This is a genomic window from Paenibacillus senegalensis JC66 (genome assembly GCF_000285515.1).
In the GTDB taxonomy this organism is placed as follows: Bacteria; Bacillota; Bacilli; order Paenibacillales; family NBRC-103111; genus Paenibacillus_L; species Paenibacillus_L senegalensis.
Map to the genome: position 1 here is coordinate 749,063 of NZ_HE610958.1, position 57,671 is coordinate 806,733.

Below are 57,671 nucleotides of genomic sequence, written 5' to 3' on the forward strand. Positions count from 1 at the left end.
GTATCTCATCAGCTTCAGGCAGCGGAATGCTGGCCATCTGCATTCGGCTGATGGCCAACCCCTGGATCAAGGAAAAGAATAAGGCGGCTAATTTGACCGCATCTCCTGGTATAATGCCCCCTTCTCGTTGGCCTTCTTCAAGAACAGGCACCAGCATATTCATCCCCGAAGCAGAACGCTCATCGAGCAGCTTCTTAACTTCCTCCGGTACCTCGTTGGACATAAAAGCATAGATCATAATCAGAAAATAAGCCGCCCCCTCGCCCTTGATCCCTTCCAGCATCGCTTCAGTCAACAACCTTAGCCGCTCCTTGGGCCCGGCCTCTATGCTTTCAACTTGCTTGTAAAGTTCTTTAGGACTATCCAATGCCCGCATCACCAGCTCTATAAATACCGCTTCCTTCGATGCAAAATAATGATAAACCAATCCATGGCTCAGTTTAGCTTCTGCCGCAATTTCGCTCATCTTCGCAGCCATGCCTCTCCGTGCAAACACCTTTAAAGCAGCAGCAATAATCTGTTCCTTCCGGACACTTAAGCTGTTCATTCTTTTCTTCCGTTCTCGGCATCCTTTTTCACCTTTTTCACCTTTTTCACCATGTACTAGTTTCCATATTCTGTATTTTACACTCGCTTGTCACTTTTTCGAATCGTTCTCTTTGTATTGGTCTTTTCTCACTCTTTCATATTGTTCATTTTTTCACATCATTCGGTTTCTGCACATCGTTCATTTTTTTATTAGTTCTCAATACACTTTCATATGGTTCATCACACTTTCATATAGTTCATCTTCCCTTAGTCTTGGGAATACATCTTTTCAAATATCCTCCGTTTCCAAGGCAGCCAGTCTAATGCTTGCATATTCCAGGAAAAGAGCTCTGTTCGCCAAGGGCGCTGAATCATCCTGCATAGATTGACGCAACTGTCCCCGCTGTTGACGCTCTACAACAGGCCTTCTCCACTCCTCAAAAAGCTTCAAGGATGCAGCCGAGCCATCTCCGTTCGTTACCGACTGCTTACCTCTTTTTTGATTGATTATTTAATCAACTAATAAATCAACTATACTCCCGCTCCTTTTTATTAAAAACTGCTTTTTCGTGATTCTCCGTCAGGTTTTTGAAGAATTCCCTTGGAAACGTCGCCGAAAAGACTTACACCCCCCCGGGCGATCCATGGTATACTTTAGTTCGCAGTTGATTAACAGCCAAAGGAGTCATCATGGACGTTACTACTTTACAGGTCGTTATTACTCTATTGTGTGCCGTACTTGTAGGTTTTTCGAAGACCGGTGTTCCTACTCTCGGTATATTCGTAGCCGCCATCATGGCTTCAGTCTTTCCTACAAGAGAATCGGTAGGCATTCTAACCCCTATTCTCATTACCGGGGATATCATGGCGATTTTGTATTACCGCAAAGCAGTAATCTGGAAGCATTTATTCGTGCTGCTTCCCTGGGTGATGGCAGGAATTGTGATTGGATTTTTCGTATTGGGGCATATCGGCAACAGGCCGCTTTCCATCATGATCGGAACGCTGGTTCTGCTGCTCATCGTGCTTCATGTATTTCGCGACCGCATTGAGCAAGCAGCCCGCTTCTCTCTGGACCGCTCGCGCTTTTTCAATGGATCCCTAGGTATTCTTGCAGGGTTTACAACGATGATTGGCAATGCAGCGGGGAGCATCATGTCCATCTACTTACTAACCAAACAAATGGACAAAACCAATTTTGTGGGGACTACTGCCTTTTTCTTTTTTATTGTAAACGTCGTTAAAGTTCCTTTCACTGCTTATTTGGGACTTATTACTCCGGAAACTCTGCTGTTCAATATGTGGATGATCCCGGCGGTTGCAGTGGGGGCCTTTGCCGGCTTCAAGGTGCTGCCTTTGATTCCCCAACAAATGTTCCAGCGTATTATTTTGATTCTGGCTGCCTTGGGCGGGGTCAATCTCATTGTATTTTAGCTTAAGGGGACGAATGATTTAGGGACGTAAACAGCTTGTCCGGCTGCTATTCTATACTGCGCCGTATCCGCTCTTCCATCAAGCGTGGCGGCTCGTAATAAAATTGGTCGCGAATCCTGCCTTCCCGATCCAGAATGAAAGAGGTCGGGTAGCCCATGATTCGGTATTGTTCAGCCATATGCCCTTCTTCGTCCAGCAGCACCGGAAAGGTCCAGCCGTTAGCTTGGATGAACGGTTCCACATTTTCCCGTCTGTCGTCGTGGGTCGCATGGATGGCATAGAAATCGATTTGGTCCCCATATTTTTCATATAGTGCTTGTAAAAAAGGTGCTTCTTCCTGGCAGGGGCCGCACCAGCTTGCCCAGAAATTCAATAACAGCGGCTTATCCCTGCTGCCTCCGATTGCGAGTACGGTTCCATCCAGCGTACTCAGTTTCCCTTGTGGAGCCATATGATTTAACCTTGGCCCCATGATCTGGGTTGACGCTTCTTCATAGGTCTTAAAATGATCTATAGCCGCAATACCCACGCCTAACCATAGAACCATCACTGTTAGCAGCACTCTTTTTCCCATTTTGAACACCGTCCTCCTGCGAAATTCAATTATCCTTCACATCTTCCATCCATACCTGGACTTAACCTGCTGACTACCGTTCCCAACTCTGCTATCATTAGCTTACCCTCCCCGGAGCCGTTTCACTCCTTACTGCCAAGCCAGCCTCATGGCGGAATGGCCTGATCGTTCACTCTATGATAAATTGGTATAAGACTATTTAAGGATCTAAAATACAGGAGGCCAGGCATTTGAACTTGAATATTCCCATGATCATCACCCTAATTATACTTGCCGGTGCCGCGATCTGTTTTATGATTGGCAAAATCCGGTCGGATCTGGTAGCAATGTGCGCCCTTATTTTATTAGTGCTGTTTAATATTTTGACACCGGGTGAAGCGTTATCCGGCTTTTCCAATTCAGTCGTCATCATGATGATTGGCTTATTTATTGTGGGAGGAGGTATTTTTCAAACCGGTCTGGCCAAAATCGCCAGCGGCAAGCTGCTTAAGCTGGCAGGAACCAATGAATTAACCCTGTTAATCATGGTCATGGTCGTTACGTCAGCACTCGGGGGCTTTGTCAGCAATACAGGGACGGTAGCCGTTATGCTTCCTATCGTAGTCAGTCTTGCAATGAGTGCCAATGTCAGTCCTTCCCTGCTGCTCATGCCTTTAGCATTTTCCAGCAGTTTAGGAGCCATGTTCACCTTGATCGGAACTCCGCCTAATTTGATTATTCAAGACACGCTTATAGCAGCCGGTGAACAGGAGCTCTCGTTCTTTTCGTTTGCTCCAATAGGAGCGGTCTGTCTTACGCTCGGTCTGCTATTCATGATTGTGATGCGGAAGCAGCTAACCCGCAATAAAGATGCCGACAAGAGTAAGGAATCCAAGTCCAGATCGGTGCAGGAATTGGCCAAACAGTATCAGCTCGCCGAAAATCTTTACAGGGTGCATGTAGGTGCTGACTCTTCTATTGTGAACAAAAGCTTGCATGAACTCAATATTCCTTCACGCTATCAGCTAAATATTGTAGAGATTCGCAGAAAATCTTCACACAAAAACCCATTCTTCAAAACGATGAATCAGCAGGTAGCCGCTCGGGACAGTGTGATTCAAGCAGGAGATATATTGTATTTGCTGGGTGAATTTGACCGTATCCAGCCATTCGTCTCCGACTACCAGCTGAGCTTAATGGACGAGCGTACAACCGAGCGGCAAAGCGGGGGCCAGCCGGAAAGCAAGCTCACTTTTCAAGAGGTGGGCATTGCCGAAGTACTCTTAACCCCGCAGTCGAGATTCATTAACCAGCTTGTAAAGCATACGGCGTTTCGTGAGAAATATCGCGTGAACATCTTAGGTATTCATCGTAAAGGAGAATATTTGCTGCATAATCTGAAGAATGAGAAGCTGCGATTCGGAGATGCTCTTCTGGTACAGGGAAGCTGGGGCGACATAGCCTTGCTTTCAGAGGAACAGGACGATGTCGTTGTGGTCGGACAGCCGCTGAAACAAGCCGAGAAAGTCACACTTGATCACAAAGCCCCGATTGCCGCGGGCATTATGATTTTGATGGTCGTCATGCTTATTTTGGAAGTGCTGCCTGCCGTAATCACAGTACTGTTAGCAGCCATCTTCATGATTATCACAGGCTGCTTGCGCAATATGGAGGCCGCTTATAAAACGATTAACTGGGAAAGCATTGTCCTCATTGGCGCCATGATTCCTATGTCTATCGCCATTGAGAATACCGGGGCTGCCGCCATGCTATCCGAAGGTCTGGTGCAAAGCCTCGGAGGCTTCGGTCCAGTGGCTCTTCTGGCCGGTGTCTACTTCGCTACCTCGCTGCTTACCTTGTTCATCAGCAACACAGCCTCCGCTGTATTGTTTGCACCGATTGCCTATGCAGCCGCGATCCAGATGGAAGCGAGTCCTTACCCCTTCTTGTTTGCAGTAGCAGTGGCGGCCAGCATGTGTTTCGCTACTCCATTCTCAACACCGCCTAACGCATTGGTGATGACTCCAGGACGCTATACGTTTATGGATTACATCAAAATTGGATTGCCTCTGCAGCTGCTCATTGGACTAGCCATGATTTTCGTGCTGCCGCTGCTATATCCGTTCTAGGGCATTACCATCATCTTCATTCGTCCTTCGAGGGCCCGCGGAGAAGCTGAAAGAAAGATGCTGGCTGTGTTCATACGCCGCAAAAGGACCTTGCCGCTTGAGCATAGAAGCTCAAACAGCAAGGTCCTCTTTTCCAAAAAAGTCAGGTTTCTATGACTTAACTTGTCATATTACCAATTGTAGATTATCTAATAGGAACGATGATTTCTTCCCCTTCATACTTGAATTGCAGCTTCAGTCCTTCTGTTGCCTCAACAACCTGATCCGGCATCTCCAATACCGTAAATCCGCTTAATTTAGCAAGAGGAGCAACCGATTCTCCTGCCAAATCTCCATCAATTAGCGTAATGCTGTTAGAGTATTCGTACTTCTCATCATATATAGCTTTAATGGAAATTCCACCAAACATTTCAATAAAGCTTCTGGAAGACGTTCCTTTATTGGTAACAGTCAAATTTAGAATAAGGAATTTGTTTCCTTCATCGGCTGACGAGGACACAAATTCCCCGCTAACCTTTTGCTCAAATTCAAAAGAATCCAATGTTACATCCCATTCGTCGATGTTAAACATTTCACCCACCGCATATTCGTTAGCATTCCCTGGTTCTTCTTCGTTTGTCTCGGGCTCTTCTGCTTCTTCATTATTATTATCCTCACCATTCTCTTGCGGAGCGTTCTCGTTCTGGGAATCCCCTCCGCCTGTGGAACCTACATTTGACTGATTGCCGTTATTCTCCGAATTCGTAGGTTGTGCTGCACAGCCTGCCAACAAGATGATGGCTAAAATGAAATTTACCAGCATGGTTCTTTTTTTCATGACACCCTCCATTTATCTATTTATAGTAAATTTTACCTGGATAATTATACCCGCCCCTCCTAACTTTGTCTACCTTTTTCTACAAAAAACGATTCTATTCAGTATAGAATAGAATCGTATAGCAATCGTCTATATTTGAATACCCATTCGTCATTTCGAAGGATATTCCTATTCCCTGCATGTCATACTACTCATCGTCAAGCTCGACGTTATGATAAATCTGCTGAACATCATCAAGATCCTCAAGCACATCGATCAGCTTCTCAAATTGCGCCTTCGCGTCCCCGTCAAGCGTGACATAGGTTTGTGGCAGCATAGTCAGTTCCGCTACGGAAAACTCCGCGATCCCCTCTGCCCGCAAGGCTTCCTGAACGGCATGAAATTGATCGGGCTCAGCATAAATAATGACAGCATCCTCTTCTTCCAGCAAATCCCGGACATCGATATCGGCGTTCATCAAAATTTCCAAGACTTCATCGACCGTCTTTCCCTCAAGGCCAATAACGGCTGTCTGATCAAACATATAGGCTGCCGAACCGCTTACTCCAAGACTGCCCCCATTCTTATTAAAAGCTGCTCTTACCTCCGAAGCGGTGCGATTGACATTATTGCTGAGCGCGTCGACAATGACCATCGAGCCGTTTGGCCCGAAGCCTTCATATCTCAGCTCATCATAATTCTCATCGGAACCGCCCTTAGCCTTTTCAATCGCCCGGTCAATAATTGCTCTGGGCACGTTATATGTCTTAGCACGCTCAATAACAAACTTAAGCGCCTGGTTGGATTCGGGATTCGGTTCACCCTGCTTGGCCACTACATAAATTTCACGTCCAAAGCGGGCATAAATCCGGCTTGTATTGCTATCCTTGGCCGCCTTCTTTTCCTTAATATTGTTCCATTTGCGTCCCATATTATCGCTCGCTTTCCGTAAAGATATGCACAGTTACGACCGTCATCCTTTCATTATAAACGGGATAAACGGCTTGATCAATGCATTTGGTCAGCGCCCTGGTCTTTAAGCGATGTTTGAAGCCTCGGTGCGGCTCCCGTTAATATATGTTAAAAAAATAAAAAAGCCCTGCCTGGAGAGGCAGAGCGTAGACATCAAAACGCCGCAGCGGCTCAAAAGCCAGATTGGCCAGCCAATTCAAATGCAGCCAGCGTATTTTCCGGAGCATTCATGCTGAACCCGCGTGGGCGTTTTGCAGCCAGCTTCGAATTCTAACGCTCGCCACTGTCCTTATTTGCGCAAAATCAGGGGGATAAAAATTGTAACGCTTGCCATGTTCCTTATTTTGCTTCAGCCTCTAAGAGCTCCTTCCTCAAGCACAGCGGAGTCGTACTTATCCGAGCTTATGTCCGCAGTTCGGACAGAAATTCGCCCCTTCATTCTTGGCGCCACAGTTCGGGCAGAAGTTCGGCTTACTGCCTCCGCCGGATGCCGAACCAGATGAAGCATTGCCGTTTCCTTGTGATGAATTTTGATTCTGATTTTGTCCTTGGTTATTTTGACTCTGATTTTGACCTTGACTCTGCCCCTGATTCATATTTTTCATCATCTCATTGGCCAGATTCATTCCCATCATCATTCCCGCCATATCCGAAGCCGCACCGCCGCCTTGAACTTTGCCGGAAGCGATGCCGTCCGTCATGCTGATCTGCTGATACTTTGCTAAATCGCCGACCATTCCATGTGACGCGGTCTTGTTGATCATATCCTGAATTTCTTTAGGGTAGTTGAAGCTCATAACCTGGAAGCCGGTAATGGCTATCCCATTATCCATCACTTCCATATCCAGATCCTCGCGAATCCCTCTGGCAATATCGGAGGCATTAGCCTGTAGATTGAACATGTCCTTGCCTTCACGGCTGATCCATTTCATTAACAACTGGTCCAGCACGGAAGTAATCCGGATTTTGACGTCTTCGACCAGATAGCTCGTTTTAATTCCGGCAATTTTGTCAATGAGTGTGACATAATCGCTCACTTTAAAGTTAAACGTTCCGTTAGCACGGATCGGCATGCCACCGGGCAGCTGCGGCGTCGGGATCATTATCGGGTTTTGTGTCCCCCACCTTACGGTGAATTCTTTCGTATTGACAAAGAGCACTTCTACACGCATTCCGCTGTTAAATCCGAAGCGGAAGCCTTTTAACGTGGACAAAAACGGTATAATCTCGGAATCGATATTATACGTGCCTTCATCCTTGAAGATCCCTTCTATTTTTCCCTGGTTAATAAAAATAGCGTCCTGGCCGGGACGGATAATCAAGCGGCTTCCTTTCTTGATCTCACGATTGCTCCACTTCCAAAAAATCATATCATCGCGAAATTCTTCCCATTCCACGACGTTGGAAAATTGGTTTCTAAAAAAACTCATGAGTCTGCTTCATCCTTTCCTTGATGGTTTCTTTACCCGATCGGTCACCAATATATAAGGGTAATAAGGTTTCAGTGGCACTCTGGCGTCAGAAGCTCCTTCCGTCTGCCAACCTGCTCATTAAATTAAGCCTATCGAAAGCCCCTTCTGTTAGCTGTTTACTCTCATTAAAATTTCCCGCGGCTTCCGCTGTAGGAGCTCCCTCCACCGGTAAAGCCTCCGCCGCCTCCGCCGCCTGAGCCGCCTCCGCCATTGTTTTTGGGGATTTTCCGTCTTGTCGTTGTTGTCCGGACATATTGATCCCTGCGGTTAAGCACACGGGAGGCTGAGCTATCCTGATAGGTTCGGGCATTGACCGTTACCCGTCCCCCGGAATTATAGGCCATTGTACCAACAACTACTACACCCAAGCCTATGGATACAGTCAGCTGAAACCATAGCTTAAACAAAATGTTCTCCGGATTGACATGAGGCTCATAGCCCATATAGCGATGCGACGTTTTAATAAACGATTCAAAGGCATTGTAATAATTTCCGCTGCTTAAATCGGGAGTGATACGCTCGCGAATTTGATCCAGTCTCTCATCATGCAGATAAACCTCCGCTTTGGCAAACCCGGCCAGGAAGACATCCCGGTTTCTCATATCTATTCCCAAAAAAGCTGCATTACCGTGAGGCTGATCGTAACCGGGTGCGTTGTTGTCATAGAAATCACCGATCAGCACCTCAATATCAATGTTGTCCGGGTTGTTAGTCGTCATGATAAAAAATCGGTCTCCCGTTCAGCACCGTATTCATTGGCCAGCGCATTTAACGCGGCCACCTCTTCAGCAGAGAGCAGACCGGCTTCATCATAAATCAGATTTTTCGCCGCATCCGCCTGGTCCACTGGCAGTATGAACAGCATTGTCAGCAAAATAAAGGCCAGCGCCCGTATTGTCTTACCGCTCATAAGAAACCACCTCCCATTGCCCAGGAGATGATCTTCATGGTAAGTAAAGAGGCTCCCGAAATGCCGCCGAACCAAGCAGCCATCTTGCCTTTGCTGATCGGAGGTTTACCGACCACTTTGCCTGTCTGCCCGTTCATCGCAAATATATATTCCGAGCGGTTATAATCATAATGCACCATCCAGACCGGCAGCAGGACATAGTCCGTCTGAGTAATGCTGGTATCGACCTTTTTATTGGTGTAAGTTACAGAAGTATAGCCGGATACGGAGGAAGCAATGTAAGATTCAATAAACTTTTGAATCTTCTGTTTCGCTCGGGGGAATAATTCCTCAGCTGTAAAATTATATTTTTCCGCTACGTATCCTGCCAAATAAGGAGTTTTGAAATCCTTTAGCTGCTGATATGGGAAGGGCTCCAGCTTATCCATCAGTTCATCATTCATTTTCACTGAGGCGTCAATGGGGACCTTATTGTAGTTCAAATGGATTTTGCGATAAATGTCGAAATGCTGAGTCTCTGTTATTTCGTAATCTCCCCTGCGGTACGTCCGGACTTTTATCGCCTTCGCCTCAACCTCAATGTCATTATGCAGGCCATAAAGCCAAAAGGGCACATACATGCCTGTAATGCTTTTGATCCGATCGGCTGTCATAAAGCCTTTAGGCGTCAGCAATCCATTTCTGCACCATTTGCGAAAAGCTTCTTGAGCCTGCTCTTTACTGATAGAAAAAGGGATAACCATAGCCGGAGCCAATTCCCCGCTTAAGCGGTCCACCAGGACAACGGCTGATCCGCAAAAGCTGCAGTTCGTTGCACTGGTATGCTCCTCTGTTATAATATCCGCTCCGCAGCTATTACAGTGGTATTCCCTGACCTCATCCTCATCAGTAAACACTTGTTTCTTGAGCGGATCGGGAAACTCATCAATATTTTTCTGAGTATTGCAGCTGGGACAAGATAGTGTTCCGGTTTCCGCGTGGAAGGTCATGCCGCTTCCACAGTTTGGACATTTATATTCGATGACTGGCAATCTCCACCACCCCTCTCATTTGGTAAAAACAATTGTTTATTTGTTCAGTCTCGCTTTAATTTTGGCCAATTCTTCCTCTATGCTTAGCTGCGGCCCGGATATCGAGTCCGGGGATGAAGCAGGCTTCTCATCCAGCTGTGCCAGCAGCGCATCGAGATCATCCTCCGGTTTGCCTGCCCGCAGTTCAGCTAGAGCCTCTGCTTCATGGATGGCCTGCTGAGCTTTCTCTTCCAGCTGGCGGAAGGACTCCGAGGCGCTCCCCGACAAGCTTTGCTGCAAGGATGCCTCGGCCAGCTTGCCTTTCAGCTCTGTACGTCTGGCTTCCAGCTTATTCATGTCGGAGACCAGCTTTTCCTGCAGCATCCTCATCTGGGAGGCATTCGAAGCAGCTGCATCGTAGGCCGCTTGCACCTCGCTGTGCACTTCGGCTTGCTTTGCCTTTCTCTCAAGAAACTGGAGCGCCCTGCTCTCCTCTCCATTCTCTACCGCTCTTTCCGCATAACGCTGCAGCTTGGCCATCTCCGCACTGCTTTCGTCCAGAGCTCTCTTTGCACGCCGCTCCGCAGCAAGGATTGCCTCCGTTTCAGCCTTAACCTGTCCCAGATCACTGCTTAATTCCCGCATATACTGATCAATCGCCTTTTCCGGATCGTCCGTCTTATCCAACCGGGCGTTCACATTTGCCTTCATAATCTGTTGAAATCTTGCTAAAATCCCCATTGTACCCCCTCCTCCAAAAAAATCTATATCTCTATAATACAGTAAATGAAAGAGAGAAGTTTCAAAAAAAACCTGCCAATCCGCCTATAAACCACCAAACCAGCCCGGCAGCTCCCGTTCGGGAATAACGATGAGAGAACCTTTTATCGAGGCCTTTCGAAGATGAGTGACCGCGTTTAGAGGAAGGCTTTATCGTCAATTAATATTTGATCTTCCGCCAAGCACGGAAACTTATACGGAAACTTATAAATAAGGTAAAAAACCGCTTCGCGCATGCGCGAAGCGGCAGGTCTAGGACGTTCTGTTCAAAATGTATGTATTATACCTGATAGTGCGGAGGAACATTAGGCCTTCCCTGGGCTGCAGTAACCATTAGAAAAATTCCTGTCAGCAAGTGAAGGATCCATCCTACAAACGGTATCCATGCTAGTACTGATGTAATAATTCCCATGATCGAGCCATACATTGGTTCTTTGTTTCTGACAGAGAGCACCAGCGTGACGACGTGCAGGCAAAACATGATAGGCAGCAACATATACAAACTTCCTATTACTATGGCAGCTCCCAAGACAGGGATTGCCAAAAATATCTCTATCGAACCGGAAACCCATTTCAATATTCTCGAAGCACTCAAATCCACACCTCCTTACAGGTAAATAATCCCACGCAATTGTAGCAAATTTCCTATATTTTTCCTAGCCTTTTTTGCCTATTTCTTGTATAAACGTCTATTATAACCATAAACGGTCAAACTAGCTGCTTTTCAGCTTACCCATCGTGCCGTCCAGCCCTTCAGCGACCTCACGCAACGAGTCGGACATTGCTATTAACTGCTGCATCATCGCGTTTTGCTGCTGTGAAGTGGAGCTAACCTCAGTTATGCTTGCAGTAAGCTCCTCAATAACTGCAGCTATGTTCTTCGTAGAATCCAGCACCTCATGATTCTCCTCGCTCAGACGTTTGGCAGATGAGTCAATGCCTTCCATTTGATCCTTAATCGTTATTGTCGATTCTTGGATTCCCTCCATAGACTGCTTCATGTCAACGACTGCCTCCGACATGAGTTGAACTGCTTGATCGTTGTCCGTCATATCGCCGACTATGATTGATACTTGTTTTTGAACCTCGACTATTAACTGCTTAATATTCTCCGAAGAAATGTTGGTTTGTTCCGCCAGCTTTTTAATCTCCCCGGCCACAACCGCGAATCCTCTTCCCTCGGTCCCGGCCTTGGCAGCCTCAATGGAAGCATTCAGCGCAAGCAAATTGGTTCTTCCCGCAATCTCATTTATGAATTCCGTTATCTGTTCAATTTCATTAGACTTCTGAAGCAAAATTCCAACATTAATTTCTCGTTTTCTCAATTCCATCCAACACTTTCCGCACGTTTTCATCCGTTGTGGAGATGGAGCTGCTTCCGTCTTCAACCAGTTGGACTACCTCAACAACAGAGTCCTTGATGGTATGGATGCTGCCCGTGACCTCACTGCTTGCCCCTACCATGCGATTGGCTGACTCTACGATGCTGTTAATTTCATTCTGCACCTGCTCGCTGCCCAGCGTCATTTCTTCCATGCTGATCGCAACCTGCTCCGCCGTCTGCTGGGTTTCGTAGGATGCGGTGCGCACCTCTTTGGATTGGGAAGAAATGGATGCACTTGATTTTTCTAATTCAGCCAGAAGCATTTCTATTTTTTGAGCTACTTCGTTAAACGCCTCGCCCAGCTGCTGGAACTCGTCCCGCGTCTTGAGATTCACACGCTGACTATAATCATTCCGGGAGAAGGATTGAGCCAGCCCGTTTAGTTGCTGCAAAGGATGCTTGATTAAAACGCGGATAATAAAAAACGCACCTAGCGCAGACAATACAATACCTAAAATAGCTGAAATCAAATTCATTTCCCATAAATCATCGGCATATTGTCCGACCAATTCCAATACAAATGTACGCAGGAAAATGACAGCAAACATTAATAAGGTAATCATCATGGTTAATTTAACTTGCAAGGATCTTACTTTGCTTAATTTCCAATTCATATAGACAGCCCCTCGACAGGTAACTTATATATGTGTTATCGACTGCTCTATTCAATAATATTAGATTAAAATATTAATGTTTTCCAAACCGCTAATATTACTTAAGTCATCCGTTTAAAATTATTGTTGTGCTATGTAACCGGGTGTATTAAAATCAACAACAGACAACTAAAGAGAGGTAACGGATGAGCAAGCGCAAAAAGAAAAAACCATCATGGATTATCGTCCCGCTGCTAATTGTATTATCGCTAATTTTTTTTCTCGAAGATGAGCCGCTCACTGTCACAACCTACGATCAATCGGACTATGATTATACGCTTCTTTTTCCTTCTGACCGCTATCCGGAAACAGCTTCACATATCCAAACCGCAATAGACAACGGTCATTCCGCTATATGCACGATTGACCGGGATGGTGCCGAAACCAACCGCAGGTTATCGTTAAACGGTATCCCGACTAAAGACGGATTCGACCGCGATGAGTGGCCAATGGCTGTTTGTGCGGAAGGCGGCACTGGTGCAAGCGTTGCATACATATCTCCTTCGGATAATCGGGGAGCAGGTTCTTGGGTCGGCAATCAGATTTCAGACTACCCGGACGGATCCCGTGTACTCTTTGTTATCGATGGCGCCGTAGATACAGCCAGCGCAGATGTATTCCAAGCCGATACCGAAGTATATTACGAGAATTGCACGGCGGCTAAGGAAGCAGGTGCGTCTCCGCTATATAAGGGTGATCCCGGGTATAGAGCAGAGCTTGATCGTGACGGGGACGGTGCAGCATGCCAGTAACTCAGATTCACAAGGTCACTGTAAAGTGATTTGCTTAATTGCTTACCCAGGTGCTTGGCTGGGAGCCTTTCATCTAAGCTCGATAAATTCAAGAAAAAAGCTATGCTGCAGCCAAAAGCTGCACATAGCCTTATTCATTCACACGCCCTATTGGATCGCCGCTATTTCTTGAAGTTCTTTTTAATTGTCCCTGTTTTTAGACCATAGCTTGAATCAAGGAGAATCGGGAGGCTTTTCATACTGCGGAGCATCGGAGAATGACACTGAGAACAGCTAGGAACATCTTCAAACGAATAGTTGGCTCTCATCCATCCGTTGCAGCCTTCCTTCGAGCATGACCAAATGGCTGTCAATTCCGTCTGAATTTCCTCCATAGGCCTCTTTCGAGAATAATACATCGATCATCCCTGCCCTTCTATTCCCTGTTTTAAAAAAAGCTACCCTACTTCTTAAGCAGGGTAGCTGATCAGCTGATCGGGTTACAGCTTTACAACATTTTCAGCTTGAGGTCCGCGATTGCCTTGAACCACGTTGAACTCAACCCGTTGGCCTTCGTCTAGCGATTTGAAGCCGTCGCCTGTGATAGCGCTGAAATGTACAAATACATCATCTCCGCCTTCTACCTCGATAAACCCAAAGCCTTTCTCTGCATTAAACCATTTCACTGTACCTGATTGCATGTGCAATTCCTCCAATAATTAAATTTTACATGGACATTTTTAAAAAAAAGTCACATATTGAAAAAGGCAGCATCGCAACCTGTTTCAATATGTGACTCAGAGTCTCATATTCGATACGATTTACTAACTATACCACAGAAGCTTGGAAATAGCAAATGGGGAATTAAAAAACACCCCTCAGGTTGTACAGTATTCCTGAAATCGCCTGTTCCCTGTGGCCGAATTCAATATTTGTCTTTCTTTTTCGGTTATAGCGCTGACTTGTTCCCCCGTTCGAGCAATGTCAGACAATCAGTACCGTTTCTCTTATGCTTTTAAGCCGCACTTGATTTCTGTATTTTCCGTCGGCCGTATAGACGTTTGGTAATCGATGGCGCGCTTTGGAACAACAGGATGCCAAGGATTGCCGATAGCAAGATAAAAACGCTGCTGAAGGCCTGAATCGTACCGGTGGCCAAGGCTGCGATAATAATTGAAAACTCCCCGCGCTGCGTGAGCGAAAGACCGGCTCTTAGTGATACCTTTTTCGTAAGGCCGTACGATTTTCCTCCCAGTATCCCCACCACAACCTTCGATATAATCGACCAGACCAGGAGCACAATCAGAAGCGGCACCATAGGAATGCCCTCATTGAAGTTAATTGTCGTGCCAAAGTACAAAAAGAACAACGGTAACAAGAGATCACGAGTGCGAATCACCATTTCTTCCAATTGGTGGGTTCTGCGTACTTCAGCCAGCATAATCCCCGCCAAAGGCAAGAGCGAGGCCTACAACGAACAAGAGGAAAATATCATGAGTCAGGTAACGGTCAAAGAAAGGACCGAGCTTGCTGAAGACAAAACGGCCAAGAATAACGGCAACAGCAATAAATAAGATGACCTTCAGAATAACCAGCCCGATAGACGAAAAAGTGATCGCTGTTCCAGCCGTTAATCCGACAAGCACCGCTACCATAATCGGAGCGACAATGTCTTCGAATATGAGCAGACCGAGCATAAATTCCGATTCCGGGTCGGCCATCCTCTTGGAGCTTTCCAGCATTTTAGCTGTTATCGATGAACTTGTTGCATAGGCGGCGGCTCCGATGATAAGCGACGGAATGAAATCCACCCCCATGGCCAGACAGATCCCTACCGTAACCCCGAAACAAAGAACAATATCAAGAATGCCGGCCTTTAATACTTTCTTGGCCAGTTTAAGCAGCTGTTGAACAGGAAATTCCATCCCTAACATGAAAAACAGGATGACTATGCCGATCTCACCGGCGAAGTGAAGCAGATGCTTATCTGTAAATAATCCGCCAATGACGATACCCAGCACAATAAAAACGATAACATTCGGGATTTTGAGCTTGGCTCCCGCGAATCCTGTTACGAATAACAGCAGCAGGAGCAATCCCGCGCTTAAAAGTTCCGGAAATTCCATCAGCCCCGCTCTCCTTCAAAAAGCTGCATAAATTGCATGATCGGTTCCGGCTTGCCAACAATCATGATAGTATCGTTAATTTCGATGATGGAATCGTCTTCCGGATGAACCAGGATATCATCGTTTCGGACTATTCCCAGAATCGACAGGCCGACCGGCGATTTCACCTGCAGCTCCTTAAAAGTTTTGCCGGCAAATGGACTCTTTTTCGTCACGTCAATCCATTCTACCATTACTTTTTTGCGGAATAGCTGGAGCCTTTCCCGCGATTCTCCTTCTTCCGGTGTGATCGCCCCGAGCAGCTGACTGCCGAGCTGCTTCGTTTCCTCCGCAGATAGCGCATAGCTAAACACCGCTTCATCATCATCAGGATCCTCGTAAAAATAAAGATCACGTTTGCCTGAATGATGAACAATCATTACCATCATTTGGTTTTCGTTGTTAATCATGGTCATTTTTTTCCCTACCGCCGGTAAATCCGTAATCGTAAACTTCATAACCAACCCACACTTTCTATAAGGGATTTTGCTTTGTTTTGATTTGACCATTCAGTCATGCGGGATGACCAACTGGTCATTTTCTACTAATTATATATTTTATCCATGGGGATAACAAGAAATAGCTTGGCATCAAAATCAGTTAAGATTGTAATGCTCACAGTGGTTCCTTCTTAAGCTTCACTCTAATTCTGGTTGTCCTGCATGATTATACTTTTTGGACTATCCCGTGCAGCAAGAGCTCCGCCATTTGGTCTAATACCTGTTCCAGCGGCATCTGCCCTGCTCTTCGATCACGCCTTTCTTCCATTAACTGATACAAACAGCCGATATACATTTGAATAAACAAATCCAGATTAAATGGACGTATAGTACCTTCCCGAACCCCTTGCTCGACCAGCTCCTGAACCTGACTCCATCCATGCGTCACGTGTTTATCAATCTCAGCCCATTGTACCGGATATTTCTGTTTCAACTCCTTTAAGAGGCGAGTATCGGACAAAACAAACCATTCCGGAAGATTGACAAGTGTCTTCTTTAAGTGTTTTGGCAAGTCCACTCTCTATAGTTTTTTGATTTCTTTTGTGACAATTGGGCTTATGTTATACAATTTAGATACCCCAATTAAATAAGATATTCATAGAATTGGAGTCATGCTTTTCGAAGGTGCTGATTAGAACAATGCAATTTTTCAAAACACCGTTTGGAGCGGGCATCCAGACAATACCAAAAGCACAAATAGCTATGCCGAAAACAAGCAAGGTCGTGGTCACCGACAGTGAATCCGATGCGTTCTTCTTTCGCTCACTCGAACAGCAAGGGATTCATCTGAATGAACCGCAAGTTCAGGCTGTGCGACATTTCAACGGCCCGCTTCTGACGCTGGCTGGAGCTGGTACAGGCAAGACATCCGTGTTGGTTTGCCGGACCGGCTATCTCATTTCCGTGCATACCATCAAACCAGAACATATCCTGTTGGTGACATTCTCGCGTAAGGCCGCTGAAGAAATGCGAGAACGCATTGCTCGTCTTCCTGGAATGAATAAAAAGATGACTGAACAAATACAAGCTCGTACCTTTCATTCATTCTTTTTGCTAGTCATACGTAAGTATGGCGTTACACAAGATATTCTTGGTGAATCGCGGGTTCAGCAAATTATATTGAAGCGAATTTTGAGATCTATGAACTTGCAGGATAAGTATCAACCGGAAAACCTGCTTTCCTTGTTATCCTCGTACAAAATGCAAATGGTTGAAGTGCGTTGCTTGCCGGATAAATCGCAAGAAGATCAAGAACTGAAGAAGATATTTATTGCATACGAAGATTGGAAGAGAGACAATGAGAAAATTGATTTCGACGATGTTCTGCTTATGGCCTACATTTTGCTGCTGCAAAAACCGAAGCTGCTGGCCGCGTTACAGAATCGGTTTCAATATGTGATGATTGATGAATTTCAAGACACGAATAGCGTGCAATATGAATTAATTAAGATGATTGTCCAGCCGCATCAAAATTTAATGGTTGTCGGAGACGATGATCAGACGATTTATTCCTTCAATGGTGCGAGAAATGACTTCATTTTGAATTTTGATCAGCTGTATCCAACCGCGAAAACCATAACACTGGACATTAATTACCGATCAGTCAGAAGTGTTGTTGGACTTGGCAATGAGATTATTCGCCACAATCGGCATCGCAGGGAGAAAACCTTGAAAGCAACTCATACAGGCGGTACTCTGCCGCGATACCTTCGGCCCAAAGATGCCGATGATGAAGCAGAAATGATTACAGACTTCGTTATCCGAAAGCTCGAAAGAGGTGAGCAGGAATACAAGGATTTTGCTGTATTGTTTCGATCTGCAAGCAACAGTCGTGCGATCATTGAACAATTTGTCATGCAGGATATTCCTTTTATCGACTATAGCAATGAGGAAACCTTTTACGACCACTGGCTGGTGAAACCGTTACTGGATCATTTGCGGATCAGCCTCAATCCAAAAAATATGGATGCCATTGAAGGGATGCTGCCGACGCTGTACGTCAGTCGTGATCAAGGGATGCAGCACATACTGGATCAAGAAGCGGGACAAAAGAAAAAATGGCCATTGATTCATTTGAAAACGTATCCTGACTACAAGGATTTTCAGAAGCAGAAACTCGTGGAACGGCTGAAGCTGATTAAGTCGATGCAAGCGATGAAGCCTGCTGCTGCCATTGAGGCAATGCGAGAGGATTTTTACGAACAGTATCTGGAGACCAACAAACGGAGCAAAATGTCTAACTACAAAGAGAATTTGCTGGATACTCTGGATGAACTGGAATCATCCGCACAACGTTTTTCCACGGTTGAGGAATTCATTGCATTCATCGATGATTTTGTAAAAAAACGAAAGGAAATGGTTCGCCGCCGCAGCAATAGTGGAAATGACAACAAAGTGTCGCTGATGACCATCCACAAGTCGAAAGGATTGGAGTTTCCCACAGTCTTTCTGATCGGTGCATCCGAAGACAATATGCCCCATCATTCCATCTTTGATGCAAAACAAATGAACGATGTATTTCGTTCGCTTAATGGCCGTGACAAAGTGAACGCCGCTTTGGAAGAAGAACGGAGACTAGCATATGTAGCCGTGACACGTGCCAAGGAACATCTGATTATAAGTTCCCCCTCATATCATCGTGGCAAGAAACAGGACGTATCGAGGTTCATCTTGGATGCATTTCCAAAGCAGAAACAACCCGCTACGAATCAGGCAGGACGAAAACAACATCAACCTACGACACGTAAAATAAAAGAAACCGTATATGCCTGGATATGCACCGCTGATCGTTGTGGTGCGTGGCAACGAATCACAACCTATGAAGAAGGCGAGCTGCTGTCAAAGGATTGTCCGATGTGTAAGTCGCCGATGGAAAAAGGAAGCAAAGAAGTGTCCTCTACTTCATAATGATGCCATGGAGAAACAAAATGACAACTATACTTGCGTATATTCTCTACAGTTTTATAGTATTTAAGGAACCTGGATTGCTCAATCGGCTGTCTATGGTTGAAATTCTGGATGGGTTTGATAAAGCCAAAGGCATTCATACACGAACAGCATCGCATATTGAGTTTCCATATGAACAATTAATTTTGAGAGATTCACTCCCAATCGGCGTTACAAAATCCAGCAAATTCAATATATTGAGGAAAAACAGGAACACTAACCTAAATTGTCGTACCATTATGTTAGCAGCACTCATCAATAGAGAATTAATCAATATTAAGGTGGAAAATGAACTTATGGGATTATACAAACTTGCGGTAAAGTCGGATAATCTATCATCCGGTATTTTGGAGAAAGTTACCGTTGGCAATATCGATTATGAAAAAGATTTTGAATTCTGGTTAGAGAACAGCCCAAATGTGCTCTTTGAAGAAGATGATGGCGAAACGTTAATATGGGTAGGTCGTCAAGTAAGAGCGTCAATCGGAGATACTGGAAAGTATCCTGATCTAATAGGTATTGATTCATCAGGAGATCTAGTAATTGTTGAACTCAAAAAAGGAAAGACACCTCGTGAGGTTGTTGCCCAAGCTTTAGAATACGCGGCATGGGCATCAAGCTTAACATATGATGAACTTAACAAGATTGCCTGTGAATACTTCAAATCTCGAAGCCGTTTTGATAATTGTGATTTATTGCAAGCTTTCAAAGATGTTTTTCATCCGGATGGCGAAGACGGGATCCAGATTGAATTTAATCGAAATCAGAAGATCTTTATTGTAGCTGAAGAAATTACTCCTATCATCAGGCAAGTTACATCTCATCTACGCACCAAGTATCAAATGAAGATTTTTTGCATTGAATATAAAGTCTACAAATCTGAACAAGGAGAATACATCATCAGCACAGAAAAGATCGGCAGTTACGAAGAGTTAGGTATAGCTTCATCAAAAGTTGGAACTAGCAGTAGTTCCCCAAGATGGAACCAGCCGATTAAAATTAAAGATGCCGTTTACGAGGCAGTCCAAGCGATTACTAATAATGATTTGTCTACAGAATTTCGACTTTCTGATGTATATAATGAGTTGGTGAAACAGTATCCTGATATAAACCGTTCAACTGTTGATTGCCAAGTCTATTGTGATTGTGTGAACCATACATCCCGAAGGCATTATCCTTCCGGGCAGAAAGACTTATATTATCGAACTGGAAAAGGTATTTACAGATTGTATAACAAGTCTCTGGATGGAGAATGGGATTGGGAAGGAAAACAGATAATGAAAAAGAGCTAAAGATATTTCGAAGGAGGAATACTGAACCCTTGTGGGACATAGGAATTCATCGATAGAATCACCACAATCCCAGCAACCACCCGGTTTTACCAACCGCTACTCATACGAAAACGCAAAAAAGCGACCTCACGAGGTCGCTTTTCTGATGGTATTGGTGGAGGCGAGGGGATTTGAACCCCTGTCCGAAGATAACGCCACATAAGCTTCTACGGGTGTAGTCACGGTTTTGATGTCACCTGTCTAGACGCCCCGTAACCGGCTGCTGGACAGGTCAGCCTGATTGTCTTCTTCCGTTAACCCCAGGCGGAGATTAAGCGGCGTATCCCACTAAGGTTGAGCCCCAAATCCCGGCACATGGGCGATGCAGGGCTGGAGCACGCTAGCTGATTATTAGGCAGCTAAAGCGTAGTTGTTTTGTTGTTTGCCAGTTATTATGGCTTTAGCGTTGATGAAGCGGACGCGTCCCCACTACCCGCTACTCATGCTCGAACTACCCCCGTCGAATCCATAAACGCCCCCTCATAAGAAAAAAGGGTATGGATTAAGCAGCCGTTGAACAAGGCTGTGCCCAGGTTAAGTCGAACCCTGAGTTGCTCCAAACGGACACAAGCAGAACTTATGACCGCTACCTTTATTATTATATCATAATTCGTCATTCCTTGCATGGACAGCTAATCATGAAATGCTGGCAATGAAGACAATCCAAGGAACGTACAACAAAAACAAGGTCAGTTTCACAATTCAGTGATGAAAATTTATCTTGAGGCTGTCTTACCTCAAACTTAAGGACACAAATTGAACTACGAAGCTGCATTGCTAACTTCATAGTAAGGATCACAAATAGCCTGCGAAAAGCTACCCTTACTACCTGGCTACCTTTTGCTTCTCGCGAAGAGCCCGTTGAATATCGCGGTTGGCGTCCCGTTTAGCAGCTGCATCTCGCTTGTCATACTGCTTTTTCCCTTTGCCCAATCCAAGCAGCAGCTTGGCATAACCATTACGAACATAAATCTTTAACGGCACTAATGTATAGCCCTGTTGTTTAATGGAGCCAAACAAAGTGTTGATCTGAGCTTTCTTCAACAGCAGCTTCCGGGTGCGGGTCGGATCTGTAGGATTATGCCGGTTGCCCTGCTCAAACGGACTAATGTGCATATTGTGCACAAATGCTTCCCCATTGCGGATCGTCGCAAAGCTGTCGGCTATATTAGCCTTCCCCATTCGGATTGATTTGATTTCTGTACCGGTGAGCACAAGTCCGCATTCGAAGGTTTCTTCAATGAAATAATCATGGGAAGCCTTCTTGTTCTGGGCGAGCACTTTGCTTTCCGTTTTCTTGCCCATGGCTTCTCACTCCCTCTCCCACATTGACTAGGAGCTAATTGTATCAACTCCCGATAGAGAAATCAAGATAACTACCGGGAGCTTTTTATTGCAAAAAGAACTTTCCCGTTTCTGCAAAGTAACAACGGCTTGCCGGCCATGCCGTTTTTCACGGTAATCGAGGCACGTACGCGCTTATATGGCGCTGCACAGTAGCTGCTATAGGCTTTGCACCCCAGGCTATGGCGTGGCTGCCTACGACCGTATCTTCGCGCGTAAGCTCAGGCTAACCTCCGATGCCAGCAGAGCCAGCGTAACAGATGCTTCCTGCTTGCGCACTCCGCCCACGGCTCGGGCTACCGCCTAGGCGCTCGCTACCGCGCTGGGCATTGCCGCCCACGGCTCGGGCCGCCGCCTAGGCGCTCGCCACCGCGCCGCACCTGCGCCTGCCGCGCACGCGCGCAAGGCTGCGCTACCGCGTGCGCAGCCCGCACAGCCGGCGCACGCGCTACTTCTTGCGCTTGCGCCGGCTGCCCGCCTTCACAGCGGCGTAAAACGGCGCTCCACCGCGCTTGCGCTTGGCGGAAGAGCCGCTGCCGCCCGTGCGGCGGCCTGCGGCGGCCTCTTTGTCCCCTCCCGCAGAGGGGACAAAGACTTCGCCGCCCGCTGTGCGGCTGCTCCGGCTGGCGCGGCGGGACTCGCCTTTAGCGCTGCGGCGGCCCGCACCTCCCGCTCCTTGCTGGGAGCGGCCTTCACTGCGGCCTCTTCCGCGCCGCCCTGCTCCAGCCAGTGCCGCCTCGCTTCCTTCGCCCTTCGGTCCCCGCGGTTTCGCATCGACCAGCTCAAAATCAATTTTACGCTCATCGAGATTGACCTTCCCTACGCGAACCCGTACCTCATCGCCGATGCGGTAAATGCGCGAGGTTCTTTCCCCGATCAGCAAATGCTGCATCTCGTGGTAATGGTAGAAGTCATCGCTCAATTCGCTCAGGCTGATCATGCCTTCTACCGTGTTTTCCAGCTCTACGAACATTCCGAAGCTGGTTACCCCGCTAATAATGCCTTCAAACTCTTCCCCGACTTTATCCAGCATGAACTCTGCCTTCTTCAAAGCATCGGTTTCTCTTTCCGCTTCTACAGCAAGTCTTTCCCTATCTGAAGATTGTTGGGCATATACAGCCATGCGCTCACTCAAATACTCCTGGCGCTTGTCTGACAGGGCCCCTTTCTCCAACACTTCACGAATAACACGATGAATAATCAGATCGGGGTAGCGGCGGATAGGCGAAGTGAAATGCGAGTAAAATTCCGCCGACAAGCCAAAGTGCCCCAGGCTTTCCGCATCATACCGGGCCTGCTTCATGGAGCGGAGAAGAACCGTGCTGATTACGGTTTCTTCCTTAGTGCCCTTTATCTCCTCAAGCAGCGTTTGCAGTGCCCTTGGGTGCACCTTATTGCCCTTCCCCTTCACGGTATAGCCAAAGTTCGTGACAAATCCCATGAAATGCTGCAGCTTTTCCTCTTTCGGATCCTCGTGAACCCGATAAAGAAAAGGCACCTTCAACCAGTAAAAATGCTCCGCCACCGTCTCATTCGCCTTAAGCATAAATTCCTCGATAATCATCTCGGCAATGGTCCGCTCTCTCTTGATGATGTCGGTCGGCTTTCCATTTTCGTCAACAATGATTTTCGATTCCTGGAAGTCAAAGTCTATAGCGCCGCGCTGCATCCGCCTTGTCCGCAGCTTCATCGCCAGCTCTTCCATTAGACGGAAATCATCAAGCAGGTGGCTATATTGCTCCACCAGCTCAGGTTCGGAATCCGGATCGGTCAGCAGCTTGCGGACATTGGTATAAGTCATTCTCTCCGTTGTGTTGATCACACTGGTGAAGATATCATGCTTGACCACATCGCCTTTGGCATTGATCTCCATTTCGCAGGACATCGTCAATCGGTCAACCTGGGGATTCAAGCTGCATATCCCGTTTGATAAACGATGCGGCAGCATCGGAATGACCCTATCCACCAGGTATACGCTGCATCCGCGGTTGAACGCCTCGCGGTCGAGAGCCGAGTTTTCTTTTACATAATAGCTTACATCGGCAATGTGCACTCCCAGCAGGTAGTTCCCGTTAGGGAGCTTTTCCACGTTGACGGCATCATCCAAATCTTTGGCATCCTCCCCGTCAATCGTTACAATTCGTTTGCCGCGAAGGTCGCGTCTGCCCTTTAGTTCTTCTTCCGAAATTTGATCAGGCACCTGCTCCGCTTCCTTCATGACTTCCTCGGAAAAGTGCTCAGGCAGCTGGTATTTCCGAATAACAGACAGGATATCGACACCCGGATCATTTTTGTGGCCAAGAATTTCAATGATCTCGCCCTCAGCTGCAGCCCGGCCTTCAGGATAGCTGACAATCCGGGCCACGACCTTTTGTCCATCCACAGCTCCCTTATACGCTTCTTTAGGGATAAAAATGTCCCGTACCAGCCGGCGGTCATCTGGAATGATGAACGCATAACTGCCGTTGTCTTGGAACAATCCTACTACTTGAGTCGTTCCACGGGTGACAATCTTGATAACTTCGCCTTCCGTTCTCCCTCCAGCTGGACTGCGGGAGGAAATCCGGACCATGACAATATCCCCATTCATCGCTCCGCCCATATCATTGGCGTGAATATAAATGTCGGGCAGTTCCTTATCCTCAGGCAGCAAAAAACCAAATCCTTTGGCATGTGCCTGCAGCTTTCCTTTAACGAGATTGAGCCTTTCCGGCAAAGCGTACCGCTGATTGCGCGTACGATAAATTTTCCCTTCGCTTTCTAATTCATTAAGCAGCTTCAGGAAGCTCTTGAAGTCCTGGGCATTATCGATTTGAAAATGCTCTTCCAATTCATTGTAAGTCATCGGCCGATAATCGCGATCATTAAATAACTCCATAATTTCTTCTACTGTAATCATGCATTTCTCCTTGTAGTCAAAGCTTGAACCAGCCCAAAAAACAACTCCTAGGATATTGCTGTGTTGCGGGCAGAAGCAATATGGCTTCCCGTGCAAGCTTTACGTTTTAAATTTTTCATTATTTGTTTTGTGCTATAAAGTCCAATCCAACCCTGTTACAAAAACTTGGTTAAGCTCCTATGTGTTTAATGGCCTTAGATGATTATGTTTGCGTTTCCTCCCCTTATGCCGCTTGAACCCTGCAGCTGTGTGCCCCTATTTAAAAGTATTTACCCAATGATTGCCCCTTAACCCGGATAAACACAAAAAAACAGCAAGGAGCGGGTCCCTGCTGTCCGTAAATTCTATTCGTTAATCGACTACATAACCGATCATTAGAGCAACAATAATAAATAATGCTGCCATGACCATGGTTAAACGGGAAAGGAACAAGTCCAATCCACGAGCCTTTTGCTTACCGAAAAGATGTTCCGCACCACCGGAGATGGCACCTGACAACCCTGCGCTCTTCCCTTTCTGAAGAAGCACAACAGCAATCAAGCCTAACGAAATAATAACCAGAATGATCTTAAGAGCTACTTCCATTACATCCACCTCCTAAAGCAAGTTCCCGTGCAGCCTCGTTTTCGGCAGTAAAGAATACAATCACAAATTAGCATGCCGAACCGACACAACAAAGTTATCTTACCATAAACGTTAGAGAAAAACAATGACAAGTTCATTTTTTGCTATATTGTTTGAACTAAACATTTTAATGCGATACCGCCTTAGCTCAAGAACTTTCGCTCGGCCAGTTTATTTTATAACCGCTATTGGTTGAATTTTTTTATTAGTTAAGGCTATTATAGCAAGAACATAGGAACGCCATTTGTACAGAGGCCTCTTTTATGGAGCTTCGCCAGCCTCTCTTGATAATGCTTGTTCTAGTGTTTCTAGTGCGTTAACAGCCGGCTTATACGGCTTTTCCAAGCGACAAAATCCAGCAAAAGACAGGTGAACACTATGCAATCCCAACAAGGCAAAAACAAAAAAATGAATACGGAAAAATTCTAAAAACCCACTGGCAGCATCAGACAGTATCTTTTTTCCGAAGTGCTGCTCTGATTGGAATGGTCTCTATTGTGCTTATCCTTGCTGCCTGCTCTAGCGGAGGAAATCCTGAAGGGTCTCCTCCCGTTTCGCCCACCCCTGACGTATCTGAACAGCCCCCAGGTTCTGCACCATCCTCAACGCCTGAACCCGGGTCCACACCGTCTTCTCCTCCTGATCCTAATCCCGGGACTGAAGATGCCCGTGAAGAAAACATCGATAGCATGATTGAGGACATGAGTCTGGAAGAGAAGATCGGCCAGTTAATTGTTGCGGGAGTAGAAGGATCAGAGCCTAACGAACAAACCCGCAGAATGATTGTGGAGCAGCACGTCGGCGGCATTATTTTTTTCAGGAACAACCTGGCCGATCCGGCCTCCATCATCCAATTTGTTAACCAGGTTAATGAATGGAACCAAGTCAATCATGCTCCTTTGCTGCTTTCGGTAGACCAGGAAGGCGGCCGAGTCAGCCGGTTTAATGATTGGGTGGCCCTGCCTAGCGCGCTGCAAATCGGGGAAAGCAGCGATCCGGAGCTTGCTTCCTTATTAGGCTTTGTACTGGGCGAAGGCGTGGACATGATGGGAATGAACATGAACTTCGCTCCCGTGCTCGATGTGAACAGCAATCCGGCAAATCCGGTGATCGGAGACCGTTCCTTCGGGGACGATCCTGAGCAGGTAAGCACTATGGGAATCAAAGTGATGCAGCATATTAAGCAGGAAGGCGTCATTCCGGTCGTTAAACATTTCCCCGGGCATGGGGATACGGACACGGACTCTCATCTCGATCTCCCGGTTATCCTTAAGACGGAAGATGAGCTGGATAGCCTGGAGCTGAAGCCTTTTGCCGATGCGATCGATGCTGGAGCCGATGTCGTTATGGTCGCGCATATCTTATTCCCGGCACTGGATGAAGAGCTCCCCTCTTCGCTGTCCCCTGCTGTTATAACCGATCAGCTGAGAAATAAGCTGGGCTTCGATGGTGTGGTCATCACGGATGATTTAACAATGAGAGCGATCGCGAATCGTTATGGCATGGGGGAAGCCGCTGTGTTATCCCTGAAGGCTGGAACTGACATCTTATTAGTCGCTCATAAATATGAGAATGTAGACGAGGTCATTACTTATGTGAAAAAAGCAGTCGACGAAGGCACCTTGACTGAGAAGCGAATCGAGGAAAGCGTGCGGAGGATTTTGCAGTTGAAGGCGGATTATGATTTGCATGACGAACCCCGGGAAGTTCCTGATCTAAGCAGCTTAAATGAACAGATCCGGGATTTGAACAAGAGAACTTCCGCAGCAAACAGATGACCTCATATCGATGTCGTTAAAGCATTATCCGTCAATTTGGGCATAGCAAAAGCGCCCGTTTTCTAGGCAGCCCTGAATGGCCCCGATGTAAAAAGCAAGATTGGCAAGTCATTCAACATAAAAGCCAAAAGAGAACTGGCGCTAGCCTAAAGTGAACTGGCGCTCTTTTTTCAAAAACGAGATCCTCATTTCATTCGCTTAAAAGCGTCCCCGCCTGTCCTCTGAGTATTCGGGGTATTCTGAGTTTCCGGAGTATTCGGGGTTTCCGGAGTATTCGGAATAAGTCCGGTGCGCATAACCGCCCGGAGAGCGATTGGGCCTGCTTCTTTTTTTGGCGAACAAGGATAGACCCTTCATTGCACACCAGAGAGCAAATACTGTAAATACAAGTGCCCACAGCATAGCTGGCAGGCCGGTTGCCTCTCGCAGCAGAGCCGCGTCACCGGCATGAGCGGGGTCGTTATAGGCATAAATCACCAGAGAGAAGGCACTAAAAACCGATTCCTCCAGGGTTAAGAAAGCGATGATCAAATAGTAAATCCGCTCGAAATTTCCACGTGCAAACATAATCATAATCACATTCAGAACTATAAAGCCGATAAGCCACCAAATCCCGAACTCATTGCGCACAAAAAACACTAACGAAATCGCAGCGATAGTCGTCATGACGACGAGTCCTAGCTTCTGCTTATTTTTGTAGTCCATTGCAAACAGGAACCAGGCAAACAGGGAAGCGATCAGATACCCGGATAAACCAATGGGGATCAGCTTCCAGGATTCAGCCACCGCCGAACGGGTGACCCCGCTGTGATCGGCATACAACTCTATATTGAGGACGCGGCCGGAGAGCACCAATGTCGTGATTGCGTGGCCAAACTCATGAATCATCGTATTGAAATTGCGAAAGAAGGACGTATAGGGAATCATCCGGGTAAAGAATGCGCATATCACCAGAAAAACAATCGTTATGATCCATCTGCCCATCACATTCTCCCCTTTTCTGCAGTTGATCGACCTTGGTCTAAGGAAATAGTTTATTTACGTTTAAGGAAGTCCTTCCGTTTCATATAAGCATCGCTAATGAGCGAATCAAGTTCTCAAGGCTTCATAATTAAAAGTCCAGCTTTTTACTGGAACAATTCAATTGCTTATGAAAAACAGTCATGTCTTCTCCAATTCTGGCACCACTCCGGTATGAAAATAGCATATGTTCCAGATGCAATAAATTGCAACAAGCTTACAATACATGTTGGCAACATGCTTTTTGCTGAGAACACTGGCTGCAGCTCTTTAATCGCTTAAACCCCTGCATTTGTACGATTTGTCATACAAATTTCGGGTAATCGCCCTTAATCCCATGCTTTTGTACGATTTGTCATACAAATCTTGGGTAATCGTCCTTCAATCCCATGCTTTTGTACGACATTTCATACAAATCTCCGGTAATCGCCCTTCAACCCCATGCTTTTGTACGGCATTTCATACAAAACGCAGGCAACAAGCCCCCGCAGCCCGCGAACCCCGCCAACCTTGGTTATTTTCATGCTGGAGGAGTTGTGCCTGAGAATTCAATGGCGTAACTGTTTTCACATACCATTCCACCGGGGGTGGCGGCGAAGGTGAAATATATGCGATTTTTCGCATACATTCCAGCTCCAAATACATTTCATCCCGGTGTAGTGCGACACCTGCCTTAAATTGACAACACCCAAGAATGCCGTAAAATCAAACATTCTCGGGTGTTTTATTGTGACATCTTTACTTGCACGAGGCGTTACTTATTAGCCAGCCCCGTTAACGCAGATGGAAAACCGTGTTCGGCTAACTAAGCTCGACTCTTAATCCGTCGGACCGGCTCCATTTTCAGACTTATTTGAAGTTTTTCAAGTTGTAAAATGCGCTTTTTCCCGCATATTGGCTTACGCTCGCCAATTGATCTTCAATGCGAAGCAATTGGTTGTACTTAGCTACACGGTCTGTACGGGAAGGAGCACCGGTTTTGATTTGACCGGCATTGGTCGCTACAGCGATATCGGCAATCGTGCTGTCTTCACTTTCACCGGAACGGTGGGAAATGACCGCAGTGTAACCGGCGCGTTTGGCCATTTCAATCGCATCGAAGGTTTCGGTCAGCGTGCCGATTTGATTCACTTTGATCAGAATGGAATTGCCGATGCCTTTCTCAATTCCTTCGGACAGACGAGTCGTATTCGTAACGAACAGATCGTCTCCCACGAGCTGAACTTTACCGCCCAGCTTGTCGGTCAGCAGCTTCCAGCCTTCCCAGTCATCCTCAGCGCAGCCATCCTCAATCGTGATGATCGGATATTTATCCACCAATTCTGCAAGGTAGTCTACGAATTCAGCGGAAGTATAGGATTTACCCTCACCTTCCAGATGGTATTTTCCATCCTTGAAGAATTCGGTGGACGCTACGTCCATACCCAGGAAAACATCTTCACCCGGTTTGTAGCCAGCACGCTCGATAGCGGAGATGATCGTAGTGATCGCTTCCTCATTGGAACCAAGGTTGGGTGCAAAACCGCCCTCATCACCGACTGCTGTGTTCAGGTCTTTTTCCTTCAATACAGATTTCAAGTTATGGAAAATCTCTGCACCGATGCGCAGCGCCTCTTTAAAGCTGGAAGCACCTACAGGCAGCACCATAAATTCCTGCACGTCCACGTTGTTGTCGGCATGCGCTCCGCCGTTAACGATGTTCATCATAGGTACTGGAAGAGTCTTCGCATTGAACCCGCCGAGGTAAGTATACAGCGGAATGTCTAGCGCTTCAGCTGCCGCGCGGGCTACTGCCATGGAAACGGCAAGAATAGCGTTAGCACCCAGCTTGCCTTTATTTTCTGTTCCATCGAGCTGAATCATTTTGGCATCAATAGCTACCTGGTCAATTGCATCCAGGCCGATAATTTCAGGAGCGATGACACCGTTAACGTTGTCAACAGCCTTTAAGACGCCCTTACCCAAATAACGGGTTTTGTCTCCGTCTCTCAGCTCAACGGCTTCGTACGCACCTGTAGACGCACCGGAAGGAACGATGGCACGGCCTTTAGCGCCGGATTCTAATGTTACTTCTACTTCAACAGTAGGGTTACCGCGGGAATCAAGTACCTCGCGGGCATACACATCAGCAATAATGGTCATGTAAACCTCTCCTTATTCGATCTTAAATGTAATGATCAAGCCGCGACTACTCCACGATCAGAGTACTCCCCGTCATTTCCGCAGGCTGTTTCAACTCGAGCAGTGTCAGCATGGTCGGGGCAATATCCGCCAGTATGCCGCCTTCTCTTAGCTTAACGTTTTTGTCCAGCACAATCAACGGCACCGGGTTGGTAGTATGCGCCGTATGAGGACGATCCTGTTCGTCTCTTACGAGATCAGCATTTCCGTGGTCAGCTGTAATGATCGCCACGCCACCTTGCGCCTGAATGGCACTTACAACCTGGCCCAGACATTCATCAACAGCTTCCACTGCTTTGATGGTAGGCTCCAGCATGCCAGAGTGGCCAACCATATCCGGATTGGCAAAGTTCATAATAATTACGTCATGCTTGCCGGATTCAATTTCTTTAACCGTTGACTCCGCTAATTCATAAGCGCTCATCTCCGGCTTCAGATCATAAGTAGCCACCTTAGGCGAATTAATGAGAATCCGCGTTTCCCCAGGAAGCTCAACATCGCGGCCGCCGCTGAAAAAGAAGGTAACATGCGGATATTTCTCGGTTTCCGCTGTTCTCAGTTGAGTCAGATTGTTCTGCACCAGCACTTCGCCCAGTGTATTATCCAAGTTCTTCGGTTGATATGCGACATAACCGCCGATCGATTCATTAAATAAGGTCATGCAGACAAAATGAAGCTCTGTCGGGCAGGCCATACCGCGATCAAAGAAACGGAAATCGGTGTTCGTGAACACCTGCGACAGCTGTATCGCCCGGTCGGGACGGAAGTTAAAGAAAATAACGGAGTCTTTGGATTTGACCAGCCCGTTAGGCTTGCCTTCCGAATCTACGATGACCGTAGGCAGTACGAACTCGTCATAGACAGACTGTTCATACGATTCTGCGATAGCGGCCGCCGGATCATGATGGGTAGGACCTTCGCCATAAACCATTGCGCGATAGGATTTCTCCACGCGATCCCAGCGCTTGTCACGGTCCATCGCATAATAGCGTCCTTGAACGGTCGCCACCTTGCCGACACCGACCTCATCAATTTTGTTAAGCAATTGCTCCATATAACCTTTAGCGCTGTCAGGAGCCACGTCACGCCCGTCTAAAAACGCGTGAATGCATACGTCTTTGAAGTCCTGCTTCTTGCACAGGTCAAGCAGAGCGAACAGATGGGCAATATGGCTGTGAACGCCGCCGTCGGACAGCAGTCCGTACAAATGAAGCTTGGCATTGTTCTCTTTGGCATGCCTGATAGCGGCCAGGAACGTTTCATTCCCGTCAAATTCGCCATCGCGAATCGATTTGGTAATCCGGGTAAGATCCTGGTACACAATCCTTCCCGCGCCGATATTAAGATGCCCAACCTCAGAGTTGCCCATTTGTCCTTCTGGAAGACCTACTGCCTCTCCGCAAGCAGTCAACGTTGTGTGAGGATATTCCGCCCAATAGCGGTCATAATTCGGCTTGTTGGCCTGCTCTACCGCATTGCCCTGAACCTCTGAGCGAAGTCCGAAGCCATCCAGAATAATTAAGGCCACCGGTTTTGGTCTTGCCATTTTAACGCGCCCCCTCAACCAGCTGGATGAAGGAATCCGGTTCGAGACTCGCTCCACCTACCAGGGCGCCATCAATGTCAGACATTTGCATGTACTCGGTTATGTTGTTAGGCTTCACACTGCCGCCATATTGAATGCGGATAGCTTTCGCCACCTCTTCGCCGTAAAGCTCTTTAACAAGCTCGCGGATATAGCTGATTACATCGTTCGCATCGGCTGAAGTCGAAGACTTGCCGGTACCGATTGCCCAGATCGGCTCATAAGCGATAACCGCTTTAGCCGCCTGCTCAGCCGTAAGGCCTTGAAGGGCCGCTTCGGTTTGCAGCTTGCACACTTCTTTCGTGCGATCCGCCTCCCGCTCCTCCAGCTTTTCTCCCACACAAATGATAGGAGTTAGGCCATAGCGGAATGCAGCGTGAACTTTTTTGTTGACCGTTTCATCCGTTTCCGCAAAATAAGCTCTTCTTTCGGAATGCCCGATAATGACATACTCCACACCGGTTTCTTGAAGCATAGGACCGCTAATCTCGCCTGTATAGGCGCCGTTTTCTTCCCAGTGGAGATTTTGCGCTCCCACCTTGATGGAGGTTCCTTTTAATGCTTCAACCAAGGAAGCCAGTTGAGTAAAAGGTGCGCAGATTACCGTATCCACTCCGTTTACCTCGGCCTTGCCTTTAACCGCATCAGCAAAAGCCAACGCTTCCTTCACCGTTTTGAACATTTTCCAGTTTCCCGCGATAATGGGGGTTCTCATGGATGGTGGTCTCCTTTCTATTTAAAATTGATTGTCATATGATCAAAGGCTCTTGCAGACGCTGATAGCCTATGAACAGCTTGCCGGTACTGCCCGCTGCTTACTTGTCGTTCAAAGCAACAACGCCTGGCAGCTGCTTGCCTTCCATAAACTCTAGCGAGGCACCGCCGCCAGTGGACATGTGGTCCATCTGCTCGGCCAATCCGAACTTCTCTGCAGCTGCAGCTGAATCACCGCCGCCAATAATGGTGTAGCCCGCTGTCTCCGCACAGGCCTGTCCTACGGCTTGTGTTCCCTTCGAGAACGGCTCGATTTCAAACACGCCCATAGGTCCGTTCCAGACAACGAGCTTGGATTTTTTAATCACATCCGCATAAATTTCACGGGTTTTAGGACCAATATCGATTCCTTCCCAATCGGCCGGAATCTCGCTGATCGCAACTACTTTCGTATTTGCGGTCGGACTGAAATCATCGGTTACGACAATATCGACTGGCAGCAGGAAATTGACGTTCTTTTCCTTCGCTTTCTCGATAAAGCCGAGTGCCAGGTCCAGCTTCTCGTTATCGACAAGAGAATTACCGATTTCATAGCCTTGAGCTTTGAGGAACGTATAAGACAAGCCGCCACCGATAATAATGTTGTCCGCAAGATTAAGCAGGTTCTCGATGACACCGATTTTGTCCTTAACCTTCGCTCCGCCAATAATCGCGGTAAAAGGACGCTCGGGATTGGACAAAGCCTTGCCGAGCACGTCCAGCTCTTTTTCCATCAGCAAGCCGGAAACAGCAGGCAAATGCTGGGCTATCCCTTCAGTCGAAGCATGAGCGCGGTGAGCGGCCCCGAATGCATCATTCACATACAGGTCGGCCAGTTCTGCAAACGCTTTGGCCAGCTCGGGATCATTCTTTTCTTCACCCGGGTAGAAGCGGACGTTTTCCAGCAGCAGCACATCCCCTTCACCTAATGCGGCGATTTGCTCCTGCACATTGGATCCGATGGCTTCATCCGCTTTAGCTACAGGCTTGCCGAGCAGCTCGGACAGGCGCTTGGCCGCAGGAGTGAGACGCAGCTCTTCAACTACCTGGCCTTTCGGTCTTCCCAAGTGGCTGGCCAAGATCACTTTAGCTCCATTATCGATCAAATACTGAATTGTAGGTACCGTTTCTCGGATGCGGGTATCGTCAGTAATGACTCCGTTCTCCAGGGGAACGTTAAAATCGACCCGGACGAACACTTTCTTTCCTTTCACTTCCACATCGCGGATGCTTTTCTTGTTCAAGGCAATCCCTCCAGGTTCATTGTATCTTGATGAATAACCATCGTCATCCATCATTTCTTAAGTATGGCAGCAGTCATGCTGCTGTGCAAACCGCCGATAACGTTCAATTAGAGGAGAATTGCTTCTCCCCTAAACCGAACATTCTATAATTACAAGCCTTTACTTGCGATATAAAGAGCCAGGTCAACCACGCGGTTGGAATAGCCCCACTCATTGTCATACCAGGATACCACTTTCACCAGGTTGTCACCCACCACCATAGTGGAAAGAGCGTCAATTGTGGAGGAAGCCGGATCTCCGTTGTAGTCGCTGGATACGAGCGGCTCTTCGGAATAGTTCATGATGCCTTTCAACGGACCATCAGCCGCTTCTTTCAATGCAGCGTTAACTTCTTCCAAGGTAACGTTGCGGCTCAGCTCAGCTACCAGATCCGTAACGGAAACGTTAGGAGTAGGCACGCGGAAAGCCATCCCGTTCAATTTGCCTTTCAGCTCAGGCAGCACCAGAGATACCGCTTTGGCTGCACCAGTGGATGAAGGGATGATGTTCTCAGCTGCAGCGCGAGCACGGCGAGGATCCTTATGCGGCAGATCCAATACGCTTTGGTCGTTCGTATAGGAGTGAACAGTTGTCATCATACCTTTAACAATGCCGAACTTCTCATTAAGCACTTTGGCAAAAGGAGCCAGGCAGTTTGTCGTACAAGAAGCATTGGAAATGATCGTATGCTGGGAAGCATCGTACTTGTCTTCGTTAACACCCATAACAATGGTAATGTCTTCGTTAGTTGCCGGTGCGGAGATAATAACTTTTTTCGCTCCGCCCTTCAAGTGCGCTTCTGCCTTTTCCTTAGCCGTGAAAATACCGGTGGATTCGACCACGATTTCGGCGCCTACGCTTGCCCAAGGCAGGTTGCCAGGATCACGCTCTGCGAATACTTTAATCTCTTTACCGTTAACGATCAGGCTTCCTTCTCCAGCTTGAACTTCGCCTTGGAAGATACCATGAGTCGTATCATATTTCAGCAGGTGAGCCAGCACTTTAACATCGGTCAGATCGTTAATTGCTACAACTTCCACTTCCGGATTGTTGAAAGACGCGCGGAACACATTGCGGCCGATACGTCCAAAACCGTTAATACCAATTTTCACCATGTTAAATTCCTCCTTGAAATTTGGAAATTGAGTTGTGGTAAATAAAAATTTATCTCAAGACAAGCCGTAGCCTGTCATGATCCTGATAGCATGAATTAGCTGTGTCACAGTGCGTATTGCAGTGCGCTCAAAGCCTGTTACAAGTCTTTACACTTCTAAGTAAACTTAAGCACGTATCAGATGTATTTTAACGTCTCCCGCGCCGCCGCTTCATCGGTTACCAGCACCTGCTCCCGTCCATATTTCAGAACAGCGGCGATGCTCTCCCCTTTGCTTTTGCCGCCGGCGACAGCAATCACCCGGGTATTCTCCAAATCTTCAAGACGGAGGCCAGCCGTTGTCATCTTGTGAATCACGTTGCCCTGCTTGTCAAAATAATAGCCGTAGGCTTCCGCCAAAGCTCCATCTTGACGCAGCCGACTGACCGTTTCAGCATCAAGCTTGCGCCGCTTCGCCATGGCCATCGCTTCACCGATGCCATGAACAACGATTTGTGTCCTGCGGATAACCGACAATATTTCCTGGATGTTGGGGTCTTGGATCAAGGACAGATAAGCTTCCTCGCCTAAGTGATCCGGTACATGCAGAAGCCGGTATTGGCCACCGCTTTTTTTCGCCATAATGGAAGCTATCGTATTGGCCTGAAGCTCCACACCTTCACCCAGGCCGCCTCTTGCCGGGACGAACAAGCTCGCCTTGAGCGACGCGGAGGGCTGGACATGATTGGCTACTTCAGCCATAGTAGAGCCGCCCGTTACAGCGATGACCGATGCTTCCTGCACCAACTTGCGCAGAGCGGAAGCCCCCGCACGGCCTAACTCTTTCTTAGCCGATGGTGAGGTATCTGAATCCCCCGGAACGACAGTAACCTGTTTGACCTTAAAAGCTTTGCGGATCTGCTCCTCCAGCTCGGATAATCCGAACAGCTCGCGGATCATCGGTTCCAGCTGTTCTAATAGCCGAACTCCCGACTCGCTGACGCTCATACCGAACGATTCCACTTCCAGCAGGCCCTGGCTTTTAAGAAACTCCACCTCGCCCCTCAGAACCCTCTCTGTCATATTCAAAGAAGTTGCCAGGGTACGGCGTCCTACCACCCGGGAAACGTGAATGTGATGCAATACGGTGTATCTTTTCTTTAGCTGCTCCATTAAATCGGGCAGAAGCTGCTTCTGAATCTCCAGAATCGCCCTCACATTTTCACCTTGACCACTTTGCAAGCCCATCACCACCTGGACAATAAACGTCCCACGTCAACATTTTTGGTCCCAATTAGTTTTAAAAAAAGAACAACGCGTCTGTTCACCTTCGATTATACTCAATGCTTCCTTGGTTTGCAACTGGGGGCTTGTGCAATTTTCCCTTAAATGGGTTGACTCGAAGGACCATGGCGCCCTCTGATCCCTCCCCATAAAACCGCAGCAAATGAAGCAATATAGAGAAAAACCGGGCACCCTCTGACAGCAAGGTTAGAAGGGCGCCTGCTTATTTTAAAACCGTATATTATTTTTTTGTTAAAATGTTTTCGTGACCTCGTAAAGCACCTGTCATTTACTCCTACGTTGATTTATTCTTTTAGATGAGGACAAGCTTTTCTAAAACAAAACTTGCAATTTAGTGAACAGTGTCATATAATTATTTTTGCTGCTTCTTGTTTTCTCACATAATTTCCGTATGTTAACCGACTATTTTGCGCCCGTGGTCCAATGGATATGACGCAGGCCTCCGGAGCCTGAGATCGAGGTTCGATCCCTCGCGGGCGCGCCATAAATGTTATCAGAACAGTCAGTCTTACAGCACAAGGCTGATTTTTTTATTATCTAATGTTTGACCTTTGTTGACCTTTTGATTATTATTCGGTATTATGTATTTAGGTTATCGATTTAGTATACACTGATTGAAGATTTCCTTAGTTGGAGAAATAAAGGAGGCCACGTTCATGAGCTTTATACCTATGGTTGTTGAACCCGATGCAAGAGGAGAACGAGCATACGACATATACTCCCGTCTGTTGAAGGACCGAATTATATTCCTTGGCACCCCTATTAACGATCAAGTAGCTAATGCCGTCATTGCCCAGCTGCTGTTCCTGGATGCCCAAGATCAGGAAAAGGATATTCATTTGTACATTAACAGTCCGGGAGGATCCATTTCTGCCGGAATGGCGATCTTCGATACCATGCAATTCATTAAATCCGATGTGTCCACCATCTGTGTCGGATTGGCCGCATCGATGGGAGCCTTCCTGCTCGCCGCTGGGGAAATTGGCAAACGCTACGCGCTGCCGAACAGTGAAATTATGATTCACCAGCCACTCGGAGGCGCTGAGGGCCAGGCGAGCGATATCGAGATCCGGGCCAAACGTATTCTCCGTATGCGCGAGAAGCTGAACCATATTTTAGCCGAACGCACCAAACAGCCTCTCGAGCGCATTGAGAAGGATACTGACCGCGATTACTTCATGTGGGCTGATCAGGCCAAAGAGTATGGGATCATTGACAAAGTTATCCAGTCTCTGTAAGGCACCCGCTCTCTCCAAGTGAAAGGCTCTTCTCTATCAAGGCTTCGAGGGAGCTGTACAATTGTATTAACCAGCAGTAATTAGCAAAAGCCGGATCCCAGGGATCCGGCTTTTTGATAGTGTATATCAGACGGATATAATACCGTCAATCATGATAGCCTCGTCTGTTACATATCAGCTTGCAGTAACGATTTGCTCAATCAAACGTTAAACGATCAACGTCCGGAACAGCAGCCTGACGGTACCTTAGCTTTAAAGAAGCTGGGGTTACCCGCTGTCTCCTTTCTCCAAAGCTTAGGGAAAACTCACGCAGGACGCCGAATCCGGTTCCTCTATGTACGCCGATGGCTTCTCTCTCAACCTGTATTTCTAAAAGCGATGCTTTGTCTGTCTTATTGATTCTCCAGCTCTTCCTTGCTGACTAAGGAAACTAAAGCGTTTACAGCCTGTTCCGCATCCGCGCCTTCTGCACTTATGGATACTTCCGTGCCCGAACTGATGGCCAGACTCATAATACCCATTATGCTCTTGGCGTTGACTTTCTTTTCCTCTTTCTCAACGAAAATTTCAGAGGAAAACTTATTGGCTTCTTGCACAAACAAAGCAGCGGGCCTTGCGTGTAAGCCTGTTTTCAATTTGACAACAACAGGTCGCTTTGTCATTACGAATACCCCCTACTATTTTTTAGGTTACACCTATTTCACTCCACAAGTTAAGTTTTTTCAAATATTATATCATTTATCCCCAAACTTAACTAGAACTAATACCATGTTTCTTATTTCCCATTACGAATTTTTTCAGCCATTTCATCAATTTTACGCAAGCGGTGATTGACTCCGGACTTACTGACCGATCCTTTAAGCAAATCGCCTACTTCCTTGAGATTGATATCGGGATACTGAAGCCGGACCTCGGCAACCTCCCGCAGCTTCTCCGGAAGATTTTCCAAGCCAATTTCGCTGTCCAGCAGCTTAATGTTCTCAATCTGTCTAACGGCAGCACCGATCGTTTTGTTCAAATTGGCTGTCTCGCAATTAACAATCCGGTTTACCGAATTGCGCATATCCTTCATAATTCTCACATTTTCAAACTTCAGCAAAGCCTGGTGGGCTCCAATCAAGCTTAACAGTTCCGTAATCTTCTCGCCTTCCTTAATGTAAAACACAAACCCCTTCTTGCGTTCGATACATCTGGCGTTAAGCGCAAACCGGTTAGCCAGCTCCACCAGAGCCGCGCAGTGCTCCTCATACATCGAAGCAATCTCCAGATGATAGGATGAGCCCTCAGGACTGTTCACGGATCCCCCTGCCAAGAAAGCCCCTCGCAAATAAGCTCTGCGGCAGCAGTCTTTCCGCAGCATTCGCTTATCAATGCCCGGAGTAAACTGAAAACCCTCCGATACGATATTCAGCTCCTGGAGAATTTGCTGAACCTGCGCGGGCACTCGGACGATGTACACATTGTTCTTTTTGAGTCTCATTTTTTTCTGAACGAGCAGCTCTGCATGGGCATTGAAGGTTTTCTTCACCAAAGAATAAATTCGCCGTGCAATGGCCGCATTCTCTGTAGAAATGTCAAGAATGACCCTCTGACTGGAAAGCTGTACCGTCCCATTCATCCGGATCAGGGCGGAAAGCTCCGCTTTTTCACAGCATGGGGATGCTTCCACTAACGTTAATTCTTTTTTAGTCTCTGCGGCGAAAGACATTCCCATCTCACCCCTTCTCCGACACCCTCCGCTGCACCAGATCATAGATATGCCTGCTCAGTTTATCGGCGTCATGTCTTAAATAAGTACGGAACAAGACCAGACGGTCAGCTATGACCCGGCAGCCTCTAGCGGCTACCGCCTCCATATCCAGCCTGACTACTTCCGCCCCCTCCTCCGCATACTGCTGCTGTACCTGTGGAGGGATGGAACTGTTATTCACGATCACGTAGTCGAATAAATCTTTGCCTACATGGTCACGGATCGCTTGCAAATGATCATCGACCGAGAAATGATCCGTTTCTCCGGGCTGGGTCATCACGTTGCAAACAAAGATGCGCAGCGCTTCACTCGCGGCTATTTCCTGAGCCAGCTGTGGAACGAGAAGGTTCGGCATAATACTTGTATACAAGCTTCCAGGCCCCATCAGAATCGCATCGGCATTGCGGATTGCTTCAATCGCTTCATCCAGAGGCTTCACATCATTCGGCTCAATAAAGACGCGGCGGATTTTAAGGCCTGACTTGGGGATTTTGGATTCCCCTTCCACAATGGTGCCGTCCTCCATTTCCGCCTTTAGAATGATCGACTGGTGGGTAGCCGGAAGCACCCGCCCCCTAACCGCAAGCACCCGGCTAAGCTCCTTTACTCCTGATACAAAGTCGCCGGTAATTTCCTTCATCGCTGCAAGAATTAGATTGCCGAGGCTGTGCCCGGCCAACCCGTTGCCCGAGTTGAAGCGGTGCTGCAGCATTTGCGATAGCATCGGCTCTGCATCTGCAAGGGCGATTAAGACATTCCGAATATCACCGGGAGGAGGAATTTTCATCTCGTCCCTGAGAATGCCGGAGCTTCCCCCATCATCAGCAACCGTCACGATAGCGGTTATATCTAGCGGCTTCTCCTTGAGTCCGCGCAGCATAACCGACAAGCCCGTACCTCCGCCTATCACGACAATTCTGGGCTGATCCGCAGCACGTGGTAAGCCGGAGTTATCGACCTTGCTCATCATCCAATCCTCTCCGCTTCTCTATGAGTTACCCTTACGATTTCTGTCTCGCTGGTACCGAGTGTTTTGCCCAAAAACTCAGCAATCGCCACGGAACGGTGTTTGCCTCCCGTACATCCTATTCCGATTACGACTTGACTCTTTCCTTCTTTTTTATACTGGGGGAGTAAAAAATGAAGCATATCCAGTAATTTGTTCAGAAATTCCTGCGTTTCTCCCCATTTCATTACATAATCGTACACTTCGGCATTTTGTCCCGTTTTAGGCCTTAGTTGATCAATATAATGCGGGTTGGGCAGGAATCGGACGTCGAATATTAAGTCGGCGTCAATCGGAACACCAAATTTGAAACCAAATGAAATGACATTGACCGAAATTTTATTCGTATCTGTATGAAGAAAACGGGAAGCGAGCCGTTCCTTTAATTGCGCTGGCTTAAGGCTGCTGGTATCAATAACTTGATGGGCCTGCCCTTTCAGCTCCTCCAGCAATTTGCGCTCCTGCTCAATGCCCGTTAAGAGCGAGCCGTCTTTAGCCAGCGGATGTCTTCTTCTGCTTTCCTTATACCGTTGAACCAATACGGCATCTGTAGCATCTAAAAATAAAATTTCATAGTTTATCGTATAGTTTTCCTTCAAATGCTGAAGAGATTCAGACAATGCGGTAAAAAACTGCCTTCCCCTTAAATCAATCACCAAGGCAACTTTTCCTATTTTGCCGCTGGACTGCTCCATCAATTCCGCAAATTTGGGAATGAGTGCAGGCGGCAAATTATCAATGCAGAAGTAGCCAAGGTCCTCCAGACTTTGCACAGCAATGGTTTTGCCTGCTCCTGACATCCCCGTAATAATGACCATCTCGGACAGCACCATTCTTTCTTCCACGCCGCTCTCCCCTTTCGGATGCATTAGGACGAAATGATCAGTCCGGCTGCACCAACTACCCCTGCATCATTGCCCAGCAGTGCGGGAACTATGTCCACATTCTGTCTTGACGTTGGCAGTGAATACTTCTCGTAGGCCTCGTAGATAGGCTGGAACAGAATGTCGCCGGCTTTGGACATGCCGCCGCCAAGAATAAACCGCTGCGGATTAACCACAATAGACAGCATGGCCATCGATTTTCCGAGGTATAGAGCAGCGCGGTGGACGATGCGCAGCGCAGTCTCGTCTCCGGCCTTGGCCGCATCAAACACATCCTTCGCCTGTATATCGTTGACCATTGACAGCTCAGTTTGCTCTCCCCGCTCTATAGCCTCTTTGGCCATACGAATTACACCCGTCGCCGAGGAAACCGTTTCGAGACAGCCTTTATGGCCACAGCCGCAAGCGATCGCTTCTATGTCGGGTATTAGCTGCATATGTCCGAGCTCACCCGCCATTCCGGTAAAACCGGTAAGGATTTTGCCGCCAATAATGATTCCTCCGCCAACACCCGTTCCAAGCGTATAGCAAACGAGGTCGGAAATACCTTTCCCCGCTCCTCCCCAAGCTTCGCCTAAGGCGGCTACGTTGGCGTCATTATTAATCATAACGGTTTTTTGCAGCTTGGCTTCGAGGATATCCTTCAGTGGAAAGTTCTTGAATCCGGGAATATTAGGTGAACTGATTACTACTCCGGTTGCCGTATCAAGGAAGCCTGGAATCCCCGCCCCTACACCCGAGACCTGATCCATTGAATAAGACGTATCCGCCACCAGCTTGCGGACGTATTGCTCCATTCGCGCGGCGATTTCCTCCCCGTTCTCTCTGGGTCCTGTAGGGCCCTCGTAAGTATGCAAAAGCTTGCCGGACTGGTCGCAGATGCCCACCTTAATAGCCGTTCCACCCAAATCAATGCCCACGTATATTGCATTTGACATGTTCCCCTGTCACCCCATGCTTTATTAATTTCCACGCATCTTCCGCCTGCACTTCCCCTGAACCTTCAATGGCCGGAAGCAGGATGGCTTAGGAATTAAGCGTCTCGCTCCAGTCGTGAACCATGCTTCCTTCGAGGAATTTCTCACAATCCAACGCCGCCATACAGCCGCTACCAGCTGCCGTAATCGCTTGACGATACTTATGGTCCTGAACATCTCCGCAGGCAAATACACCTGGAATGTTAGTTTCCGTAGTGCCTGGTTTAACTACGATATAGCCAAGGTCATCTGTCTGGATTTGTCCGCCAAGAAAGCCGGTATTCGGCGTATGCCCGATTGCGACGAAAATCCCGTCCGTTTCGATCACTTCTTCCTGGTTCGTTTCATTATTCATTACTTTTAGCGCTTTAACACCTTTATCATCCGAAATCACTTCCAGCGGGGTGCGGTTCAGCGACCATTTGATCTTTTCATTCTCACGCGCCCGGTCCTGCATAATTTTGGAAGCCCTCAGTTCGTTGCGGCGATGCACGATCTCAACCTCCGAAGCAAATCGGGTTAAGAAATTCGCTTCCTCCATTGCAGAGTCTCCCCCGCCCACGACGATAATCTTTTTCCCTCTGAAAAAGAAGCCGTCGCAAGTCGCACAAGTACTAACCCCGCGCCCTATGCTGTCCTTCTCATTCGGGATTCCGAGCAGCTTGGCCGAAGCTCCTGTAGAAATAATCACACTTTCCGCTACTAGCTCGCCGATTCCTTCCACGGTTAATTTAAAAGGACGGCTTCCGAGGTCAATCTCGTTTACCCAGCCGGTTTTAAATTCAGCTCCAAATCTTTCGGCCTGCTTCCGCATATTATCCATCAGCTCGGGACCCATAATGCCGTCCGGGAATCCCGGGAAGTTTTCCACTTCCGTTGTTGTCGTCAATTGGCCCCCCGGCTCCGGGCCTTCAATAACTAGAGGGTTGAGATTGGCTCTAGCCAAATAAATAGCGGCCGTTAAACCAGCAGGCCCTGTTCCTATTACGATTGTTTTGTACATCAGATTTCCTCCTTTTCACCACTGCAGGCTAAATGCGTTTGGTTGTTTAAAGTATATGGAATTCACCGGCTAAACATTTACGCGGTGGTTGTTGTTAAGCGCTTGTTCTAACTTAACTTTCTTCCTCCTGCTTCATATATCTGGAGAATTTCGGGAAAATCGCATCCATTTTTTGCTTCAGCCCGCAGGTTTGATCAATTGATTTCACGTGCTTGCTGATCGTGGAGACCGAAATATCGTAACGGCGGGATACTTCCTGGTAAGAAATCGTTCTGCGATGCATCTTGGCAGTTAAATATTCGAGAGCTGCCGCCCAGCCCGCCGCCTTATGAATCGTTGGCGTTGAAGGAAACACCCGCGACAGATACTCCACCCAGAGAGTTTCCATATCATGCTGCTGAATCATATCGTAGCGCTTCTGCATGTGGCTCAGAGCCAGCTCCAGCACTGCCTGCCATTTGTTCTTCCAGATCGGCAGCTCAGGGGATATCGGCTGAGCGGTAATAACCTCTTGCTGGCCTGACAATAGCACCGGGAGCGATTCCTCGACTCCCATGCTGCGCAGAGCGAAAAGAGCCACTCTCTTCAAGTAGTCATCCTCTTCCGGTTCAAGCAGGAAGCCTTTGAGCGCCTCCTTCACTTCACTGTCCGCTATATTCGCGAAGGCTTGAATAACCTGCAGCTTGGCATCCGCATCACCATGACGCAAAGCCCAGAAAAAGGAGGACCTGAGCAGCGGATCCCTCTTCAAATCATCGGGTACCGGCTCCTTGCTTCTGCCCAGCAGTTTGAATTGCTCTTCAAAAGGCAGATGATAATGGTAGCTGATCGGCAGACTCCGTTCATGGGAGCTTTCTTGTCTAAGCGCGCTCAAATAAAACCGCGGGATATCAGACTTGGGATCCAGCTTCTCCGCAAGCTGCCAGTATTTATAAGCATCGTCCAGCTTCCCTGTATTGTGCGCAGCTACCGCAGCATAATGATACAGGCAAGCATCGCTCCCCGTCCCGCCGTTTTTGATCAATCTTCTAAACAGCAAATAAGCCGTTTCGTGCTCTCCCAAGACTCCCATGGTTGTCCCCAGCTTGAACACATGGTCGGAGTGAAACGGGTAGGTTTTTCTTAGCAGCTGCAGCAATTCTGCCAACTGCTCCTGCTCACCCAAATGCTGATAGAAAATAGCAAGATTGCACAAGGCATGCAAATTGCCAGGGTCGCTATCCAGCACTTCCCCGATCGTATTCATCGCCTTGTCGAAATGACCCAAGTAATAATAGCCTAAGGCCAGATTATTCTTTGCTGCCAAAAAGTCAGGATACTTCTTAACCAATCGGCCGAGCACCCTGACTGCTTTGGCAAAGGATCCCTCTTCCAGCAGAGCTCTGGCCTTATCATGTTCAAACAAGCTCTCGCGGCTTTTAATATTGGTAACCGGAGCCGGCCTCTCCAGCTCATAGCTCAACAGCTCCAGCATTTCTTCCGCTTCATCGAGAAAATGCCCGTTAACATCCTGCTCTAAATAACGAACGATCGCTTTCTCCGCGTTCTCGAAATCTTCCATATTGGCAAAATTGTTTGCTTGGTAGAAATAGCATTCCGTCATCTTCGGATCGACCACATCAATAATTTGCTGCAGCACTTCGTTCGATTCTTTATAGTTCCCCATCTCGGACAAAATGCCAGCCAAGTTACAATGATTCACCGGGTTATCCGGCTCATATTCAACCGCTTTGCGGAAATACTTCAAGGCCTTATCATAATGAAACCGGTCCAGCGACCGGACCGCCCTCTCGAAAAAGAACGTGGCATCCATTTTCAAGGCAACCACTTTCGGTTTCGGCTGTGCTGCCACCAGCATCTTCTTTTCCACTTGTAAAGGCACCTCCGGTATCTGATCGGTCCCGAACTCTCCGTTTCCACGGACCGTCAGTTTATAAGGCTTAGTATAACATAGTTCTTCTTGGAATACCTCTACTGAAGGCTGGAAAGGCTGCAACAATTCTGCAGGCGGAATCCAGCTTGTCCCATCGCAGTCTTTTTCATTTAGAAGAGCTTTTCTCATGGGGCAAGAAAGCAGCCCCGGGGCTGCTTCGTGTGTGCTTGCAAAACCGTTGTCTGCTTCCTGTCAGAGAGCAGCAGATGTCTTCAGGACGCGGGGATTTGCCAATCATAAGTTTGCATTCGGCTGAGGCTGAATCACACCCCGCCATACTTGAAAAGGGAGCTGATCGATCCGCCCTCCCGAATGATCCGAATAGCATTCGATAAGAGAGGCGCCACTGAAAGCACTCTGAAACGGCTTGGCCGGTCCTCGCTTATCGCGATAGAATCAGTTATGATCACTTCCTTAATACTCGGGTGATCGAGACGCTCGAGAGCCGGACCGGAGAATACCGGATGGGTTGAACATACATAAACATCGTTCGCTCCCCGCTCCTTAAGTCCTTCCACGACATTCACGATCGTTGTCCCGGTATCAATCAAATCCTCAATAATAATCGGCGTTTTGCCCTCTACTTCGCCTATAACATGGGTAATGACCGATTCGTTATGTGCAGGCCGTTTTTTGATCATGATCGCAAATGGAGCGAACAGAATGTTAGCCAGATTCTCCGCCGTAGTTGCCCGTCCTGCATCCGGAGATACAATAATCGGATTCGGAATGTTCTTCTTGCTGATATAATCGCTGATCAGATCCAATGCCGTTAAATGGTCCACAGGAATGTTGAAGAAACCCTGAATCGCAGGCGCGTGCAAATCCAATGTAATTACCCGGTCAGCCCCTGCTGTAGTCAGCACATCGGCAACCATCTTCGCCGAAATCGGTTCACGCGGGGCTGCTTTGCGCTCCTGCCGGGAATAGCCGTAATAAGGAATGACCAAATTAATCGTTTTGGCCGAAGCACGCTTCGCGGCATCAATCATGACCAGCAGTTCCACGAAATGCTCGTTGATTGGATGAGAGAACGTCTGCACCAGGAAAACATCACAGTTGCGGATAGATTCTTCATACAAGCAATAATGCTCCCCGCTTTTGAACCGTGAAAGCTTAACTCGGCCGAGAGGCTGTCCCAATTCCTGACAAATGGCTTCGGCTAATTTAGGATTGGACGAACCGGAAAACACTTTATACTGATTGCTGGACATAGTACCCTCCTGTACTTGGTTACCCCTATCCATGGTCGATGGATAAATTCAAAAAATGGTTAAAATCGCCTGACTAGTTACGATTGATCAGCCAAAACGCCTGCTTTAGAGAATGACCGGCAGCATCTTGGCAAAAAGGCTTCTGCCCATGACCAGTACTCTGCTCACACCAGCCGATTCTTATTTCTCTGTACCTTGGCAGACCACAACCTCTAATTTCTATTATACCTTGTAGGCTCGCTCCGCCGAAAGTCCACGGACTTATACAGAGCGAATATTTCGTGACAATTATAGGCATGCTCTTCGCTAAACTATGGCAGCTTTTTCCGGTCACAGAGAGAACATCCACTTATTCGTCTCCCGAACTAGGCGGATGTCCTCTATATGTTGCGAAATGAATATTCACGTAATTTCAGCTGATTGGGCCGAGCCCTGCATTTATTTAAACTCTCCGGCAGGCTTGGCCACATGCCGCCTCTCCAGCTCACTGAGCACATCATCGAGAGGAAGCTTGGCTTCACGGAGCAGTACCAGCATATGAAAAATAAGATCGCTAGTCTCATAACGAAGCTCTTCATTGTCCTTATTCTTCGCGGCAATAATGACCTCCGCAGCTTCTTCCCCAACCTTTTTCAGGATTTTATCGATCCCTTTTTCGAATAAATAGGTCGTATAAGCTCCCTCAGGGCGTTCCGCTTCTCTGGCTGCAATTAATGACTCCAGCTTGCCGAGAATAGCGAACCTTTCACTGCCGTTCGATTCGGATGCACCGCTAGCCGGAGAAAGCTCAATCTCATTGAAGAAACAGGAGCTTTTACCAGTATGGCAGGCCGGACCCTGCGGTATCACCTGCACCAGCAGCGTATCTGCATCACAGTCATAACGCAGTCCGCGAACCTTCTGGACATGGCCGGAGGTTGCTCCTTTATGCCATAATTCCTGGCGGGACCGGCTCCAAAACCAGGCTTCTCCCGATTCCAAAGTGAGCTTTAACGAATCCCGGTTCATATAGGCCATCATCAGAACATCTTTGCTGACTTCATCCTGGACGATGGCGGGTACAAGCCCCCGTTCATCCCACTGAATGATGTCGAGCCACTTATTAACCGGGGCAAACACCGGATGAGATGATGGATTGTTAGTTTCCTTGGACTCAGAAGAACTCATCGGATCTCCACCCCTTTCTTCAACAGATCCTCTTTGACCCCTTGAATGGTAAGCTCTTTATAATGGAAAATCGTTGCCGCGAGACCAGCATCAGCCCCGCCGGCGGTAAATACCTCATAAAAATGCCCGGAGTTTCCCGCTCCTCCGGAAGCAATGACCGGAATACTAACCAAGTCGGCAACCGCACGGGTTAATGAAATATCGAAGCCATCCTTCGTTCCATCCGCATCCATACTGGTCAACAGCAGCTCCCCTGCTCCCAGCTGCTCCATTTTGCGCACCCATTCCAATGCCCGGATGCCTGCAGGCTTCCTTCCTCCATGGGTATACACTTCCCATTCGCCCCATGCTTCATTATATTTCGCGTCTACAGCTACAACGATGCATTGAGAACCAAACTTGCGGGCTCCATCGGATACGAGCTGGGGATTAAGCACGGCGGCCGTGTTAATCCCGATTTTGTCCGCACCGGCGCGCAGCAGGTTCTTCATATGATCTACGCTGGATATTCCGCCTCCTACCGTAAAAGGAATGGAAATTTCCCCGGCAGTCTCGCGCACCACCTCGATCATCGTTGCCCGTCCTTCGCTAGATGCGGAAATATCCAAAAACACAAGTTCATCGGCATTCTCTTTATCATAGATGGCCGCCAATTCGACGGGGTCCCCGGCATCACGCAGATTGACGAAATTAACACCTTTAACCACCCTGCCGTCTTTTACATCGAGACAGGGAATGATCCGTTTTGCTAGCATGATTCGTTCTCCTCCCCCAGCTTAAGCTCTTATGGATTAACAGATAGCGGCTTGCGGCATAAAGACAAGTAATTGTCCAGCAGCTTCATTCCAATTTCTCCGCTTTTTTCCGGGTGAAATTGCATACCGTACACATTGTTCCTGCCCACAATAGCCGTTACCTGTCCGAAATAATCGGTAGAAGCGAGGAGATCTCCATCCTGCTCCAGCTGCACATGAAAGGAATGGACGAAATAAACATGTCCTTCCTCCAATCCTCTGAACAGAGGGCTTTGCTGATGAAATTTCAACCGGTTCCAGCCCATATGCGGCACCTTAAAGTCACCGCGAAAGCGGACCACTTGACCCGGCAGCAGATTCAGACCGGCATGCTGCCCATGCTCCTCACTTTGCGTAAACAGCAGCTGCATACCGAGGCAGATGCCCAGCAGCGGCTTTCCGGAGGCGGCGTATTGGATAATTGTCTCCTTGAGCCCTGTCGCCTCTAATTCCTCCATAGCGTCTCCGAACGCACCAACTCCAGGCAGAATAGCGCCTTCTGCATTCATAATCCGTTCTTTGTCCGCAGTCACTTCATAAGCGTAGCCAAGACGTTCAACCGCTTTGCTGACACTGTGCAGATTGCCCATTCCATAATCAATGATAGCAATCACGGCTAGAGCACTCCTTTCGTCGAAGGCACTCCCTGCACTCGCGGATCAATCGAGGTCGCTTCATCGAGCGCGCGGCCAAGCGCCTTGAATACCGCTTCAATCATATGATGCGTGTTGTGGCCGTAATGCACGATGACATGCAGTGTAATTCTCGCTTCCAGAGCGAACTTCCACAGAAATTCATGCACCAGCTCCGTCGTAAAGCTGCCCACCGTGGCTGAGGGATATTCCGCCCGGTATTCCAGGTGAGGCCGATTGCTGATATCGATCGCCACCTGGGCAAGCGCCTCATCCATAGGCACGAACACGTTGGCATACCGGCGAATTCCTTTTTTGTCACCGAGCGCTTCCCGCAAAGCCTGGCCAAGGCAGATGCCGATGTCTTCGACCGTATGATGGTCATCGATCTCCACATCTCCCTTGGCATCTACCCGCAGATTGAACAGACCATGCCTGGTAAACAAATCGAGCATATGATTGAGAAAAGGCACATCACTTTCGATTTCCGAAACTCCTGTTCCATCTATTGCAAAGGCGAGCTGAATATCGGTTTCCCCCGTTGTCCGGCTGACGGCGGCCTGTCTTTCCACGTCTTTAAAGCTTTCGATCATCGTTATGATCCTCCTTTTCCAATCGCAATTCAATGGCGCGCGCATGGCCATGCAAACCTTCCCGCTCGGCCAATGTGATAATTTTGCGGCCATGGGCCTGCATTGCCTGCTTGCTGTAATGAATCAGGCTCGATTTTTTAACGAAATCGTCAACAGAGAGAGGCGAAGAGAACCGCGCCGTCCCGTTGGTCGGCAAAATATGATTCGGCCCGGCGAAATAATCGCCGACCGGCTCCGAGCTGTATGGGCCCAGGAAAATCGCTCCCGCGTTTTCAATCCGCCCCAGCCAGCCAAACGGCTCCTCGACCATCAGCTCCAGATGCTCCGGCGCCAGGCGGTTCACGATGTCGATGCCCTCTTCCAGGCTGTCCACCGTCAGGATCGCCCCATAATCGCGGAGCGACTTCTCCGCGATGCTGCGCCGCGGCAGCGCCGCCAGCTGGCGATCCACCTCTTGCCGCACCTGCTCGGCAAGCTGTTGGGACGGGGTGACCAGCACAGCGGAGGCCATCTCATCGTGCTCCGCCTGGGACAGCAAATCCGCGGCTATATAAGCCGCATTCGCGGAGCTGTCCGCCAGCACGACAATCTCGCTCGGCCCGGCGATGCTGTCAATGTCCACTACGCCAAACACATAGCGTTTGGCCAATGCGACATAGATGTTGCCGGGGCCCACGATTTTGTCGACAGGAGCGATGGTCTCGGTGCCGTAAGCGAGGGCGGCGATCGCCTGCGCTCCGCCCACTCCGTACACTTCCCGGATGCCGACCTCTGCGGCGGCAACCAGAATGTACGGATTGATGCCCGGCTGCCCGGCGGTCGCCGGCGGCGTCACCATGACGACCTCCGGCACCCCGGCGACTAATGCCGGTATCGCGTTCATGAGCACCGATGACGGATAGGCCGCTTTACCGCCCGGGACATAGATGCCCACCCGCTTGAGGGGGCGGATCATCTGGCCCAGCAAGGTTCCGTCGGCCTCAGGCTCCAGCCACGTAACACGCTTCTGCTTTTCATGGTAGCGGCGGATATTGGCGGCGGCCTCACGAATAGCGGCGAGAAATTCATCGTCTACTTCGCGATAGGCGGCCTGAATGACCTCATCGCTAACTCTCAAGCTATCCAGCTTGATTTTGTCCAGCGATTCGCTGTAAGCAAACAGCGCCTGATCTCCTTCCTTGCGCACACGCTCGATAATTTGCTTGACCGCAAGGTTTTGCTCCTCGCTGCCATAATCAACATCCCGTTGAATCGAGAATTCTGCAGCCGGCTGCACCTTCATACGCGCTTCCCCTTTCCATATTTCATTCGCTAATTATCTCCTGAAGCCGATCGCATACTTCTTGAATGCGGCTGTTTTTCATCCGGTAGCTCACCCGGTTGGCAATGAGGCGGCTTGTAATTCCGAACATGGATTCAAGCTCAACCAAGCCGTTTTCCTTTAGCGTTCTCCCGGTTTCCACCATATCCACAATACGGTCGGCAAGCCCGATTAACGGAGCTAATTCAATAGAACCATTAAGCTTTATCACTTCAACCTGCTGTCCTTTTTCACGGAAGAACTGGGAAGCGACATTAGGATATTTCGTGGCTACTCTCGGATTCGTGACCGGACGCCAATCCGGCAGGCCAATAACAGACATCCGGCAGCGCCCGATATTTAGATCCAATAGCTCATAAACATCGCGGTTTTCCTCGAGCAGCACATCCTTGCCGACAATACCGATATCGGCGACGCCGTATTCTACATAGGTTGCAACATCGACCGGTTTGGCCATAATAAATTCCATCTGTGCCTCTGGTGCAGTAATGACCAGCTTCCGGGATTCCTCCAGATCATCGGGAACGGAGAAGCCCGCATCCTGCAGCAGCTTGATAGCAGGCCGGTTTATGCGCCCTTTGGGCATCGCAACTTTCAACAGCTCTGACACTCTGCCTCTCCCTCCTCTATCCGTAGTAAATCCATTCGTTATAATGTACCCCCAGGTAAGAGCAGGAGCCATCTTCATTTGGATGAACATGCTTATCCGATTCAAATGCCTTCGTTTCGACGCTGCACTGCTTTAAAGCGCGCAGCTCAGCTGCCCTCTGCAGCGCCTCTTTACGATTCCCGGGACGGTACCCGATTAATATCCGGTACGGCTCCTGATAAGGCTGCTTGGCTACTACATCCAGTATGCGGTCGGTTTTGAGGGCGAATCCGGTGGCCGGGGCCGAGCGTCCAAATTGCGCCAATAAGTTGTCGTAACGCCCGCCGCTGCATACAGGGAAGGCCAAATCGGCAGAATATCCTTCAAACGTCATCCCCGTATAATAAGAAAAGTCACCGATCATCGTTAAATCGATGAGGACATGATGACTCACTCCGTAATCTTTGAGTACGTCCCAAATGAGACACAGATGCTCTACCGACTGCTGAGCGACAGGATCATTCGTGACGGCTCTGGCCTGCTCGCATATTTCTTCCCCGCCTCTCAATCGGAGAATGCTCTCAAGCCCTGCTCTAGTCTCCTCATTAAGCTGAAGCCGGCGCAGCTGCTGGCGATAACCGACATGATCACGGCGAAGCAGACACTCCTTCAAGATTTGCTGCTCTTCCTCGCGGTCACCAAGAGCGTGATTAAGCAGACCGTTTAAATAACCGACATGCCCAAGAGCAATTTTGAATGAGGAAATTCCCGCGGCTTGCAAAGAAGCGATAGCCAGTGCAATGACCTCGGCATCTGCCTCGGATGAGCCGTCGCCGACAAGCTCTACACCGGTTTGGAAAAATTCCGACTCCCTTCCCGCCTCCTGCTCGAAAGCCCGAAATACATTAGAGTGATAGGACAGCCTCAAAGGAAACGGTTTTTCCTTCAATAAAGAAGAAGCCACTCTGGCAATCGGAGCCGTCAGCTCGGAGCGCAGAACCAAAGTCCTCCCCTGCTGATCCAGCAGCTTGAACAGCTTGCGGTCACTGGTCGAGCTGGCCGCTCCAACCGTATCATAAAACTCCAGAGTAGGAGTAATGATTTGATTATATCCCCACTGCTCCATACATCCGAGCACATTGGCTTCAATTTTTCGCAGCCTGGAAACCACTTCAGGCAAATAGTCTTTTAAGCCGGTCGGTTTCTCAAACACTTTAGGCTTGGACATGGACTCCCCCCCCTTTATGATTAGCCTGTTCCACTTTACAGGTCAAAAACGAATGTAAAGTTCAATGTTCTTGAAGAATGATCTAGTTCTTACTATTCTTCAGCTGACATGAACCGGTATAATTGCTTGCTCCTAGTTAAAGCTAATGCGAATGACGGTCTCCCTGCGCTTTACCATGCTAATGTGCTACCTTGCTAACAAAGTAAAGAAATTATACGTAAATATACCATGGAATGTGCGGAACGTCAACTGATTGCAGCCCTTCTTTTACTCGGCCATCCCGCTTCATTCAACGATATAACAGGCGTTTGCAGGAATGATAAGGCTTGCGGCTTGGCCATGAAAAGGAAAGGCGCAAAAAAGCCGCTCCTCCAAAGCAATGGCTTAATCCTCCCGCGTAAGTGTACGAATGACTTGAATCGGGTTGCCTGCTACAAAGGTGTGGGGGGGCACATCCTTGTTAACTAAAGATCCTGCGCCTATTACCGCATGATCTCCAATAGTCACCCCCGGCAGAATAGTCGTGTTGGCTCCAATCATCACATTCGAGCCGATAATTACATCGCCCAACCGGTACTCATGTATCAAATACTCATGGGCCAGAATCGTGGTGTTATAGCCGACAATGGAATTGTCTCCGATTTTTATTTTCTCCGGAAAAAACACATCGACCATTACCATTAAGGCAAATGCCGTATGTTCTCCTACCTGCATGCCGAGCACTTTACGGTAGATCCAGTTTTTCAAGGGCAGAGAGGGACAGTAGCGGGAAATTTGTATAAACACGAAATTTCTGAATGCCTTCCATTTGCTCACTGTCCCGTAAATTTGCCATAAAGCATTAGGGCCTTCGGTTGGGTATTTCGTTACTTTCCTGCCCACTCTGACTCCTCCACCACACCGGTCAACTGCAGCAGCTCCCGCATATCATGAAGCATATAATCCGGCTTAAACTGCGCCAAATGCTGCTCGCCCTTAATTGACCATGCCACGCCCGCAGTATGCACACCAGCGCGCTGACCGGCTTGAATATCGTACTGGCTGTCCCCAATCATCATGGTCGTTTGAGGATCGGCCTGCAACAAATCTATCGCTTTCAGAACCCCTTCTGGGCTTGGCTTGGGCTCGGTAACATCATCGATCGAAATCAGCACTTTTATGTAGGAAGCGAGCCCAAGAAGCTTAATGCCCATAAGAGCAGTTTCTCTTCTCTTTGTTGTTACTACCCCGAGCTTGATACCGGAATCCCCTATGCGCGAAATAACCTCGGTTACATGAGGAAAAGCAGCAGCCATAGCATCATGCTCACGCAAATTAAATTCAAAGTATGCCTGCACTAATTCCTCGACATCCTCCCTGCCGCTAAATTGTCTTAATTGATCAATTAAAGGGCGGCCCATATGCGGAATGATTTCATCCCTTGTAAGCCTCTCCTGCCGGGTTTGTCCATCGAGAGCGTGGAGGAAAGAAGATATGATCAGCTCGTTGGTGTCCAGAATTGTGCCGTCCAGGTCAAATAATAAGGTTTGTAATTTCATTAGCTCTCCTTGTCATTTGCTTGATCTTTCTGCTCTGGACGGCTCGGTCCGGCATCCTTCTCTTTAGAACCGTTAGCATTCCCTGCCTGTCCTTTGCCATCAGATCCTGCTGTATTTTCCGCCTTGGTTGAAACGATCGGGTCTTTATAACGCTCAGCCGCCAACCCGGTTTTTCTCCGGTAGATAATCAGAATGATTCCCGCAAGTATGAGCACAATGGCCAGCAATTGCGAAATCCTGACATTCCCGTAGGCCATCGCCCCTGGCTCGAACACTAGTGTCATAGGCGACCATAACACTCCCATCAGCGATTCCAGCCAAGCCGGACCGTTAAACGCAAGACTGTCCGTTCTTACTCCCTCAATAAAGAACCGGCCCAAGGAATACCACATAATATAAGTGATAAACAGCTCCCCGGCTTTCAGGAAAGCCTGTCTTCTCAGCACAAACAGAAGCAGCAAGCCTGCGAAATTCCAAACCGATTCGTATAAAAATGCCGGGTGATAATAAGTGCCCTGGATATACATTTGATCCACTATAAAGCTCGGCAGGTGGAGCGTGTTGCGCAAAAACTCTTCGGCAACCGGGCCTCCATGTGCCTCCTGGTTGACGAAGTTCCCCCAGCGGCCAATCATCTGCCCGATAATCAAGCTTGGTGCACATATATCAGCAATACGCCAGAAATTATAGCCTTTGGCTCTTATGTAGAAAAAGGCCCCGATCACCGCCCCTATAAGAGCGCCATAGATCGCTATGCCTCCTTCCCATATTTTAAATATATCCATTAGGTTGTTTTTGTAATTATCCCAGCTAAACGCAACATAGTACGCCCTAGCCCCGATAATGGCTGAAGGGACTCCGATTAGCAGCAGATCAAGAAAAAAATCGGATGAAATCCCGAAGCGCTTACCTTCACGTACCGCCAGCCATAAACCGGCCAAAGCCCCAAGCCCTAAAATAATACCGTACCACCGAACCGAAAAGAACTCTCCGATGGAGAAGGCTATAGGATTGATTTCCAATAGCATGGTGTTAAAACCCCTTTCCTTGAACTGGCAGGAACCCATTTGTCGTTTAAGCCCCTGCCTTTGCCGGGTGTGATTCCCATATTAGTCCATATTGTCCATTTCTTCATTCATGGTCTCGGTCAGTCGGTTTGTAAATTGTAAAGCTGCGTTATACCCCATACCTTTGAGACGGAAATTCATTGCAGCCACCTCAATGATAACAGCCAAATTTCGTCCGGGACGAACCGGAATCGTCACCAATGGGACATCCGTCTCAATAATACGTGTTTTCTCTTCATCGATCCCTAGACGGTCATATTGCTTATCCTGCTGCCAGGTTTCGAGCTTGCATACCATAGAGATTTTGGTGTTGTTTCTCACCGCGCCGGCTCCGAACAAGGTCATCACGTTAATGATGCCTACTCCGCGAATCTCCAAGAGATGGCGAATCAGTTCAGGGGCATTACCAATAAGAATATTCTCCGCGGTTTGCCGGATTTCAACAGCATCATCAGCGATCAGACGATGCCCTCTTTTTACCAGCTCTAACGCCGTTTCACTTTTTCCTATTCCGCTGCTGCCGGTTATTAAAACTCCAATACTATAAACATCAATCAACACACCATGAATGGTTGTAGAGGGCGCCAATTTATTTTCCAGAAAATCAGTGAATTTGCTGATCAGGTTCGTGGTAGGCATTTTACTGCGCAGCACCGGAATTTGCTTCTCAGAAGCTATTTCGATAATTTCCACGGGAACCGGCAAATCTCTGGATATACAAATGCAGGGGATTCCGTTCTCGCAAATCTTGCGAATTCGCAGATATCGCTCCTCATCCGACAACGTCTGGAGGAAGGACAGCTCCGTGCGCCCTAATATTTGAACCCTTTCATGGGGATGATAATCGAAATAACCTGCTATTTCCAAGCCAGGCCTATACAAGTCGGCGACAGGAACGATTCTTTTCAAGCCTTCTTCTCCGCAAAGAACGTCCAGTTTAAATCGCCGTACCAAATCTGACACTTTTGTCTTCGACGGCATTCATTCCACTCCTCGTTTTTCAATAGTACTATCGTAATGCAAATATACCGCGAAAGCAACCGCCATACGGATTCTGCCAAACCGGCTTTGCTGATCTGTATCTCGAAAAAAATCACTAGCGGATTCATGCTTCAAGGCGATGCTAATCCTGTTGTAGAAGCAGGCAAGCTATACATGTATTTACCAAAATATAAAAAAGACCGGCAAGCTGCCGGCCCCTTCCTGTGATTGATAAATTATTTACTGAAGATCGACAAAGTGGTTTCTTTATCAAAGAAATGAACTTTGTTCATATCAAATGCAAGTTCTACAGTCGTTCCTTCTTTCAAAGCTGCTCTACCATCAACACGTGCGATAACGGTATCTTGGCCAAGTCCTGTGATGTACAGGTACATTTCGTGACCCAAGTTCTCAGCTACCTCGATGTTGGCATTAACAATGGTGTTAGGCGATGCTTCCAGGAATACTGGCTCTTCATGAATGTCCTCAGGACGGATACCCATAACGACTTCTTTGCCAATGTATCCTTTTTCTCTCAGTACGTTAGCTTTTCCTTCAGGAACAGCAACATTTACGCCGTTTGCTTTGAAAGTCAGGTTGCCGCCTGTATCTTCAAATGTACCGTTAATAAAGTTCATGGACGGGGAGCCGATAAAGCCGGCTACGAACATATTGACCGGATGGTTGTAGATCTCATCAGGCGTAGCCGCTTGTTGAATTACCCCTTGCTCCATAACAACGATCCGCTGACCCATAGTCATGGCCTCAGTCTGGTCATGCGTTACGTAAATAACGGTAGTTCCTAGACGCTTATGAAGCTTACTGATCTCCGCACGCATCTGTACGCGAAGTTTAGCATCCAAGTTGGACAGCGGCTCATCCATGAGGAATACTTGCGGCTCACGAACAATCGCACGGCCCAAGGCAACCCTTTGACGCTGACCACCGGATAGAGCTTTTGGCTTGCGGTCCAGCAAATGCTCGATATCGAGAATTTTAGCTGCTGCACGTACACGCTCGTCGATATCAGCTTTCTTGAACTTACGAAGCTTCAAACCGAAAGCCATGTTTTGATATACGTTCATATGAGGGTAAAGAGCGTAAGATTGGAAAACCATCGCGATATCGCGATCTTTAGGTGCTACATCGTTCACAAGACGGTCGCCGATGTAAAGCTCACCTTCGGTGATTTCTTCCAGACCTGCAATCATACGCAAAGTTGTGGACTTACCGCAACCGGACCCACCAACAAGAACGATAAACTCTTTATCCTTAATATCGAGGTGAAAGTCTTTAACTGTTGGTTCATCATTCCCCGGATATTTTTTCACAATATGATGCAAGCGTACTCCTGCCATGTCCATTCCCCCTAAAGTAATAATCTTCGCTTAACAATATGTTTCTATCTTATATCAGCCTGGTTCAATTGACTATGCACAATCCGTACAAAAATTCTATTTCCTTTTCGTAACTTTGTACAATAATAGCGCTATTTTTACCAGAACTGCATCCTGGAAATTCCTCACATCGAGTCCTGTCTCTTGTTTAAACTTATCCAGGCGGTATAGCAGAGTATTACGGTGAATGTACAATCGCT

General features: G+C 47.9%; 54 protein-coding genes, 1 tRNA gene, 1 other RNA gene and 2 pseudogenes (1 of these 58 cut by a window edge). 9 read left to right on the top strand and 49 right to left on the bottom strand.

The genetic code is table 11. From position 1 onward, the window contains the following. A partial coding sequence (locus tag PSHG_RS27395) for a TetR/AcrR family transcriptional regulator (RefSeq protein WP_010272901.1) occupies positions 1–547 on the bottom strand: 547 nt, incomplete at its 3' end. A 671-nt stretch (positions 548–1,218) separates the two neighbouring features. Here PSHG_RS27395 and PSHG_RS11710 point away from each other — a divergent pair. Then, the gene (locus PSHG_RS11710; RefSeq protein WP_010272902.1) at positions 1,219–1,962 is read left to right on the top strand and encodes a sulfite exporter TauE/SafE family protein; all 744 of its coding nucleotides are present in this window, start codon (positions 1,219–1,221) and stop codon (positions 1,960–1,962) included. Positions 1,963–2,008: 46 nt separating this feature from the next. Here PSHG_RS11710 and PSHG_RS27400 read toward each other — a convergent pair whose 3' ends face one another. After that, on the bottom strand, positions 2,009–2,536 hold the full coding sequence (locus PSHG_RS27400) for a TlpA family protein disulfide reductase (protein ID WP_010272903.1): 528 nt from the start codon (positions 2,534–2,536) through the stop codon (positions 2,009–2,011). A 236-nt stretch (positions 2,537–2,772) separates the two neighbouring features. On the opposite strand from PSHG_RS27400, the gene PSHG_RS11720 reads away from it, so the two are divergent. Further along, positions 2,773–4,644, top strand: coding sequence for an SLC13 family permease (locus tag PSHG_RS11720; protein ID WP_210436470.1), 1,872 nt, complete (start codon positions 2,773–2,775; stop codon positions 4,642–4,644). 184 nt (positions 4,645–4,828) lie between these two features. On the opposite strand, the gene PSHG_RS27405 is transcribed toward PSHG_RS11720, so the two are convergent. The 9 genes and pseudogenes from PSHG_RS27405 to PSHG_RS11770 all read right to left on the bottom strand — a co-directional run bounded on the left by PSHG_RS27405 (position 4,829) and on the right by PSHG_RS11770 (position 12,582). Beyond that, positions 4,829–5,461 carry a DUF4352 domain-containing protein gene (locus PSHG_RS27405; protein ID WP_010272906.1) on the bottom strand — a complete coding sequence of 211 codons (633 nt, stop codon included), beginning with the start codon at positions 5,459–5,461 and terminating at the stop codon, positions 4,829–4,831. Between the two features lie 187 nt (positions 5,462–5,648). After that, on the bottom strand, positions 5,649–6,371 hold the full coding sequence (locus PSHG_RS11730; protein ID WP_010272907.1) for a YebC/PmpR family DNA-binding transcriptional regulator: 723 nt from the start codon (positions 6,369–6,371) through the stop codon (positions 5,649–5,651). Between the two features lie 433 nt (positions 6,372–6,804). Next, a complete protein-coding gene (locus tag PSHG_RS11740) occupies positions 6,805–7,842 on the bottom strand; it encodes an SPFH domain-containing protein (RefSeq protein WP_010272909.1) in 1,038 nt (345 codons plus the stop codon). Positions 7,843–8,009: 167 nt separating this feature from the next. Beyond that, positions 8,010–8,794 (bottom strand): annotated as a pseudogene (locus tag PSHG_RS27410) (TPM domain-containing protein). Further along, on the bottom strand, positions 8,791–9,825 hold the full coding sequence (locus PSHG_RS11750) for a hypothetical protein (protein ID WP_010272911.1): 1,035 nt from the start codon (positions 9,823–9,825) through the stop codon (positions 8,791–8,793). The pseudogene PSHG_RS27410 and the gene PSHG_RS11750 overlap by 4 nt, the downstream one beginning before the upstream one ends. Positions 9,826–9,861: 36 nt before the next feature. Beyond that, complete coding sequence (locus PSHG_RS11755; RefSeq protein WP_010272914.1) at positions 9,862–10,545, bottom strand: PspA/IM30 family protein; 684 nt, start codon at positions 10,543–10,545, stop codon at positions 9,862–9,864. 319 nt (positions 10,546–10,864) lie between these two features. Beyond that, positions 10,865–11,179: a hypothetical protein gene (locus PSHG_RS11760; protein ID WP_010272917.1), complete on the bottom strand. Its 315-nt coding sequence runs from the start codon at positions 11,177–11,179 to the stop codon at positions 10,865–10,867. A 118-nt stretch (positions 11,180–11,297) separates the two neighbouring features. After that, positions 11,298–11,915 carry a methyl-accepting chemotaxis protein gene (locus tag PSHG_RS11765; RefSeq protein WP_010272919.1) on the bottom strand — a complete coding sequence of 206 codons (618 nt, stop codon included), beginning with the start codon at positions 11,913–11,915 and terminating at the stop codon, positions 11,298–11,300. Further along, positions 11,890–12,582 carry a HAMP domain-containing protein gene (locus PSHG_RS11770; RefSeq protein ID WP_010272921.1) on the bottom strand — a complete coding sequence of 231 codons (693 nt, stop codon included), beginning with the start codon at positions 12,580–12,582 and terminating at the stop codon, positions 11,890–11,892. The genes PSHG_RS11765 and PSHG_RS11770 overlap by 26 nt, the downstream gene beginning before the upstream one ends. 185 nt (positions 12,583–12,767) lie before the next feature. Between PSHG_RS11770 and PSHG_RS11775 the strand changes: the two are divergent. Beyond that, positions 12,768–13,208 (top strand): annotated as a pseudogene (locus PSHG_RS11775) (excalibur calcium-binding domain-containing protein); the annotation flags it as partial. Continuing rightward, on the top strand, positions 13,203–13,373 hold the full coding sequence (locus tag PSHG_RS31495; protein ID WP_235782053.1) for an excalibur calcium-binding domain-containing protein: 171 nt from the start codon (positions 13,203–13,205) through the stop codon (positions 13,371–13,373). The pseudogene PSHG_RS11775 and the gene PSHG_RS31495, both read left to right, overlap by 6 nt. Before the next feature lie 161 nt (positions 13,374–13,534). On the opposite strand, the gene PSHG_RS29980 is transcribed toward PSHG_RS31495, so the two are convergent. The 6 genes from PSHG_RS29980 to PSHG_RS27420 all read right to left on the bottom strand — a co-directional run bounded on the left by PSHG_RS29980 (position 13,535) and on the right by PSHG_RS27420 (position 16,528). Then, complete coding sequence (locus PSHG_RS29980) at positions 13,535–13,771, bottom strand: cold-shock protein (protein WP_010272926.1); 237 nt, start codon at positions 13,769–13,771, stop codon at positions 13,535–13,537. An 81-nt stretch (positions 13,772–13,852) separates the two neighbouring features. Continuing rightward, entirely contained in the window at positions 13,853–14,053 is a 201-nt protein-coding gene (cspD, locus tag PSHG_RS11785; RefSeq protein ID WP_010272929.1) for a cold-shock protein CspD, read from the bottom strand. A gap of 314 nt (positions 14,054–14,367) precedes the next feature. After that, on the bottom strand, positions 14,368–14,793 hold the full coding sequence (locus tag PSHG_RS31710; protein ID WP_262362329.1) for a cation:proton antiporter domain-containing protein: 426 nt from the start codon (positions 14,791–14,793) through the stop codon (positions 14,368–14,370). After that, positions 14,783–15,478, bottom strand: a complete 696-nt coding sequence (locus PSHG_RS31715) for a cation:proton antiporter (RefSeq protein ID WP_262362330.1) — start codon at positions 15,476–15,478, stop codon at positions 14,783–14,785. Before PSHG_RS31715 ends, PSHG_RS31710 begins: the two co-directional genes overlap by 11 nt. After that, on the bottom strand, positions 15,478–15,975 hold the full coding sequence (locus PSHG_RS11795) for a cation:proton antiporter regulatory subunit (protein ID WP_010272930.1): 498 nt from the start codon (positions 15,973–15,975) through the stop codon (positions 15,478–15,480). The genes PSHG_RS31715 and PSHG_RS11795 overlap by 1 nt, the downstream gene beginning before the upstream one ends. 208 nt (positions 15,976–16,183) lie before the next feature. Beyond that, entirely contained in the window at positions 16,184–16,528 is a 345-nt protein-coding gene (locus PSHG_RS27420; protein WP_010272933.1) for a hypothetical protein, read from the bottom strand. 128 nt (positions 16,529–16,656) lie between these two features. Here PSHG_RS27420 and PSHG_RS11805 point away from each other — a divergent pair, with 128 nt between their 5' ends. Both PSHG_RS11805 and PSHG_RS11810 read left to right on the top strand, forming a co-directional pair. Then, the gene (locus PSHG_RS11805) at positions 16,657–18,924 is read left to right on the top strand and encodes a UvrD-helicase domain-containing protein (RefSeq protein WP_010272936.1); all 2,268 of its coding nucleotides are present in this window, start codon (positions 16,657–16,659) and stop codon (positions 18,922–18,924) included. A 20-nt stretch (positions 18,925–18,944) separates the two neighbouring features. Beyond that, the gene (locus tag PSHG_RS11810; RefSeq protein WP_026021332.1) at positions 18,945–20,255 is read left to right on the top strand and encodes a DUF7669 domain-containing protein; all 1,311 of its coding nucleotides are present in this window, start codon (positions 18,945–18,947) and stop codon (positions 20,253–20,255) included. A gap of 152 nt (positions 20,256–20,407) precedes the next feature. On the opposite strand, the gene ssrA is transcribed toward PSHG_RS11810, so the two are convergent. The 4 genes from ssrA to secG all read right to left on the bottom strand — a co-directional run bounded on the left by ssrA (position 20,408) and on the right by secG (position 25,122). Next, positions 20,408–20,774, bottom strand: a transfer-messenger RNA (tmRNA) gene (gene ssrA, locus PSHG_RS29985). 345 nt (positions 20,775–21,119) lie between these two features. After that, complete coding sequence (gene smpB, locus PSHG_RS11815; protein WP_010272942.1) at positions 21,120–21,599, bottom strand: SsrA-binding protein SmpB; 480 nt, start codon at positions 21,597–21,599, stop codon at positions 21,120–21,122. A gap of 487 nt (positions 21,600–22,086) precedes the next feature. Beyond that, the gene (gene rnr / locus PSHG_RS11820; RefSeq protein ID WP_010272945.1) at positions 22,087–24,537 is read right to left on the bottom strand and encodes a ribonuclease R; all 2,451 of its coding nucleotides are present in this window, start codon (positions 24,535–24,537) and stop codon (positions 22,087–22,089) included. A gap of 351 nt (positions 24,538–24,888) precedes the next feature. Then, entirely contained in the window at positions 24,889–25,122 is a 234-nt protein-coding gene (gene secG, locus PSHG_RS11825) for a preprotein translocase subunit SecG (protein ID WP_010272949.1), read from the bottom strand. Positions 25,123–25,850: 728 nt separating this feature from the next. On the opposite strand from secG, the gene nagZ reads away from it, so the two are divergent. Further along, positions 25,851–26,939 (top strand): beta-N-acetylhexosaminidase, encoded by a 1,089-nt coding sequence (gene nagZ / locus PSHG_RS27425; protein ID WP_010272951.1) that lies wholly within the window; start codon positions 25,851–25,853, stop codon positions 26,937–26,939. A 198-nt stretch (positions 26,940–27,137) separates the two neighbouring features. On the opposite strand, the gene PSHG_RS11835 is transcribed toward nagZ, so the two are convergent. From PSHG_RS11835 to PSHG_RS11865, 7 genes are all read right to left on the bottom strand, one after another. After that, positions 27,138–27,923: a M50 family metallopeptidase gene (locus PSHG_RS11835; protein WP_010272953.1), complete on the bottom strand. Its 786-nt coding sequence runs from the start codon at positions 27,921–27,923 to the stop codon at positions 27,138–27,140. Positions 27,924–28,808: 885 nt separating this feature from the next. Continuing rightward, positions 28,809–30,101 (bottom strand): phosphopyruvate hydratase, encoded by a 1,293-nt coding sequence (eno, locus tag PSHG_RS11840; protein ID WP_010272955.1) that lies wholly within the window; start codon positions 30,099–30,101, stop codon positions 28,809–28,811. Positions 30,102–30,147: 46 nt separating this feature from the next. Continuing rightward, complete coding sequence (gene gpmI / locus PSHG_RS11845) at positions 30,148–31,686, bottom strand: 2,3-bisphosphoglycerate-independent phosphoglycerate mutase (protein ID WP_010272956.1); 1,539 nt, start codon at positions 31,684–31,686, stop codon at positions 30,148–30,150. Between the two features lies 1 nt (position 31,687). Further along, entirely contained in the window at positions 31,688–32,440 is a 753-nt protein-coding gene (gene tpiA / locus PSHG_RS11850; protein ID WP_010272959.1) for a triose-phosphate isomerase, read from the bottom strand. 100 nt (positions 32,441–32,540) lie between these two features. Continuing rightward, a complete protein-coding gene (locus PSHG_RS11855) occupies positions 32,541–33,722 on the bottom strand; it encodes a phosphoglycerate kinase (RefSeq protein WP_010272961.1) in 1,182 nt (393 codons plus the stop codon). Positions 33,723–33,871: 149 nt separating this feature from the next. After that, the gene (gene gap, locus PSHG_RS11860; protein ID WP_010272964.1) at positions 33,872–34,876 is read right to left on the bottom strand and encodes a type I glyceraldehyde-3-phosphate dehydrogenase; all 1,005 of its coding nucleotides are present in this window, start codon (positions 34,874–34,876) and stop codon (positions 33,872–33,874) included. 176 nt (positions 34,877–35,052) lie between these two features. Continuing rightward, positions 35,053–36,072, bottom strand: a complete 1,020-nt coding sequence (locus PSHG_RS11865; protein ID WP_026021333.1) for a sugar-binding transcriptional regulator — start codon at positions 36,070–36,072, stop codon at positions 35,053–35,055. A gap of 496 nt (positions 36,073–36,568) precedes the next feature. Between PSHG_RS11865 and PSHG_RS11870 the strand changes: the two genes are divergently transcribed. Both PSHG_RS11870 and clpP read left to right on the top strand, forming a co-directional pair. After that, positions 36,569–36,643 (top strand) — tRNA-Arg (locus PSHG_RS11870). 172 nt (positions 36,644–36,815) lie between these two features. Beyond that, the gene (clpP, locus tag PSHG_RS11875) at positions 36,816–37,397 is read left to right on the top strand and encodes an ATP-dependent Clp endopeptidase proteolytic subunit ClpP (RefSeq protein WP_010272969.1); all 582 of its coding nucleotides are present in this window, start codon (positions 36,816–36,818) and stop codon (positions 37,395–37,397) included. Between the two features lie 392 nt (positions 37,398–37,789). Here clpP and PSHG_RS11880 read toward each other — a convergent pair whose 3' ends face one another. The 21 genes from PSHG_RS11880 to PSHG_RS11990 all read right to left on the bottom strand — a co-directional run. Next, positions 37,790–38,059, bottom strand: a complete 270-nt coding sequence (locus PSHG_RS11880) for an HPr family phosphocarrier protein (protein WP_010272971.1) — start codon at positions 38,057–38,059, stop codon at positions 37,790–37,792. Between the two features lie 113 nt (positions 38,060–38,172). Then, positions 38,173–39,105, bottom strand: coding sequence for a DNA-binding protein WhiA (gene whiA / locus PSHG_RS11885; protein WP_010272974.1), 933 nt, complete (start codon positions 39,103–39,105; stop codon positions 38,173–38,175). A 7-nt stretch (positions 39,106–39,112) separates the two neighbouring features. Next, positions 39,113–40,114, bottom strand: a complete 1,002-nt coding sequence (locus tag PSHG_RS11890) for a gluconeogenesis factor YvcK family protein (RefSeq protein WP_010272985.1) — start codon at positions 40,112–40,114, stop codon at positions 39,113–39,115. After that, complete coding sequence (rapZ, locus tag PSHG_RS11895) at positions 40,114–41,022, bottom strand: RNase adapter RapZ (protein ID WP_010273002.1); 909 nt, start codon at positions 41,020–41,022, stop codon at positions 40,114–40,116. The genes PSHG_RS11890 and rapZ overlap by 1 nt, the downstream gene beginning before the upstream one ends. Beyond that, positions 41,022–41,975, bottom strand: coding sequence for an ROK family glucokinase (locus tag PSHG_RS11900; protein WP_010273003.1), 954 nt, complete (start codon positions 41,973–41,975; stop codon positions 41,022–41,024). Before PSHG_RS11900 ends, rapZ begins: the two co-directional genes overlap by 1 nt. Before the next feature lie 88 nt (positions 41,976–42,063). Continuing rightward, positions 42,064–43,017, bottom strand: a complete 954-nt coding sequence (gene trxB / locus PSHG_RS11905; protein WP_010273005.1) for a thioredoxin-disulfide reductase — start codon at positions 43,015–43,017, stop codon at positions 42,064–42,066. A gap of 112 nt (positions 43,018–43,129) precedes the next feature. After that, positions 43,130–44,887, bottom strand: coding sequence for a tetratricopeptide repeat protein (locus tag PSHG_RS11910; RefSeq protein WP_042121887.1), 1,758 nt, complete (start codon positions 44,885–44,887; stop codon positions 43,130–43,132). Between the two features lie 326 nt (positions 44,888–45,213). After that, positions 45,214–46,164 carry a ribose-phosphate diphosphokinase gene (locus PSHG_RS11915; RefSeq protein ID WP_010273010.1) on the bottom strand — a complete coding sequence of 317 codons (951 nt, stop codon included), beginning with the start codon at positions 46,162–46,164 and terminating at the stop codon, positions 45,214–45,216. A 438-nt stretch (positions 46,165–46,602) separates the two neighbouring features. Next, a complete protein-coding gene (hisIE, locus tag PSHG_RS11920) occupies positions 46,603–47,331 on the bottom strand; it encodes a bifunctional phosphoribosyl-AMP cyclohydrolase/phosphoribosyl-ATP diphosphatase HisIE (protein ID WP_010273012.1) in 729 nt (242 codons plus the stop codon). Then, positions 47,328–48,086, bottom strand: coding sequence for an imidazole glycerol phosphate synthase subunit HisF (gene hisF / locus PSHG_RS11925; RefSeq protein WP_010273018.1), 759 nt, complete (start codon positions 48,084–48,086; stop codon positions 47,328–47,330). Before hisF ends, hisIE begins: the two co-directional genes overlap by 4 nt. Positions 48,087–48,115: 29 nt before the next feature. Beyond that, the gene (hisH, locus tag PSHG_RS11930; protein WP_010273020.1) at positions 48,116–48,739 is read right to left on the bottom strand and encodes an imidazole glycerol phosphate synthase subunit HisH; all 624 of its coding nucleotides are present in this window, start codon (positions 48,737–48,739) and stop codon (positions 48,116–48,118) included. 2 nt (positions 48,740–48,741) lie between these two features. Further along, on the bottom strand, positions 48,742–49,350 hold the full coding sequence (gene hisB / locus PSHG_RS11935; protein WP_010273022.1) for an imidazoleglycerol-phosphate dehydratase HisB: 609 nt from the start codon (positions 49,348–49,350) through the stop codon (positions 48,742–48,744). Beyond that, on the bottom strand, positions 49,334–50,632 hold the full coding sequence (gene hisD, locus PSHG_RS11940; protein WP_010273024.1) for a histidinol dehydrogenase: 1,299 nt from the start codon (positions 50,630–50,632) through the stop codon (positions 49,334–49,336). Before hisD ends, hisB begins: the two co-directional genes overlap by 17 nt. A 22-nt stretch (positions 50,633–50,654) precedes the next feature. Next, complete coding sequence (hisG, locus tag PSHG_RS11945; protein WP_010273026.1) at positions 50,655–51,281, bottom strand: ATP phosphoribosyltransferase; 627 nt, start codon at positions 51,279–51,281, stop codon at positions 50,655–50,657. 16 nt (positions 51,282–51,297) lie between these two features. Further along, a complete protein-coding gene (locus PSHG_RS11950; protein ID WP_010273028.1) occupies positions 51,298–52,488 on the bottom strand; it encodes an ATP phosphoribosyltransferase regulatory subunit in 1,191 nt (396 codons plus the stop codon). A gap of 384 nt (positions 52,489–52,872) precedes the next feature. After that, positions 52,873–53,370, bottom strand: a complete 498-nt coding sequence (locus PSHG_RS11960) for an acyltransferase (protein ID WP_010273029.1) — start codon at positions 53,368–53,370, stop codon at positions 52,873–52,875. Then, positions 53,355–54,026 (bottom strand): pyrophosphatase PpaX, encoded by a 672-nt coding sequence (gene ppaX / locus PSHG_RS11965; RefSeq protein WP_010273032.1) that lies wholly within the window; start codon positions 54,024–54,026, stop codon positions 53,355–53,357. Before ppaX ends, PSHG_RS11960 begins: the two co-directional genes overlap by 16 nt. After that, complete coding sequence (gene lgt, locus PSHG_RS11970; protein ID WP_010273034.1) at positions 54,026–55,054, bottom strand: prolipoprotein diacylglyceryl transferase; 1,029 nt, start codon at positions 55,052–55,054, stop codon at positions 54,026–54,028. The genes ppaX and lgt overlap by 1 nt, the downstream gene beginning before the upstream one ends. Positions 55,055–55,135: 81 nt before the next feature. Continuing rightward, on the bottom strand, positions 55,136–56,074 hold the full coding sequence (gene hprK, locus PSHG_RS11975) for an HPr(Ser) kinase/phosphatase (RefSeq protein ID WP_010273035.1): 939 nt from the start codon (positions 56,072–56,074) through the stop codon (positions 55,136–55,138). A gap of 236 nt (positions 56,075–56,310) precedes the next feature. After that, on the bottom strand, positions 56,311–57,432 hold the full coding sequence (locus PSHG_RS11985; RefSeq protein ID WP_010273038.1) for an ABC transporter ATP-binding protein: 1,122 nt from the start codon (positions 57,430–57,432) through the stop codon (positions 56,311–56,313). Positions 57,433–57,528: 96 nt separating this feature from the next. Then, positions 57,529–57,671, bottom strand: the final stretch of a protein-coding gene (locus PSHG_RS11990) for a PucR family transcriptional regulator (protein ID WP_010273041.1). The gene runs 967 nt beyond the window's last position; 143 of the gene's 1,110 nt are visible here — the last part of the coding sequence; its start codon lies off the right edge, out of view; it ends in the stop codon at positions 57,529–57,531.

Bases quoted from the DNA above. Each gene is read 5' to 3' on its own strand.
- PSHG_RS11710 (WP_010272902.1), top strand. From the start codon at position 1,219: ATGGACGTTACTACTTTACAGGTCGTTATTACTCTATTGTGTGCCGTA.
- PSHG_RS27400 (WP_010272903.1), bottom strand. From the start codon at position 2,536: ATGGGAAAAAGAGTGCTGCTAACAGTGATGGTTCTATGGTTAGGCGTG.
- PSHG_RS27405 (WP_010272906.1), bottom strand. From the start codon at position 5,461: ATGAAAAAAAGAACCATGCTGGTAAATTTCATTTTAGCCATCATCTTG.
- PSHG_RS11730 (WP_010272907.1), bottom strand. From the start codon at position 6,371: ATGGGACGCAAATGGAACAATATTAAGGAAAAGAAGGCGGCCAAGGAT.
- PSHG_RS11740 (WP_010272909.1), bottom strand. From the start codon at position 7,842: ATGAGTTTTTTTAGAAACCAATTTTCCAACGTCGTGGAATGGGAAGAA.
- PSHG_RS11755 (WP_010272914.1), bottom strand. From the start codon at position 10,545: ATGGGGATTTTAGCAAGATTTCAACAGATTATGAAGGCAAATGTGAAC.
- PSHG_RS11765 (WP_010272919.1), bottom strand. From the start codon at position 11,915: ATGGAATTGAGAAAACGAGAAATTAATGTTGGAATTTTGCTTCAGAAG.
- PSHG_RS11770 (WP_010272921.1), bottom strand. From the start codon at position 12,582: ATGAATTGGAAATTAAGCAAAGTAAGATCCTTGCAAGTTAAATTAACC.
- PSHG_RS29980 (WP_010272926.1), bottom strand. From the start codon at position 13,771: ATGTATTATTCTCGAAAGAGGCCTATGGAGGAAATTCAGACGGAATTG.
- cspD (WP_010272929.1), bottom strand. From the start codon at position 14,053: ATGCAATCAGGTACAGTGAAATGGTTTAATGCAGAGAAAGGCTTTGGG.
- PSHG_RS31710 (WP_262362329.1), bottom strand. From the start codon at position 14,793: ATGCTGGCTGAAGTACGCAGAACCCACCAATTGGAAGAAATGGTGATT.
- PSHG_RS31715 (WP_262362330.1), bottom strand. From the start codon at position 15,478: ATGGAATTTCCGGAACTTTTAAGCGCGGGATTGCTCCTGCTGCTGTTA.
- PSHG_RS11795 (WP_010272930.1), bottom strand. From the start codon at position 15,975: ATGAAGTTTACGATTACGGATTTACCGGCGGTAGGGAAAAAAATGACC.
- PSHG_RS11805 (WP_010272936.1), top strand. From the start codon at position 16,657: ATGCAATTTTTCAAAACACCGTTTGGAGCGGGCATCCAGACAATACCA.
- PSHG_RS11810 (WP_026021332.1), top strand. From the start codon at position 18,945: ATGACAACTATACTTGCGTATATTCTCTACAGTTTTATAGTATTTAAG.
- smpB (WP_010272942.1), bottom strand. From the start codon at position 21,599: ATGGGCAAGAAAACGGAAAGCAAAGTGCTCGCCCAGAACAAGAAGGCT.
- rnr (WP_010272945.1), bottom strand. From the start codon at position 24,537: ATGATTACAGTAGAAGAAATTATGGAGTTATTTAATGATCGCGATTAT.
- secG (WP_010272949.1), bottom strand. From the start codon at position 25,122: ATGGAAGTAGCTCTTAAGATCATTCTGGTTATTATTTCGTTAGGCTTG.
- nagZ (WP_010272951.1), top strand. From the start codon at position 25,851: ATGATTGAGGACATGAGTCTGGAAGAGAAGATCGGCCAGTTAATTGTT.
- PSHG_RS11835 (WP_010272953.1), bottom strand. From the start codon at position 27,923: ATGGGCAGATGGATCATAACGATTGTTTTTCTGGTGATATGCGCATTC.
- eno (WP_010272955.1), bottom strand. From the start codon at position 30,101: ATGACCATTATTGCTGATGTGTATGCCCGCGAGGTACTTGATTCCCGC.
- gpmI (WP_010272956.1), bottom strand. From the start codon at position 31,686: ATGGCAAGACCAAAACCGGTGGCCTTAATTATTCTGGATGGCTTCGGA.
- tpiA (WP_010272959.1), bottom strand. From the start codon at position 32,440: ATGAGAACCCCCATTATCGCGGGAAACTGGAAAATGTTCAAAACGGTG.
- gap (WP_010272964.1), bottom strand. From the start codon at position 34,876: ATGGTGAAAATTGGTATTAACGGTTTTGGACGTATCGGCCGCAATGTG.
- clpP (WP_010272969.1), top strand. From the start codon at position 36,816: ATGAGCTTTATACCTATGGTTGTTGAACCCGATGCAAGAGGAGAACGA.
- PSHG_RS11880 (WP_010272971.1), bottom strand. From the start codon at position 38,059: ATGACAAAGCGACCTGTTGTTGTCAAATTGAAAACAGGCTTACACGCA.
- whiA (WP_010272974.1), bottom strand. From the start codon at position 39,105: ATGTCTTTCGCCGCAGAGACTAAAAAAGAATTAACGTTAGTGGAAGCA.
- PSHG_RS11890 (WP_010272985.1), bottom strand. From the start codon at position 40,114: ATGAGCAAGGTCGATAACTCCGGCTTACCACGTGCTGCGGATCAGCCC.
- rapZ (WP_010273002.1), bottom strand. From the start codon at position 41,022: ATGCATCCGAAAGGGGAGAGCGGCGTGGAAGAAAGAATGGTGCTGTCC.
- PSHG_RS11900 (WP_010273003.1), bottom strand. From the start codon at position 41,975: ATGTCAAATGCAATATACGTGGGCATTGATTTGGGTGGAACGGCTATT.
- trxB (WP_010273005.1), bottom strand. From the start codon at position 43,017: ATGTACAAAACAATCGTAATAGGAACAGGGCCTGCTGGTTTAACGGCC.
- PSHG_RS11915 (WP_010273010.1), bottom strand. From the start codon at position 46,164: ATGTCCAGCAATCAGTATAAAGTGTTTTCCGGTTCGTCCAATCCTAAA.
- hisIE (WP_010273012.1), bottom strand. From the start codon at position 47,331: ATGAGTTCTTCTGAGTCCAAGGAAACTAACAATCCATCATCTCATCCG.
- hisF (WP_010273018.1), bottom strand. From the start codon at position 48,086: ATGCTAGCAAAACGGATCATTCCCTGTCTCGATGTAAAAGACGGCAGG.
- hisB (WP_010273022.1), bottom strand. From the start codon at position 49,350: ATGATCGAAAGCTTTAAAGACGTGGAAAGACAGGCCGCCGTCAGCCGG.
- hisD (WP_010273024.1), bottom strand. From the start codon at position 50,632: ATGAAGGTGCAGCCGGCTGCAGAATTCTCGATTCAACGGGATGTTGAT.
- PSHG_RS11950 (WP_010273028.1), bottom strand. From the start codon at position 52,488: ATGTCCAAGCCTAAAGTGTTTGAGAAACCGACCGGCTTAAAAGACTAT.
- ppaX (WP_010273032.1), bottom strand. From the start codon at position 54,026: ATGAAATTACAAACCTTATTATTTGACCTGGACGGCACAATTCTGGAC.
- lgt (WP_010273034.1), bottom strand. From the start codon at position 55,054: ATGCTATTGGAAATCAATCCTATAGCCTTCTCCATCGGAGAGTTCTTT.
- hprK (WP_010273035.1), bottom strand. From the start codon at position 56,074: ATGCCGTCGAAGACAAAAGTGTCAGATTTGGTACGGCGATTTAAACTG.
- PSHG_RS11985 (WP_010273038.1), bottom strand. From the start codon at position 57,432: ATGGCAGGAGTACGCTTGCATCATATTGTGAAAAAATATCCGGGGAAT.